Source organism: Campylobacter sp. CNRCH_2014_0184h (assembly GCF_025772985.1).
Lineage (GTDB): Bacteria > Campylobacterota > Campylobacteria > Campylobacterales > Campylobacteraceae > Campylobacter_D.
Genome location: NZ_JAKMTB010000002.1, coordinates 172,173 through 229,577, shown reverse-complemented (window position 1 = coordinate 229,577; position 57,405 = coordinate 172,173). Strand labels below are relative to the sequence as shown.

The following is a 57,405-nucleotide window of genomic DNA, read 5'->3' as shown; positions in this document are numbered from 1 at the left end:
ATGTCAAAATTTTGACCTTCTTTAAAATCGGAAAATTTGGTTTTTAAATTAATAGTTTGTTGTGGATTTATTGTTTTTTCTATCATGGTTGATTTGCTTCTTAGAGGTTTTATAGTATGTATTAAATTTTTAAAAGTACTATTATCATCACTTTTCTTAAAAACTTCTACTTTTAATTTGCAGTATCTAAAGCTTTTTTTAGAAGTATTTGTTAAGCTATAATCAACGCTGAGTGAGTTATCATATACAAAAAATTGAGCATTATCTAAGCTGGTTATTCTTGATCTAACTTTAGTATCAATTAAAAAATATCCTAAATAAGCGATACCTGCTGAACATAAAATTCCTAAAAAAATCACCATAAAGGCAAAAGCAGGCTTGTTTCTGATGATTAAAGCTAAAAATAAAGTGATAATGAAAAAAAATATAACCAAGGCCATTAATAAAAAATCTACTAAGTGCAAATGAGTAGTATAAAAAATCATTTGCTCTCGAATGTGTTGGGCTTTCATTATCACTTCTTTAGTTTTTAATTTGCTACTGAGCTTGTTCTTTTATTATCTTTGCTATCAACCCAAATATTTGGTACAGCTCCACCAGGTGTTAAGAAAATTTTGGCATCTTTATTAACCTTAAGTGCTTCGTTAAACTGCTTTTGAGTTTCAATTTGTTTTAAATCAAGCAAAGGGTTATTTAAACTTTTTGCTATTTCTCTATTTGAATACGCTTGTGCATCAGCTTCTATTTTAACCGCACTTGCTCTACCTTTAGCACTAATTATGGTTGCATTTGCTTCCCCTTCAGCTAAAGCTGCTTTTTTAAGTGCTTCTTGATTAGCTCTTTCTACTTCGTATTTGGTTCTTTCAGCTTCTTGTTTAGCAATTTGTACTCTTTCAATTTGCTCTTTTACTTTTATAGGCAAGATAATCTCTCTAAGTTGAACTGCTTGAAGCTCAGCAGGTTCATTTGGTTGACTTTCTATGGTTTTTCTAATGCCTTGATCAATTTGCACTGCTATGGTGTTACGATTGGTTGGAAGCTCTTCTGCAGTATATTGACCTACCACATTTCTTACTACATCTCTTACAACTGGGTCAATGATTTTATTTTCCCAATTAAGCCCCCAAGTAGCTATGGTTTGAGGAACCTGTAAAGGATTTAATCTATATTGAACAGTTACATCAATAGACACAGGCAAACCTCTTGAATCAAGCACCGAAATACTATTTTTATTTACAACCCCTGAACCTATTTGTAAATTTTCATTTACGCCTTCAATAGAAGCATAATTAATTTGTCTTACTCTAGTATCTACTATAGTGATTTTTTGTAATACTGGCATAAAAAAATGAAGTCCTGGTTCAAGCGGAGTAGGGCTGTATTTACCCGTGGTAGACTTGATTCCCATTTCCCCTGAATTAACTATTGCAAAAGGTTTAAAAAGCGCAAAGACTAAAACAATTGCAATCGCGCTATAAATTAATGGAGAAAATTTTCCAAAACCTTTGAAATTAAATTCTGGGGCTTTGAAATTTAAATTTTGCTTATTGTTGTTTTGATTGTTTTTTTTATTAAAATAATCATTCAAATCAGCTGGCATTTAGTTCCTTTGTTAAATATAAGTTAGCATAGAAGCGTATTTTTCATTGCGTCCATAAACTATATCAAAATACGCATTTTGGAGCTTTGTTGTTAGCTCGCCTCTTTTTCCATTTCCTATAATTCTTGCATCAATATTATTTATTGGAGTTATTTCTGCTGCAGTTCCTGTGAAAAATGCTTCATCAGCCACATAAACTTCATCTCTTGAAATTCTTTGGCGCACTACGCTTATGCCCAAATCATGTGCAATTTTTAAAACAGTATCTTGGGTAATACTTTTTAATGAAAAATCATTTGGCGGGGTGATTAATTTCCCGTCTTTAACCATAAAAAAGCACTCGCCTGTCCCTTCTGCTACAAAACCTTCTTCATCAAGCATTAAAGCTTCTTCATATCCTGCTTCTATAGCTTCATATTTAGCCATTTGAGAATTTAAATAATTTGCACTTGCTTTGGCTTTGCCTAGGCTAGATTTTACGCTATTTCTAGCAAAAGAAGAAATTTTAACCTTAATACCTTTTTCTAAGCCTTCTTCGCCCAAATAAGCACCCCATTCCCAAGCGGCAATAGCTACTCTAACAGGAGCTTTAGCATGATAAACTCCCATAGTTCCATCACCCAAAAAGATCAATGGGCGCAAATAAGTGTTATTTTGAAAATCATTTGCTCTTAAAAGTTCAACTTGTGCATTTTCAAGTTCTTCTTGAGAAAAAGGTGAGTTGATTAAAGTGATTTTTGCAGACTCTAAAAGTCTTTTGGTATGTTCTTTTAATCTAAAAATTGCTAAACCATTTTGTGTTTTATAAGCTCTTGTTCCTTCAAAAACTGCATTTGCATAATGTAATGAATGTGTTAAAACATGAATTTTTGCATCATCAAAATCAATGATTTTTCCATCCATCCAAATTTTTTTTGCCCTAATCATGAATAAGCCTTTATTGAAAATAAAACTAATTTTATCAAAAATATACTAATAATTGCTAGAATATAGTAAAATTCTTTATTTAAAGCAAGGAAAAACAATGCCTATTATTAGTATCAAACTCGCTAAACCAGAATTTAGCAAAGTACAAAAAGAAGAGTTAATAGCAGATATTACAGAGCTTTTGCATGCAAAATATAATAAACCAAAGCAAAATATAGTCATAATGCTAGAAGATATTGAGCCATATAATATTGCTTTTGGTGGTGAAAGTGTAGAAAAATTAAGATTGAAAGGTAAAAAATGAAAGAATTGCAAATTGGTGATAAAGCTCCAGTTTTTGAACTTTTAAATCAAGATGGAGTTAAAATTTCTCTAAGTGATTTTTTGGGTAAAAAAATTATTTTGTATTTTTATCCAAAAGATAATACCCCAGGTTGTACTACACAAGCTTGCGAATTTAGTCAAAATTATGAAGATTTTTTAGGACAAAATGCTGTGATTATAGGTATTAGCCCAGATAGTGTGAAATCACATGAAAATTTCATAAAAAAATATGATTTAAAGCACACTTTGTTAAGTGATAGCGAAAAAGAAATTTGCAAACTTTATGGTGCTTGGGGTTTAAAGAAAAATTATGGAAAAGAGTATGAAGGGCTTATAAGATCTACTTTTGTAATTAATGAGGAAGGAAATATCGCAAAAATTTATAAAAATGTAAAAGCTAAAGATCATGCTTTTAAGGTGTTAAAAGAATTATGTTAGTTCATATTTGTTGTAGCGTGGATAGTCATTATTTTATACAAGAATTAAGCAAAGCCTATCCTGAAGAAAAAATCATCGGGTATTTTTATGACCCAAACATCCATCCATATAGTGAGCATGAACTTAGATTTTTAGATGTTAAACGCAGTTGTGATAAATTAGGCATTAAACTTTATAAGGGTGAATATGAGTATGAAAAATGGCTTGAGAGCGTAAAGGGCTATGAGGATGAGCCTGAAAAAGGTGCAAGATGTCAAATTTGTTTTGATTTTAGAATGCATAAAAGTGTTGAATTTGCTCAAAAAATAGGAGAAAAAAAACTTACAACAACTCTTTTAACATCTCCTAAAAAAGACCTAGAGCAACTAAAATTAGCATTACAAAAAGAATGTGATAAATTTGGTATAGAGTTTTTAGCACCTGATTTTAGAAAAAATGGAGGTACGCAAAGACAATTTGCCCTAGCAAAGCAAGATATGCTTTATCATCAAAATTATTGTGGTTGTATTTATGCACTTTCTAAACAAAAAGGTCAAAAAGCCTTTATAGATGAGCTGATGAGTCCTATTAATAAACAAATATTGCCTTCAAGTATAGAAGAGAAAATTAAATTCTACAACCAAGTAAAAAATTTAGAAAAAAAGGGCATTAAATTTGAAATTCAAAGAGAGAAATTTTTAAATTATCGCTTGTTAAGGGCTTTGATAAAACAAAACAAGCAAGCTATAAGAACTCATGTTTTATTTTACTCACATTTTAAAAATTCTTACACTAAATTTAGTGTTTTAGATGAGGGTTTAAAGCATTATAAAAGTGCAAAGGATGAGATTAATTTATGGAGTTTTGATTATTTTAATAGCTTATGTAAAATGCGATTTAAAAATTACGAAGATTTTTTACAAAATCCTTTAAAAATAGAGCAAGAAATCAAAATAAGACAAAAGCATTTTGGTGCTTATGATCTTTCACCGGTGATTATTGTTGAAAATATTATTAAAGGTGCTTATGAATTTATGGCAAAAAGTGAAATTTATTTTGATAGCAAAGAAAAGATTGTGAAGTTATAAAACTTAATTAATTTATTAATATTTTTTTTGTAAAATCTGAATTTTGAATATATTTTAAGGCTAAATTTATGATAGATGTAATGCAAATTCAAAAAATTTTACCACATAGGTATCCATTTTTACTTGTAGATAAAATCGTAGAATTAAAAAACAAAGAAGTTGTTAGAGGTTATAAAAATATTAGTATAAGCGATCATGTTTTTATGGGACATTTTCCAGATCATCCAATTTATCCGGGTGTGTTAATTTTAGAAGGCATGGCGCAAACTGGAGGGGTTTTAGCATTTGAAAGTATGGATGATAAAGTAGATCCAAGCACTAAGGTAGTATATTTTACGGGTATTGATAATGCAAAATTTAGAAATCCAGTGCGTCCTGGTGATAGACTTGATTATGAAATGAGTGTAGTAAAAAATCGTGGAAATATGTGGATTTTCCAAGGAAAAGCTTTTGTAGATGGGCAATTAGTTGCAGAAGCTGAACTTAAAGCCATGATAGTAGATAAATGATGAGCAAAATTCATCCAAGTGCAGTTATAGAAGATGGAGCTATTATAGCAGATGATGTTGTAGTAGAAGCTTATGCTTATGTTGGTAAAAATGCTAACATAGGTGTAAATACCATCATCAAACAAGGTGCAAGAATTTTACCTAATGTAACTATAGGTGAGAATTCAAAAGTGTTTTCTTATGCTATAGTTGGAGATATCCCGCAAGATATATCTTATAAAGATGAGATAAACTCAGGTGTTATCATAGGAAAGAATGCGGTTATTAGAGAATTTGTTACTATTAACTCAGGTACAGCTAAAGGCGATGGCTTCACAAGGATAGGCGATAATGCTTTTATCATGGCTTATTCTCATATTGCGCATGATTGTACTTTAGGAGATCACATCATTTTAGCAAATAATGCTACTTTAGCAGGCCATGTAGAACTTGGAGATTATACTGTAGTAGGTGGGCTTACTCCAATACATCAATTTGTAAAAGTAGGAGAAGGGTGTATGATAGCAGGTGCTAGCGCACTTTCTCAAGATGTAGTGCCATTTTGCTTAGCTGAGGGAAATCGTGCAAGCATTAGAAGTTTGAATTTAGTAGGCATTAGAAGACGCTTTGATAAAGAAGAAGTGGATGTTTTAAGCAAAGCTTTTAAATTTTTATTCAGACAAGGAAATTTAAAAGATAATGCTTTGAATTTATTAGAAAGTGCTTCTAGTGAAAATGTTAAAAAAATGTGTAATTTTATCTTAGAAACAAAAAGAGGAATTCCTATATATAAGGAAAAAAACCATGGTTAAAAGATGTAGTTTTTGTAACGAAATAGAAACAAGCGAAAGAAGAATTTTAGTAAATGATTATAATAATGCCTTTATATGTGAGTATTGTGCTGAAAGTGCTTGCAATATTTTCTTTGGAGAGGAAAAAGAGCTAAAAAATAAAGAAGTTGATAAAGAAAATTTTAAAGACATAACCCCTAAAGAATTAAAAGCATATTTAGATAAATATGTCATCGGGCAAGATAGGGCTAAAAAAATCTTTAGTGTAGGGGTGTATAATCACTACAAAAGGCTTTTTAGATCTGACTTAGAAGATGATGATACAGAATTAGCAAAATCAAATATTTTATTAGTAGGTCCAACAGGAAGTGGAAAAACTTTGTTAGCGCAAACTTTAGCTAGATTTTTAGATGTGCCTATTGCAATTTGTGATGCGACTTCTTTAACTGAAGCAGGTTATGTAGGAGAAGATGTTGAAAATATCCTTACTCGTCTTTTGCAAGCTGCTGATGGAGATGTGCAAAGAGCACAAAAAGGGATTATATTTATCGATGAGATAGATAAAATCGCAAGGATGGGTGAAAATCGCTCCATTACAAGAGATGTGAGTGGTGAGGGTGTGCAACAAGCTTTACTTAAAATCATTGAAGGATCTTTAGTAAATATTCCGCCAAAAGGTGGTAGAAAACACCCAAATCAAGATTTTATACAAATAGATACGACTAATATTTTATTTGTGTGTGGTGGAGCTTTTGATGGTATTAGTGATATCATTAAAAGAAAATTAGGCGATAATGTCATGGGCTTTTTTACTGATGATAAAAAAGATGAAAAAGAAGCTTTACTTCAAAGATTAGAACCTGATGATTTAGTGCATTTTGGGCTTATCCCTGAACTTATAGGAAGATTGCATGTGCTTGCTTCTTTAGAAGAGCTTGATGAAGAAAGCATGGTGCGTATTTTAACAGAGCCAAAAAATGCCATTATTAAACAATATCAAAAACTTTTTGCTATTGATAATGTGGAATTAAAATTTGAAGATGAAGCACTAAGAGAGATTGCTAAGCTTTCATTGGAGCGTAAAACAGGGGCTAGAGGTTTAAGAAGTATTATTGAAGAGATGATGGTAGATTTGATGTTTGATTTGCCAGAGTATAATGGATATAGTATAGTAATTACCAAAGAGGTAATCAAAGAAGGTGCAAAACCTTTATTTATAAAAAATAAAAAAGTTAAAGGCTGAGAATGATTTTAGATCAAATAATTGGATTTTTTTCAAGTGATATGGGGATTGACTTAGGTACCGCAAATACTTTAGTTTTGGTAAAAGATAAAGGTATAGTGATTGATGAACCTTCAGTTGTTGCAGTAGAGCGTGAAAGATATGGTAGGGTTAAAATTTTAGCTGTTGGAAAAGAAGCTAAGGAAATGGTAGGAAAAACCCCAGGCAATATCGAAGCAATCCGTCCTATGAAAGATGGTGTGATTGCTGATTTTGATATGACTGAAAAAATGATCCGTTATTTTATAGAAAAAACTCATAGAAGAAAATCTTTTTTAAGACCTAGAATTATCATTTCAGTACCTTATGGTTTAACCCAAGTTGAAAGAAAAGCAGTTAGAGAAAGTGCTTTAAGTGCGGGCGCTAGAGAAGTATTTTTGATAGAAGAACCTATGGCAGCAGCTATTGGTGCAAATTTACCTATTAGAGAGCCTCAAGGGAGCTTGGTGGTAGATATTGGTGGTGGTACAACTGAGATTGGCGTTACTTCTTTGGGCGGGCTTGTGATTTCAAAATCTATCCGCACAGCCGGTGATAAGCTTGATACTAGTATAGTAAATTATGTAAAAGAAAAATACAATCTTGTCATAGGTGAAAGAACGGGTGAGGAGATTAAAATCGCTATTGGTTCAGCAGTTCAGCTTCCAAAAGAGCTTTCTATGGTAGTTAAAGGACGCGATCAAGTAACAGGCTTGTTAAATAGAATCGAACTAACAAGTGAAGATGTAAGAGAAGCTATGCGTGAACATTTAAAAGAAATCGCTGATGCTTTAAAAATCGTTCTTGAAATGATGCCGCCTGATCTTGCAGCTGATATTGTTGAAAATGGTGTTGTTTTAACAGGAGGTGGAGCTTTAATACGCGGGCTTGATAAATATTTATCTGAAATTGTAAAACTTCCAGTATATGTAGCTGATGAGCCACTTTTAGCAGTTGCAAAAGGTACAGGTAAAGCTTTAGAAGAAATTTCATTATTACACCAGCTAACGAATGAAGAGTAAAATTCTTAGCGTTTTAATATTATCTTTTTTAGTATTTATTTCGTTTTATTATGGAGATGTAATAAAACGAAATGTTTTAGATTTAAATATTGCTATTGTTAATCAATTTTCTCAAAGTATTGATCTTTTAAAAAACAAATTCAACGAACATTTTAATCAAGCTGAAGAAATTAGAACTTTAAGAGAAAGAAATACTGAGCTTGAAAAAAATAATATCTACATGAAAAACTTTGCTAATGAGCTAAATAATATTTTAAGCGATAAAAATTCAAGTTTTTATTATCCTAATGTGAGTTTAGTTAAGGCAACTTCTTATGCGCAAATTAGTGATTATCATAAGGTTTGGCTTGATGTTGATTATAAAGGAAAAATCAAAGGTTTAATTTATAATGGCTATACAGCAGGCATAGTCATAGAAAAAAATGGTAGAGCTTTGGGGCTTTTGCAAGGTGATGAAGAATGTATTTTTTCTGTTTACATAGGTAAAGAACAAGCACCAGGTATAGCTCATGGGAGAAATGATTATGTTTTAGTTAAATATATCCCTAAATGGCTTGAGCTTAAAATGGGTGATAAGGTTTATACAAGTGGTTTGGATGAAATTTTCTTTTCAGGAATTCCAGTGGGAGAAATTTTTAAAATAGAAGAAGAGGGTGCTTATCAAAATGCTTATGTTAAACCCTATGCTAAGATGAAAGTACCAAGCTATTTTTATATGGTAGAAAATTTATAGTAAAAAATTATTTATTTTAATTAATATAAATTATTATTTAGAATTAAATATTACAATAGCTTCTAAGTTTAAAACTAGGAGCTTTAATGAAAAAATATATCAGCAGTTGTTTGGCTATTTGTTGTTTAAGTGGTGCTATTTATGCAAATGAAGGAGAATATGATGCGCAAAAAATAGCAGATATTTTTTACCAACTTAATGCAGACCCTAAAAATCCAAAAGCAAAAGTTAATCATGCAAAGGGCTTTTGTGCTATGGGAACTTTTGAGCCAGCTTTGTCTATCAATAAAGAAGTTGATGTGCCTTTATTAACACAAAAAAGCTTGCCGATTCAAGTAAGATATTCTTTGGGCGGCGCTTTTAAAGATGATAAAAGTAAAACAAGGGGTATGGCTATTAGAATTATTGATCCTAAAGATTCTGCCTCTTGGACTATGGTTATGCTAAATACAGAAATAAATTTTGCAAAAAATCCTAAAGAGTTTGGTCAGTTTTTTGAAATGAGACTTCCTGTAAATGGTAAAGTCGATCAAGAAAAAATAAGCAAGATGTTGAAAGAGGTTGATTCTTATAGAAATTTTGCTGTATATACGGATAAAATTGGTATCAGTAAAAGCGTAGCAAATACTCCATTTTTTAGTATCCATACTTTTTATTTTAAACAAGCAAATGGAGAAAATTATCTACCAGCAAGATGGAAATTAGTTCCAAACGAAGGTGTGGCGTATTTAAATGAGGCACAAATGAAAAGTGCAAGTAGTGATTTTTTAAAAGAAGATTTTCAAAATCGTATAGAGACTAATAAGCCAGTTGAGTATAAGATGTATTTAGTATATGCAAATAAAAATGATATTACCAATGATACAACGGCTTTGTGGAGTGGTAAACACAAAGAAAGTTTAGTTGGGACTTTTAAAGTTAATGCTTTGAGCAAGGAAGATTGTAATTTTGATGTATATTTTCCTTCAGATGTACCTCAAGGGGTTAATCCACCACAAGATCCTTTATTTGATGTAAGAAATGAAGCTTATGCTATAACTTTTGGTAAGCGTCAATAAAATTTAGCTCTTTAAGAGCTAAATTCTTTATTAATTTCAACTTCTAAAAAACTTATATTTGTTATAATTTTGCTAAAAATTCAGCTTAGGAAAATACATGCCAAAAAGAACAGATATAAAAAATATATTATTAATAGGCAGTGGGCCTATCGTTATAGGTCAAGCTTGCGAGTTTGATTACTCAGGAACTCAAGCAGCAAAAACCTTAAAAGAGCTAGGTTATAGAGTGGTTTTGATCAATTCTAATCCAGCTACGATTATGACAGATCCTGAATTTGCTGATGCAACTTATATAGAACCAATTACCAAAGAAAGTATTCTAAGTATAATCAAAAAAGAAAAAATCGATGCGATTTTACCTACTATGGGTGGCCAAGTTGCATTAAATGTTGCTATGGAAGTTTATGAAAGTGGCGAGCTTGCAGATGTAAAATTTTTAGGTGCAAATCCTGAAGCGATTAAAAAGGGCGAAGATAGGCAAGTTTTTAAAGAATGTATGAAAAAAATTGGCATGGATTTGCCAAAATCTATGTATGCGTATAATTATGAAGAAGCTTTAAAAGCTGTTGATGAGATTGGTTTTCCTTTGATGATTAGAGCTTCTTTTACCTTAGGTGGTGCAGGAAGTGGCGTGGTGTATAATATGGATGAGTTTGCAGAGCTTGCAAATACTGCTTTAGCACTCAGTCCTATCCATGAAATTTTAATCGAAGAAAGTTTACTTGGTTGGAAAGAATACGAAATGGAAGTCATTAGAGATAAAAATGATAATTGTATTATCGTTTGCTCTATTGAAAATATTGATCCTATGGGGGTTCATACGGGTGATTCTATTACTATAGCTCCTGCTTTAACTTTGACTGATAAAGAATACCAAGCAATGCGTAATGCTTCTTTTGCTATTTTAAGAGAAATCGGAGTAGATACAGGCGGATCAAATGTGCAATTTGCTATCAATCCAACTAATGGTAGAATGATAGTTATTGAAATGAATCCTAGGGTTTCAAGATCTTCAGCCCTAGCTAGCAAAGCAACGGGTTATCCTATAGCTAAGGTAGCTACGCTTTTAGCGGTTGGATTTAGTTTAGATGAGATTAAAAACGATATCACAGGAACTCCTGCTTCATTTGAACCAGTAATTGATTATATCGTAACCAAAATTCCTCGTTTTACTTTTGAAAAATTCCCAAATGCAAACACAGAGCTAGGCACTGCTATGAAAAGTGTGGGTGAGGTTATGGCTATAGGGAGAACTTTTAAAGAAAGCATTCAAAAAGCACTTTGCTCACTTGAGAGAAATTTAAGTGGATTTGATACTATAGAATGTGATAAAAATGAGCTTTTGGCAAAAATTCGCCAAGCTAATGAAAAACGTTTACTTTATATAGCACAAGCTTTTAGAGAAGGTTTTAGCACACAAGAGCTTTTTGAGCTTTGTAAAATAGATCCTTGGTTTTTAAATCAAATCAAAGAAATAGTGGAATTTGAAAATCAAATAGATATGGATATTTTAAGCAATAAACAACTATTAAGAAAAGCTAAAACCTTAGGTTTTTCAGATAAAAAAATCGCTAGCTTAATTAATCAAAAAGATAATCTTGAGTTAAGCCAAAATGATATTTATTATGCAAGAATTAAACATAAAATCATTGCTCAATATAGCGAAGTAGATACTTGTGCAGGCGAATTTGAAGCACTAACTCCGTATTTATACTCAAGTATTAATGCAAATGAAGCTACACAAGTAAAAGAAAGTAAAGATAAAAAAGATAAAAAAGTGATGATTATAGGTGGTGGGCCAAACCGCATAGGACAAGGCATTGAGTTTGATTATGCTTGTGTGCATGCTTCTTTTGCTCTAAAAGATATGGGTGTAAAAACTATAATGTATAATTGTAATCCAGAAACGGTTTCGACAGATTATGATACAAGTGATATTTTATACTTTGAGCCAATTGATTTTGAGCATTTAAGAGCAGTTATTGATAGAGAAAGACCAGATGGGGTGATAGTACATTTTGGTGGTCAAACTCCGCTTAAATTTGCAAAACGCCTTAGTGCTTTTGGAGCAAAGATTATAGGAACAAGTGCAAGGGTGATAGATTTAGCCGAAGATAGAAAGAAATTTGCTAAATTTATCGAAGATTTAGGCATAAATCAACCTAAAAATGGCACAGCTATAAGCGTTGAAGAAGCGATTATAAAAGCAAATGAGATAGGTTATCCTGTGCTTGTTAGACCAAGCTATGTTTTGGGTGGTCGTGCAATGCGTGTGGTGCATGATGAGAGCGAGCTTAGACTTTATATGCAAGAAGCCGTAGATGTAAGTGATAAATCTCCGGTATTAATCGATCAATTTTTAGACAATGCAACTGAACTTGATGTAGATGCGATAAGTGATGGAAAAGAAGTTTATGTAGCAGGTATCATGGAGCATATTGAAGAAGCAGGAATTCACTCAGGTGATAGTGCTTGCTCTTTACCTGCTGTAAATATTGATGAAGCTATGCTTGAAACGATTGAGCAAAAAACAAAAGATATTGCTTTAAATTTAGGTGTAGTAGGGCTTTTAAATATACAATTTGCTATCCATGATAATAAACTTTATATGATAGAAGTAAATCCAAGAGCTAGTAGAACTGTGCCTTTTGTAAGTAAGGCTACAGGAATTCCTTTAGCTAAGGTTGCAACACGCGTGATGTGGCAAGGAAATTTAAGAGAAAGTTTGAAATTTTATGATACCTTCAAAGTAGTAGAAGAAAAAAACGGAATTTTAAGAGCTAAAAAACCAAAACATATTAGTGTAAAATCAGTGGTATTTCCTTTTGCTAAACTTAGCGGAAGTGACCTTGAGCTTGGGCCTGAAATGCGCTCAACCGGCGAAGTTATGGGTGTAAGCAAAGACTTTGAAAACTCTTACGCAAAAAGCCAACTTGCTTCTTCAAATTTCTTACCAGAAAGTGGCAATGTATTTTTATCACTAAGAGAACAAGATAAAAAATACGCAGTAGATTTAGCTAACGAATACATTAAGCTAGGATTTAAAATCATTGCTACAAGTGGAACTTATAAAATTTTACAAGAAGCAGGTTTAGAGTGTGAGTTTGTGCATAAAATTTCTGAAGGACGCCCAAATGTAGAGGATAAGTTAAAAAATTCTCAAATTCAACTTGCCATTAATACAAGCGATGAGCATAGTTTTAAAGGTGATACTAAAAAAATTAGAGCAAATATTTTACGCTTTAAAACCCCATATTTTACAAACCTAAGAGCAGCGTATGCAGGTGCTAAAGCGATTAAAGCTATACAAAATAAATCATGTCTTGAAGTAAAGAGCTTGCAAGAATACTTAAAAGCATGATTTATCTTGCTCAAACTGATACAACAGCAGGGTTTTTAAGCAAGGACTTAAAAGCCCTTAATACTTTAAAAAAAAGGCCTTTAAGTCAGGATTGTTTGATTACCACAGCTAAATTTAGCGAGCTTAAAAAACTTACAAGAGTGCCAAATCATTTTAAAAACACTATTAGAAAATCCAAAAAAACTACTTTTTTATATCCTAATTCTAAAGCAATACGCGTCGTGAAAGATTGTGCTCATGAGGAATTTTTAAAAGAGTTTGATTGGCTTTATTCTACTTCTGCAAATCTTCATGGAAAAAAATTTGATTTAAAGTGGGCTATGCAAAATGCAGATAAAATAGTAGATGAAAAGTTTTTTGAAAGCGGAGCCTCAAAGATTTTTAAACTTCGAGGCGTTAAAAAAGTTAAGTTGCGCTAATTATTTTCCAAGCGGCCAAAATACTTTTGGTTCTTCACCTATTTTTGCTTGTCCATGATACATCCCAAGTTTATCTTTAGTCCAAGCATAACCAACTTTTCCATTTTTATCTATTGAGATGATTCCACCCGTGCCACCAAGTTTAGCTACTTGTTTGATAGTTTCTTCAGCTGCTTTTTGTACTGAAAGTTTTTTATATTTATATAAAGACGCAACTTCATGAGCCACAGCCACTCTTATATAAATATCACCTGTTCCTGTGCAAGAAATCGCAACTGAGTCATTATTTGCATAATTTCCTGCCCCTATGATAGGAGAATCTCCAATGCGTCCTGTCATTTTATTTGTAGTACCACCTGTGCTTGTGCCCGCTGCTAGGTTGCCATTTTTATCTAAAGCTATCGCACCTACTGTGCCTAAATATGGCTCAGTATTTACACCAAGATGAGCTTTTGCTTTATCGCTATCTAGTAATACTTCTTTGCTTTTTTTAGCTTCTTGAAGTTGTTTGTATCTGTGCTCTGTGAAAAAATATTTTTGACCTACTATTTCTAAACCATGTTTTTTGGCTAATTTATCAGCACCTTCCCCTGCTATTAAAGTATGAGGTGTTTTTTCCATAACAAGTCTTGCTGCCTCTATAGGATTTTTAATTGTCCTAGCCATAGCAATTGCACCTGCTCTTAAATTTTTTCCATCCATTATAGATGCGTCAAGTTCGTTAAATCCATCAGAAGTAAAAACAGCACCTTTTCCAGCGTTAAATTCAGGACTATCTTCCATTACTTTAATGGCAGCTATAACTGCATCAACAGAGCTTCCACCTTTTTCAAGTATGCTTTGGCCTGCTTTTAAAGATTCTTTCATTACTTTTTCTCTTTTAGCAAATTCTTCTTTAGTAAGTCCTAAGCCACTTGTACCACCGTGTATAACGATAATAGGTTCAAAATCTTTTGCAAAAGCATTATTGCTTGTTAAAAATGCTAAACTAGCTAATATTAATAAAGCCTTTTTACTATTTGTTAAAAAACTCATTTTTATCTCCTTTTTACAAGCTTTTGATTCTATAATAATAAAAATTAAATATAAATTAATATTATAAAAATATTTATAATAATGATATTTTTCATTATTATATGTTTAGTTTTTGATTAAAGTTTTATTTTTGTAATTTTAGCTATAATTTGCGCTTTTGAAAAAAGGTAGATTATGATAGAAAGAACAAAAATAAGCTCTAATTTTGGTTGGTTTATGGTGATTTTAGGTGGTTTGGTTGAGTGTTTTTGGGTGAGTGGTTTAAAATACTCTACTGAAATTTGGCATTATGCTTTAACAGCCATTGGGGTTTGCATATCTTTTACATGTTTTTTAAAAGCTTGTGAAAGACTTGAAGTAAGCATTGCTTATAGTGTTTTTGTAGGTATTGGCACGGTTGGGGTGGTGCTTAATGAGATGTTTATTTTCAATGAGCCAAGTTCTATCACCAAGCTTACTTTAATAGCTATTTTACTTTTAAGTATCATAGGCCTTAAAATCATTAGCAAGGAAGCTAAATAATGGAATGGTTCTTTTTGTTTTTAGCGACTGCTTTTGAAATTTTTGGTGTGATTATCATGAAACAACTTGTAAGCACTAAAAATAAGCTTTATCTTTTAGCTTTGATAGTGTGTTTTGGTTTTTCTTTTGGATTTTTAAGTCTTAGCATGCAAAGTATTGCTATGAGTGTGGCTTATTCTATATGGACAGGAGCTGGAACTGCAGGTGGGGTTATCATCGGAGTTCTTTTTTACAAAGAAAGCAAAAGCTTTTTAAAGCTTTTTTTGATTGCTCTTATCATTGCTTGTACTGTGGGTTTAAAAATACTTTCATAGGTTTAAAATGAAAATATACATTAGTGGTATAGACACAGATGTTGGCAAAACTTATCTAAGTGCTAGACTTTGTAAGGAATTGGGTTTTGATTATTTTAAGCTTATCCAAGCAGGCACGCCAAGAGATAGTGAGGTAGTAGCTGAGTTTAGCCCAAAAACTAAGATTTTCAAAGAAGGTGTGTTTTTGCAAACCCCTGCTTCACCGCACAAAGGCAGGATTTTAGAGAATTTAAGCTATAAAGCCTTTGATATACAAATTCCACAAAGTGACAAACTCATTATCGAGCTAGCTGGTGGGCTTTTTTCGCCTCTTGATGATGAAAAAACGATGATTGATTATATGAGTGCGTTTAAGCACCCTACGATTTTAGTGGCAAAAGACTATCTAGGAAGTATCAATCACACACTTTTAAGTATAGAAGCACTAAAACAAAGAGATATTAAAATCCTTGCTTTAATCTTAAAAAGCCAAGATACTTTTAGCAAGGATTTTATAAGCAATTATGCTAAAATTCCTATCATAGAATTTGATGATAAAGTGTGTGAAAATCTTTCAAAAATCCTTGAAAATTTCTCTTAAAGACTCCACTACATAAGCAATCTCATCTTCATTTATAACATATGGTGGCATGAAATATATTGTATTGCCAAGTGGTCTTAAAAGTAAGCCTTTTTCTAAGGCTCTTTGAAAGACTTCAAGTCCTGCTCTTTGGTATTTGCTTTTTTGTATATCAAATGCACTTACCATACCTAAATTTCTAAAATTTCCTAAAAAATCAAATTCTTTTAAACTTTCCCATTGAGTTTTTATAAAAGCACTTTTGATTTTATTTTTTGCGATGATGTTTTCTTTTTCAAAAATATCCAAAGTCGCATTAGCCGCTGCACAAGCTAGGGCATTACCCGTGTAGGAGTGAGAGTGTAAAAAGGCCTTTTGGCTCTCATAGCTATCATAAAATTTTTCATAAATTTCATCTTTAGTAAGCACCACTGAAAGTGGTAAATACCCACCCGTGATAGCTTTTGAAAGACATATATAATCAATGCTTTGCGAACAATAATCAAGCGCAAACATCTCCCCTGTGCGTCCAAAACCTGTGGCTATTTCATCAAATATCACTTGCACGCCATAATTTTTAGCAAGTTTAATCGCCTCATCTAAATACCCAAGCTCATACATGTGCATATTGCCCGCACATTGAAGTAAAGGCTCAAGTATAAAAGCACAAATTTCATGATGATGATTTTTTAAAATACTTTCTAAAATTTCAAGTTCTTTTGTATAGTCTTTGCTAGTTGGCACAGGTGTTGTGATACTTTTTAAAAGTAAAGGCTCATAGGTTTTTTTATAAAGTGCTACATCGCCAACGCTTAATGCACCTAGGGTTTCTCCGTGGTAAGAATTGCTAAGTGATAGGAATTTATCCTTTTTAGAGCCATTGTTTAAGTGGTATTGAAAGCTCATTTTTAAAGCCACTTCTATGGCTGAACTACCATTATCTGCAAAAAAGCATTTATTAAAAGGTAAAAGCTTGCAAAGTCTTTGCGAAAGCTTTATGATAGGCTCATGTGAAAAACCAGCAAGCAAGATATGCTCTAAATTTTGAAGTTGATCTTTGAATTTTTCATTGATGTATTCATTACAATGACCAAAGATATTTACCCACCAAGAGCTAATGCAGTCTATGTAGGATTTTTCATCAAAATCATACAAATACACTCCCTTAGCCTTTTTTATAGGTATTAAAGGTAAAAACTCATGATCGCTCATTTGCGTGCAAGGGTGCCAAATGTGTTTTAAGTCTAGTTCTTTTAAATTCATTTTTACTTCTTTGATTTTTATTACTAATGATACTACAATTTTTACTCAAATTTATGCTTTAAAATGAAAAAGGATTATTTAGAAAATATTTATATAATTAGCTTTTATCTTAAATTTAGAGGTAAAGTATGAAAAAAGTATTGATTATCTTGGCGATTTTATTTTTAAATTTTGCATACTCGCAAGAGGATTTGGTTGAAAAAGGAATTAAAGCCTATGAAAATGGTGATTATGTAAAAGCTGAAAAATATCTTAGAAAAGCTTGTGATTTAAATAATGGAACGGGTTGTTATAATCTCGGCATTATGTATAGTGTAGGCGAAGGTGTAAAAACAAATAGTTTTAAGGTGGTTGAATTATATCAAAAAGCTTGTAATTTGAACATTGGTGCTGGGTGTTATAATCTTAGCTTTATGTATGAAAATGGATTTGGTGTAAAAAAAGATGATTTCAAAGCTATAGAGCTTTATGAAAAAGCATGTGATTTAAATATTGGTTCAGCTTGTTCTAATCTTGGTGTCATGTATGAATTTGGCAAAGGAATAAAAAAAGATAATTTTAAAGCAGTGGAACTTTACCAAAAAGCTTGTAATTTAAATAATGGTGTGAGTTGTTCTAATCTTGGAACTATGTATATAAACGGAAATGGTGTCAGAAAAGATTATTATAAAGCTTTAGAATTTTATAGAAAATCTTGTGGTTTAAATGAAGGTTCAGGTTGTTCTAATCTTGGAGTTGTGTATATAAATGGATATGGTGTTAGACAAGATATTTCTAAAGCTTTAGAGTATTTTGGCAAGGCTTGTGATTTGAAATATGATAAAGGTTGTGAAAACTATGCAAGGTTTAAACAATAATGCAAATTGCACAAATTTTAGATGAGCTAAAACAACAAGATAATTTTAGAATTCTACGCTCATTAAAACATGAGGGAAAATATGTCGTTTATAATGGGCAAAAATTGCTAAATTTAGCGAGTAATGATTATTTAAATTTAAGCAATGAAAAAGCATTAAAGCAAGATTTTTTAACACATTTGAAAGAATTTGAATTTTCTAGTTCAAGTTCAAGAAGCTTGAGTGGAAATTATGCGATTTTTGATGAATTTGAAAGCTTTTTAGAAGCTAAGTTAGGCAGAAAAATCTTGCATTTTAACAATGGCTATGCCTTAAATGTTAGCTGTTTGCAAGCTTTAGCAAGCATTAAAAATACTTTGTTTTTAGCAGATAAACAAGTGCATGCAAGTATCATCGATGGTTTAAGGCTTGGCGGGGCTAAATTTATAAGATTTAAGCACAATGATATAAAGCATTTACAAAGCTTAGTGCAAAAGCATTATAAAGAATTTGAAAATATCATCATCGTAAGTGAAGCGTTATTTAGTATGGATGGAGATTTTGCACCTATAAAAGAATTCATAAATTTAAAAAAAGAGTTTAAAAATATCAAAATTTATATTGACGAAGCTCATAGCATAGGGTGTTTTAATGATGATGGTTTGGGTTATGTGAAATTTTTGGGATTAGAAAAGGAAGTGGATTTTTTAGTTTTTACCTTTGGTAAGGCTATAGCTTCTATGGGAGCTTGCATGATAAGTAATGAAAAAGATTTTTTTATCAACAAGGCAAGAGCTTTTATATACTCAACTGCCATTGCGCCTATCAATGTAGCTTGGACTTTGCATGTTTTTAAGCATTTGCACGAATTTAATGCTCAAAGAAAAGAGCTTTTAGAGCTAAGCGCTTGGTTTAAAAATGCTTTAGCAAGTAAAGGTGCAGTTTTAGGCGAGGCTTATGTGATATCTTTTATTTTAGGGCAAAATGCACTAGCTAGTGAAATTTCACAAAAGCTTTTAGAAAATGGTGTTTTTGCGCCTGCTATTAAAGAGCCAACCGTGGCTAAAAATACAGCTAGAATTCGCTTTTCTTTGCATACTGGGCTAGTGAAAAAAGACTTAGAAAAGGTTTTGGAGGTACTTTGAAAACTCATTTTTTACATGAAAATGCAAATTCGCGCGAGTTGATTTTATTTTTTTCAGGGTTTTGCTCACATTTTAGCCATTTTACGCATTTAAAAAGTGATGTAAATGTTTTAATGGTGTATGATTATGCGAATTTTGATTGGGAATTTGATCTTCATAAATTTGAAAAAATCACTCTTATTGGCTTTTCTATGGGAGTTTGCGTGGCGAGCAAAATTTTAAAAGATATAAAATTTGATAAAAAAATAGCCATAAATGGCACAAATTTACCTATAAATGATGAATTTGGGATTAAAAAAGCCATTTTTAAACTTACGATGAAAAGATTTGCTTTGGAAGATTTTAAAGCAAATTTGCTTGAAAAAAGAATGAATTTAAGTGATGAATTTTATTTTGAAAAAAACGAGCATTTAAAAGCAGAACTTTTAAGTTTATATGAGTTTTGCACTAAAGATTTAAACGAAAAATTCACTTGGGATAAAGCCATAATCAGTAAAGATGATAAGATCTTTCCACCAAAGCATGCTTTTAATTTTTTCAAAGAAAAGGCAGTGTTTATCGATGAGCCACATTTTGCATTTTTTAAATACCACACTTGGGAAGCACTTTGCAAACTTTCATAAGAGCAAAAGACACTTATAGCGCAAATACGCCTGTGCAAAAAGACATGGCTAAAGAGCTTTGTAAAATGCTTAGTGAGAATGATTTGAGCGATTTTAAAGCGGTATTTGAGTTTGGCTGTGGGGTAGGGGATTTTAGTAAGGCTTTGCAAGAGTGTATTAAATTTAAGCATTATTTTTTAAATGATATTTATCCTTTTGAAAATCCTTGTAAATTTGATGAATTTGGTGTTTTTGATATGAATGAACTTAAAAATCATCATTTTTATACGAAAAAATTTGATCTTATAGCTTCCAATGCTTGCATGCAGTGGCTAAAGATAGATGAGCTTTTAGAAAATCTTGCAAATATGTTAAATAAAAATGGGATTTTGCTTTTTTCTACTTTTGGAGAAAAAAATTTCACTCAAATAAAACAAAGCACTAATTTATCACTAGAATATTTAACTTTAGAGCAAATTGCACAAAAGCTTTCTAAAAAATTTAAGATTATCAAGGCAAAAGAAGAGTTAAAAGAGCTAAAATTTGATGATACTTTAGAGCTTTTTAGACATTTGAAATTAAGCGGGGTTAATGCTTTGGGTGATAAATTTTTTATAAGCAAGGCATTTTTAAAAAATTACGAAAAAGAATTTCAAAATACCTTGACTTACCATCCTTTATTTTTTATGTGTCAAGTTTGTTAAATTTGATAGATATTTTTTTGCTAATTCTTCTCTTAGATAAAGTTTGTTAAAATCACTTATATCCATACATAAAGCAAAAGCATAAATTTGATGAGTTTTTTTATCTTTTATAAAACCTACGATTTGTCCGTATTTTTCTTTTCCCCAGCCTGTTTTTGCAAAAAACTCATAATGGCTATTTTCGCTAAGTTTTATTATATTTATAATTTCTTTTTGTATGTTTTTAGGATAATCTAATTTTAGATTTGCTAGTTCAAAAAGTAAGTTTGCTTGTTCTTTAAGACTAATTTGTAAAGAATCATCTATCCAAAATTCGTCGATTTTACTTATTTTTTGGTTGCCATAATTAAGTTTATTTAAGTTTTTTTGCATTTTTTCTAAGCCGATTTTTCTAGCTAGTTCTTTATAAGCAGGTAGTTGTGATCTTTGCATAGCTAGGGCTAAATTTGCGTCATTTTTCCAAGAGGGTAAAAATACCTTTTCACCTTTGTAGTGATAAAAAATTTCATTGGTATCTTTTACAATACCTTCATTCAGTGCGATTAGGGCATTGAAAATTTTAAAAGTAGAGGCAGGTAAAATGCGCTTGTTTGCTTTTTTAAAATCATTACTATAATAATTTTTGCCATCATAAGCTATAAAAACTCCACTTTCATTGTAATCTTTAAAAAGATCTTCTAAATTTTCATTTGCCAAAGCAAAAGAGCAAAAAAGACTAAAAAGTAAAAGTAATTTTTTCAATTTATTTCCTTTTTCATTAAAAAATTTTTCAATTCTTGCTGATCTCTTATAACAATATTTTCTTTGATGATTTTAAATCCTGCTTTTAAAAAGAAATTTTTAGCACTAAGGCTAGCAAAAGTATAAATTTCACTATAAGGATAGTTTTTAAGAGCAAATTCCAATAAATCTTTGCCATAACCTTGATGAGCATAGTTTGTATGAGTAAAGCAAAGATCGAGTGTTTTTTCTTCTAAATTTATACTTATAAAAGATATGATTTGGCCTTTTTCTTCATAAACAAAACCTAGTTGATTTTGAAATTTTCTTTCCCAAGCTTTTTGGTCTATATTAATCCATGCATGAATTTGTTCTTTTGTGTAATCATTTTTACAAAGAGTGGATACGCTTTGCTTAAAAAGCTTGATACAAGAAGTTAAGTCTTTTATATCAAGCTTTCTTATCAAGCACTTTCCTTAAAGCCAAAGAAGCTAAAGCAAGTCCAAAAGAGGCTGTTACACCCATAAATGAGCCAAGATCTTTACAATGAGCTTCTTCATCTGAAAATACCACATCAAAATCCCCTTTAAAGCCTGATTTTCTAAGCTCATAGCGGAATTTTTTAGCTAAAGCATCGCCATGTGTTTTAAATATGCTTGTCGTTTTAATACGCGTTGGGTCAAGCTTTCTAGCTCCACCGGTTGATGAGATAAAAATTTGCTTTTTCAAATCAACCAAATTAGCCAAAGCAACCTTAGCAGGTATATCGTCAATCGCATCAATGATTAAATCAAACTCACTTAGATCAAAACTTTTCAAAAACTCATCATCGATTTTACTAACTATACCTTTGGCATTGTAAATGCGTTCAAAAACCTTAGCTTTTTCCTCGCCTATATTTTCGCTATGAAGTTGGCGGTTTTGATTAGTAGTTTCAAATTTATCCGCATCAATTAAAGTTAGATTGCTAAAGCCACTTCTAAAAAGCGCATCAACGCAAATTCCACCAACTCCACCAAGTCCGCAAACTAAAACTTTAGTGTTTTGAATTTTGATAAAATTTTCTTCATTAACAAGCCATTTTATACGCGTGTATCTATCCATTTTTTATCCATTTTTTGAGATTTTTCATTTGTTTATAAGCTGTTAGATCAAGCATTATAGGGGTTATTGTGGCATAGCCTTGTTTTAAAAGTGCTATGTCTGAATCTTTTTCATTTTCATGATCAAGATTAGCAGCAGCTAGCCAGTAGTATTCTACACCTCTTGGATTTGTATTTGAGTGTGCTTCATAACTATAAATTCTTTTACCTGCTTTGCAAATTTTTAAGCCCTGAAAGGCTGTTTTGCTAGAAGGAAAGTTGATATTTAAAAATTCTTTTTTATCTAAAGGAAAGCCCTTTTCAAAGATATTTTTGACTATTTTTTTAGTAAGTTTTAAAGCAAGTTTATAATCAAGCTCTTTTTGGCTATCTTTATAAAATTGTGATAAAGCAATGGCAGGAATTCCATGAAGTACTGCTTCCATTGCTCCTGCACAAGTTCCTGAGTAGGTTATATCCTCGCCTACATTAGCTCCTTTATTAATCCCACTTATGACAAGATCAGGCAAACGCTTTTTGTATAAAGCATGCAAAGCAAGATAAACACAATCTGCAGGCGTGCCATCATCAAGTTTATAAAATCTTTTACCAACCTTGTGAAATCTCAAAGGTTTGGTTAGTGTTATAGAGTGCGAGCATGCTGACTTTTCACTAGCAGGAGCTACTATGGTGATTTTAGCTTTAAAATGCTTTCTTAGCATTTTAATAAGTTTTTTTAAACCTTCACTTTCGTAGCCATCATCGTTTGTTATTAAAATTTCTTTCATATTTTTCCTTTTTTTAAATTTTAACATAAGTGATAAAATATTTTTTAAAATAAAGAAAAATTATTAATGGTGTTTTGTATTACAATTTATTTATAATTATGATAATATATTTAAATTTAAATATTCAAGGAGGAAAAATGCAAAAAATTAAATTCATAATGATATTTAGTGTATTTGTAGCTTTTTTTATCGGATGTTCTTCTAAAGAGCAATTTAATCCTTTGGCACGTTCTTTGGGCGGTGTAAATGATATTGATCCTTTAAAAATAGGTAAAAATCCAACACCACCTGCTAAGCAAAAAACACCAGCTTTAGTAGATGGGAAACATTTTCCTGCTATACCGCTTGTGCCACCAGTAATTACTACAAATACTTTTAAAGGAGATAATCCCATAAAAGGACCATTGCCAAGGTTAACTTCGGATAATAAATTTACTTCAAACGCTTTGTATGAAAATTCAGGTATTGCAAGTGATTTTGTAACTATTATGAATCCAAATGGTGCTGCATTAACTGTTTGGGCATTAAATCCAGGGAATTGGATATGGGGTTATAATTTATTTGATAGCAAGCCTTTTGGTGATGCAAGAGTTTGGCAGTTCATTGAATTTCCAAATAATAAAGTAATGATTAAAAATGCAAAAACTTTAACTTGTTTAAATGCCTATGGAAATGGCATTGTGCATTATCCTTGTGATCAAAGCAATTTTGCTCAGTATTGGAGACTCTTTCCTATGAGTAATGGCGCTTATCAAATTCAAAATTATGCTACCCAACAATGTATACAAACAACAGTTGGAAATGTAATGGAGGAATTTTATTTTAACTATTATAGTATTTATTTGACGCCTTGTTTGAAACCAAAAGAAAAAAATTTAGATAGACAATGGAGTATAAGTGCGCCTGCTTTTCAAACAAGATCACCTTATGCTTATACAGGAGAGTAATAATGAGAAAGATAATATTTTTAATTTTTAGTTTTAATTTATTATTTGGAGCTTTAGAAAATTATAATAGTGGCACTTGGAATTTACAAGGCTCATCAGCTTCTACTGAAAGCAAATGGAATATTAGTATAAGACAGCTTGTAACGGGTGCTAATCCTATGGATATATTAGCTGTTCAAGAAGCAGGAGTTTTACCAAGTACAGCTATAATGACCCCAAGACAAGTTCAACCTGTGGGAGTTGGAATTCCTATTCATGAGTATGAGTGGAATTTGGGCTCATCAAGCCGTCCAAATTCTGTTTTTATATACTATTCAAGAGTTGATGTTGGGGCAAATCGTGTGAATATGGCTATAGTAAGTAGAGTGCAAGCTGATGAGGTTTTTGTTTTACCACCTCCAACTGTTGCTTCAAGACCTATTATAGGAATTCGCATAGGAAATGATGCGTTTTTTAGCATACATGCTTTAGCAAGTGGGGGTAATGATGGTGGAGCTATTGTGAGTGCTGTGGATAGTTTTTTTAGAAATAGACCAGAGATTAATTGGATGATTTTGGGTGATTTTAATAGAGAAGCAGGATCTTTGGTTTCTTTACTTGATCCAGATTTAAGAGCGCGTACGCGTGTGATCCCTCCAAATACTAATACTCAAACTAGCGGAAGGATTATTGACTATGCTATCACAGGAAATTCCAATACAGCTTCTTTGTATAATCCACCGCCAATCATTGCTCTTTTAGCTGTAGCAGGACTTAGAACTTTTTTAGCTTCTGATCATTTTCCTGTGAATTTTAGAAGACCTTAGGAGTAAATGATGAAAAAAATTTGTATTTTATTTTTTATGGTTTTGAGTTTTTTAAGAGCTGAGGTTAGTTTAGATGAATTAGAAGATTTTACACCTATGTTTGCCATAAGATCTTTAGAAACAGGAATTTCACTAAGTCCTTTTAGGTATAGCTCTGAAATACTAGAAGAGCAAAATTGGTTTTTAAAAGAAATAATACTTAGCGATGAGTTAAAAGAAAAAGACAGGTATGCTGTGCAACGCCCTTTTGGTTATGTGCAGTTTATAAATCCTAGAGGTGCTGATGTGTGTTTGGCTGTTTTGGATGAAAAAACTTTTGGAACAAAATCTTGCAAGCAAGATTTACAAGATGGACAAATGCAAACGGTTTTTTCTATCATGCCTACTACAAGTTCTGCTGTGCAAATTAGGTCTTTAACGCATGGGGGAGTAAAATGTATGAGTACTTTTTATGAAGCACGCGTGCCTATAGAAAATCGCTTTGGCTTAGATGATTGTACTGTAAATCCTTCTGTTCCTATAGAATTAAAAGAATTATTTTTCTTTGCTCCTGCTATCGTTGAAGCAACTCCGCTTTATTAAATTAAACCTGCTTTTGCAGGTTTAAACTCTAAGTTAAAATTTGTTAGAATGTCTTTGAAATTTTTGCAGATAGTTTTAATAGCCAAAATATAAATCTTACACAGTAGATATATTGAAGGAAAAATATGAAAGTAAAATTAAAAAATATTGGAATGCTTGATGAAGCAGAATTTGAAGTAGGAAATATTACTTTAATCTGCGGTGAAAATAATACTGGAAAAACTTATGTTACTTATAGTTTATACGGTTATTTGGATTTTTTAAGTAATAATTTAGCTAGTGTGTTTTTTTCAATAGTTCAAAAACATTTAAATATTTTAATTCCTGAAGAATATACTATCACAATATCAATACGCGAAATTCTAGCTATTTATAAAGAAGTAATTGAAAAAACATATGATGATTATAAGGAAAAATTATCAGAAATCTTAGCAGGAAAAGATGGAGATTTTGATGATAGCGTTTTTTTAAATCAAGCATTAGATTGTTTTTTAAATAAGCTAAGTAATGATGATATTGTAAATAGATTTAAAGAATTTTCAGAATATAAAAATTTAATTAATTTATCAGAAATCAATAGCGAATATATAAAATTAGATTATAAGAATGATGATGAGAATTTTGAAGTAAAAGATAGAATTATTATGATTAAAACTATGCAACTTTTAACATCCTTTTTTTTATTTCTAACTCCAAAATACCCAAGAGCTTTTATTTTGAGTGCGGAAAGAACTGGAGCTTCAATGTTTCAAAAGGAATTGGATGTAAATAAAAATGAAATTGTAGATAGGATATCTCAAGTTAGAAGTAGTGATATTAAAGAAGCTGTAATAGATATTTTGGTAGAAAAATATTCTAGATATCCAAAACCAGTTAAAGATAATATTTATTTTGTTAGAGAATTAGATGAGGTGGTAAAGAAAATGAGCTTTATACAAGAAGGTATTAATAAAAATTCTAAAAGTAAAAATTTATATCAAAATATTTTAGATTTATTATTTGAAATTGTTGGTGGAAAATACTTAGTTAGTGGAGAAGGTGTAGAATTTGCACCGGGTGCGAAAAAAAGAATTACCAAAGGTAAATTTTTAATTCAAAGAGCTTCGAGTTCTGTTCGATCTTTGCTTATACTCAATCACTATATTTTACATGAGGCTCAAATAGGCGATATTTTAATGATAGATGAGCCAGAGCTCAATCTTCATCCTAAAAATCAAATTTTATTAGCAAGGTTTTTTACACTTTTAGCAAATGCGGGTATTAAAATTTTTATTACTACTCATAGTGATTATATAGTTAGAGAGTTAAATAATTGCATAATGTTAAATGGATTAACAAGCGAGCAAACGCAAACACTCAAATCAAAAGGTTATGTAGAAGAGAATAAAATTGATTTTAAAGATATTAAAGCTTATATCGCAAAAAATATTAAAGGTAAAAATATTCTTGAAGAGGTAAGAATCACTAAAGAAGAAGGAATTTTTATGAATACCTTTGATAAGCCCATAGATACTCAAAATGAAAATCAAAGTATGATTTATGAAAAGATATGTGAGGCTAGATATGACAAATAAATACTTAAAAATTTTTAGAAATGCTATTAAAGATGATTTGAAAATAAAACCAAAGGGTAATTGTTTTGTTGTTAAAGAAGAAAAAGAGAAAAGTCAAATTAAAAAAATAGAATTTACACTAAAAAATCAGGATGATTTTTTAATTCTCAGGCAAATTGAAAACAAACATACCTTAAGTCTTTTAAATAACTTTCCTACAAACAAATCGTGTGATTTTATTGTATTTAGAATATTTAATAATGATTTAATTGTATATTATTCTGAAATAAAATCAAGTTATAGCGAAGAAAACAAAGAAAATGCGCTAAGACAAATAAAATCATCAAAATTATTTATAGATTATCTTTTATCTTATTATTTTGAATATTATAAAGAAAACATTACAATCAAAAAAGAATTTTTTATATATATATATCCTAAAATGGGAATTTCAAATAAAAGAAATTTTTGCAAAAAAACCAATTTAAGATTTAAAGATGTAGAAATTGGCGATAAGGAAAATGGTATAGTAAGAATTTCAGAAAATAAAATAAATGAATTTTTTGAGATTTTTTAAATGAAAACCTTTTTAGTTTGTGCCTTAGAGCCTTCAGCAAATTTGCATTTAAAAGAAGTTTTAAAAGCTTATAAAAATGAGTATAAAGAATTTGATTTAGTAGGAATTTATGATGAGAGTTTGTGTAAAGAATTTAGTCTAAACTCCAAGCCACTTTATAGCTCACATGAGTTTAGTGCTATGGGTTTTATAGAGGTTTTGCCACTCATTTTAAAAGCCAAAAGAGCTATAAAAGAGCTGGTAAATTTAAGCCTTACTCAAAAAATTGATGCGATTTTGTGTATAGATTCTCCTGCTTTTAACATACCTTTTGCAAAGGCTTTAAAAAAAGCAAATTCTAAAGTAAAAAGAATTTATTATATCTTACCTCAAGTTTGGGCATGGAAAAAAGGTCGCATACCTATCATAGAAAGTCATTTTGATGTGCTAGCTTCTATCTTGCCTTTTGATAGTGAGTTTTTTAGCAAAAGCACTTATGTAGGTCATCCGCTTTTAGATGAGATAAAGGAGTTTAAAAATCAAGAAGATATAAATTCTATACTTTCAAAAAATGATGATGAAAAAGTAATCGCTTTCTTGCCAGGTTCAAGAAAAAGTGAAATAAAGCGTTTAATGCCTATTTTTAGAGAATTAAGCACTAAATTTAAAGGTAAAAAAATCCTTTGTGTGCCAGAGTTTAATCTAAAAAGATTAGATCTTTATGGGGATATAAATGGTTTTGAAATTCAAAGCAATACCCCAAAAGTGCTTAAAAATGCTGATTTTGCTTTTATTTGTAGTGGCACAGCTACGCTTGAAGCAGCTTTGGTTGGCACGCCTTTTGTACTTGCTTATAAGGCTAAAGCTATTGATGTGTTTATCGCAAGATGTTTTGTAAAACTCAAACACATAGGCCTTGCAAATATCTTTTTAGATTTTGCAGGAAAAAGCGAGCTTAATCCTGAATTTTTACAAGAGCAAGTGAATGTGGAAAATTTATATCAAGCTTATCTTAAATATGATTATAAGGCATTTTTTGATAAAGTAGATTTTTTAAAAGAATATTTGCAATTTGCAAGTGCAAAAAATTTAGCTAAAATACTTTATGAAATCAAATAAGGATAAATCATGCAAAAAGAACCTATGAGTAAATATGGCTATGAGAAATTAGAAAAAGAATTAGAGCATTTAAAAAAAGTTGAACGCCCAAAAGTAGTAGAAGAAATAGACATAGCAAGAAGCCATGGAGATTTAAAAGAAAATGCAGAATATCATGCAGCTAGAGAAAAACAAGCTTTTATAGAAGGAAAGATAGCTGAACTTGGAGATTTGATCTCAAGAGCACAAATCATCGATCCATCTTCTTATGAGCATGATAGTGTGAAATTTGGCTCAACTGTTGTGGTGGAAGATTTAGAAAGTGAAAAGCAAAGCACTTATACTTTGGTAGGGGTAAATGAGGGAAATTTAGAAAAAGGTTATATTTCCATTAGTTCGCCTATTGCAAAAGCAATGCTTGGCAAAAAAGAAGGCGATGATTTTAAAGTGCGTTTGCCAAAAGGCGAGAGTGAATTTGAAATCATTTCTATAGAATACAAAGCTTTGGAATTTTAATTTTTGCAAAAAATAATTATAAAAGAAAATGCTATTTTCATTGCTGATGTGCATGAAAATGAAAATAGGCGTGGTTTTTGGGATTTTTTACAAGCCTTAAAAGATAAAAAAATTCAAACTCCACAGCTTTTTTTAATGGGTGATATTTTTGATCTTTTAATTTATGAGGTAAAAGCCACGCATGATTTTGCAAAAGCTTATATAGACTTACTTGAAGAGCTTGCTGATGAGATTGAAATCATTTATTTAGAAGGTAATCACGATTTTAATTTGGCTAAATTTTTTAAAAAAGTGAAGGTTTTTAGTATAAAACAGCAACCTTTGCTTTGTGAATTTAAAGATAAAACCTTGGTAAAATTAGCCCATGGGGATATTTTTTTAAAACCTTTTTTGCAATTTTGCTTAAAAAGTTTGAGAAATCATTATCTACTACTTTTTTTAAATTTTTTAAATGTTACTAGCAAAGAAAAAATTACTCAAAAAATTTTAAAAAATCAAAATAAAAAACAACTTATTAGAAAAATTCCTCAATTTGCTACTTTAGTAAAAGAGCGTATAAAACACTACAATGTAAAATTTATAATAGAAGGACATTATCATCAAGATGTATTTTTAGAATTTGAGAATACAAAATATTTAAATTTACCTACTTTTGCATACAAGGAAAGTTTTTTTGTAGTAAAATATGAACCAGAAATCAGATTTCACAAAATAGAACTTAAGGAGGCATAATGTTTGATGAGAATGTCGTTAAAACAGGTTCAAATGAAATGGAGCTTGTTGATTTTCGCATCTTTAAGCAAGGCCAAGATAAAGTCTATGAGGGAATTTATGGTGTAAATGTTTCTAAGGTTAGAGAAATCATAAAAATTCCTTTTTTGACTGAAATTCCAGGGGTACCTGAGTATGTTGAAGGTATTTTTGATCTTCGTGGTGTGGTGATTCCTGTGATTAATCTAGCTAAATGGATGCAAATTCAAGAGCCAGAAATGACAAATATAAAACCTAGAGTTATTATTACTGAATTTAGTAATGTATTAATTGGTTTTATCGTACATGAGGCAAAAAGAATTCGTAGAATTAATTGGAAAAATATAGAGCCAGCTAATTTTGCTACAAGTGCAGGTAGTTTGGATAAAAGCAAAATAACAGGTGTAACTAGAATCGAGGGTGATGAGGTTTTACTTATCCTAGATTTAGAAAGTATAGTGCAAGAGCTTGGAATTTATACTCCACAAACTGATATTGAAGATGATAAGATTCAAAAAATCGAGGGTATAGCTTTAGCACTTGATGATAGTTCTACTGCAAGAAAACTTGTTAAAGATTTACTTAATAAAATCGGCTTAAAAGTTGTAGAAGCAAAAGATGGTGTTGAAGGTTTACAAAAACTTCAAGAACTATATGGAGCATATGGTGATGATTTAAATAAACATCTAAAAATCATCGTAAGTGATGTTGAAATGCCTCAAATGGATGGTTTCCACTTTGCAGCTAAAGTAAGAGAAGATGAGAGATTTAAAAATATTCCTATCGTGTTTAACTCTTCTTTATCAAATGAGTTTATGAGTGATAAAGGTGTTAAAGAAGCAGGTGGTGAGGGGTATTTGGTTAAATTTAACGCAAGTGATTTCTTTGCTGAAATTTCTCGTGTTATTAAAAAACATGAAAAAGGTGAGGAGTAAAAATGGAAGATATTCAAGAAATACTTGAGGATTTTTTAGTTGAAGCCTTTGAACTAGTTGAGCAAATTGACCATGATTTGGTTGAATTAGAAGCAAATCCTGAAGACTTAGAACTATTAAATAGAATTTTCCGTGTTGCACATACTGTTAAAGGTTCGTCAAGCTTTTTAAATTTTGATGTTTTAACAAAACTTACTCATCACATGGAAGATGTTTTAAATAAAGCAAGACACAATGAGCTTAAAATTACTCCTGAAGTAATGGATGTGGTTTTAGAGTCTATTGATATGATGAAAACTTTATTAAATTCTATTAGAGATAATGGAAATGATACAGCGATAGGACTTGATATAGCTCCAATTTGTACAAGATTAACCGCTATTTCAGAGGGTGAAAGTTTAGAGTCTGTTGCACCGGCTAAAACTGAAGAGCCAAAAGAAGAAGTAAAAGAAGAGCCAAAGACTGAAGAACCTGAAGTTGATGTAAATAAACTCAGCGATGATGAGGTTGAGGCTGAAATTGAAAGACTTTTAAAAGTAAGAAAAGCTGAAGACCAAGCAAGACGTGCTGAAAAGAAAAAAACACAAGAAGCTAATCCAGCTCCAAGCAAACCAGCCGCTCAAGCACAAAATGCAACTGCTGAGAAAAAAGTTCCTGCAGCAGGTGGTGGAAGCAGTGGTGCAAATATGGATCAAACCATTAGGGTTGAAGTAAAAAGACTTGATCATTTGATGAACTTAATTGGGGAACTTGTTCTTGGTAAAAACCGCTTATTAAAAATTTATGATGATGTTGAAGAAAGATATGATGGGGAAAAATTCTTAGAAGAATTAAACCAAGTAGTATCGCAACTTAGCATTGTTACTACAGATATTCAATTAGCAGTTATGAAAACAAGAATGCAGCCTATTGCAAAAGTTTTCAACAAATTCCCAAGAGTTGTACGTGATTTGGGTCGTGAACTTGGCAAGCAAATGGAGCTTGAAATTTCAGGGGAAGAAACTGAACTTGATAAGTCTATTGTGGAAGAAATTGGCGATCCTATTATGCATATGATTAGAAACTCGTGTGATCATGGTATAGAAGATCCAGCAACACGTGTGGCTAATGGCAAACCAGAAAAAGGAACCGTTAATCTTAAAGCATACAATGAAGGAAACCACATTGTAGTGGAAATTGCTGATGATGGTAAAGGGCTTGATGCGGATGCTTTAAAATCAAAAGCTATAGAGAAAAACTTAATCACAGAGCGCGAAGCTGATCAAATGAGCGATAAAGAAGCTTTTGCATTGATTTTTAAACCAGGTTTTTCAACTGCTGCTAAGATTACTAATGTTTCAGGTCGTGGCGTTGGAATGGACGTTGTTAAAACTAATATTGAAAAACTAAATGGTGTGATTGAGATTGATAGCGAACTTGGTAAAGGCACTGTGATGAAGCTTAAAATCCCACTTACTTTAGCAATTATTCAATCATTGCTTGTAGGTACACAAGAAGAGTTTTATGCTATTCCTCTTGCAAGTGTTCTTGAGACGGTTAGAGTGCCAATTGATGATATTTATACCATTGAAGGTAAAAACGTACTTCGCTTGAGAGATGAGGTTTTATCTTTAGTAAGACTTTCAGATGTATTTGGTGTAAAACAAGTGCTTGAAAATACTGATCAAACTTATGTAGTTGTTATAGGTGTAGCAGAAAGTAAGCTTGGTATTATAGTAGATACTTTAGTAGGTCAAGAAGAAATCGTTATTAAGTCTATGGGTGAATATTTACAAAACATCCAAGGTATAGCAGGAGCGACGATTCGTGGTGATGGTAGAGTTACTTTGATTATTGATGTTGCTGCTATGATGGATATAGCTAAAGAGATCAAAGTAGATATTAAAGCACAAATTGAAGCGCAAGCTAAAAAAGTTGTGAAGGAAAAACCAAGCGATTATACAGTACTTATAGTGGATGATTCTAAGATGGATAGAAATATCATGCAAAAATCGCTAGAACCACTAGGTGTAAGTATTATAGAAGCAACTAACGGCGTTGAGGCATTAAATACAATTAAATCAGGTGAGCATGATATTGATGCAGTGCTGATTGATATTGAAATGCCAAGAATGGATGGTTATACCTTAGCAGGTGAAATTAGAAAATATTCTAAATACAAAAACCTTCCACTTGTTGCGGTAACTTCAAGAACTAGTAAATCAGACCGTCTAAGAGGTGTGGAAGTAGGAATGACCGAGTATATTACTAAGCCTTACTCTCCAGAGTACTTAGAAAATGTAGTTAGAAAAAATTTAAAACTAGGATAAGAAGATGAATGATAAATTAAGCCAGGTTTTACAAAAACAACAAGCGCAAATTGCAGAACCAGATGTGGATAAAGAAGAGGATATTATTCAGCTTGTTGGTTTTGTGGTAGGAGATGAGGAATATGCTATTCCTATTCTTAATATTCAAGAAATTATTAAACCTATAGAATATACTAGGGTTCCAAGTGTGCCTGATTATGTTCTAGGTGTGTTTAATATGAGGGGTAATGTTATGCCTTTGATAGATCTTGCAAAAAGATTTAATCAAGGTAGCTCTAAAATGACACCTCAAACTAGATATATTGTTTTAAAAGGTGTAGCAAATGGAAATCAAACTCCTGCAGGTAATGCGGGTTTTGTGATAGATAGATTAACAGAGGCTATCAAAATTCACAGAAGCAGAATTGATCCGCCACCTGAAACTTTACTAAAAGAAAAAGGTATGATTTTTGGTATAGGTAAAAGAGAAGAAAATATTTTAACTATATTAAAAGCCGAAGCTTTATTAAAGCGTGAGTTTTAATGATAAAGCTTTGTGCCTTTGACTTTGACTCTACGCTAATGGATGGAGAAACCATCGATATTTTAGCACAAGAGTATAATGTCGGTGATGCTGTTAAAAGTATCACCGATAAAGCAATGAATGGTGAGCTTGATTTTTTTGAAAGCTTGAATGCTAGAGTAGCCTTGCTTGAGGGAATGCCAGTTGATCAAGTAAGAAAGTGCTGTGAAAATTTACCTTTGATGAATGGTGCTAAAGAATTATGTGAGTATTTAAAAAATAAAAATATAAAAATTATTGTTTTTAGCGGTGGATTTCATGAGGGAATTGACTTAATACAAAATAAACTTCATTTTGATTTCGGTTTTGCTAACTTTTTGCATAGTAAAAACGGTGTTTTAACGGGAAAAGTTGGCGGAGAAATTATGTTTAACAACTCAAAAGGTATTATACTACAAAGACTTAAGAAATTTTTAAATTTAAAAACAGAAGAAATTATGTGTGTGGGCGATGGAGCTAATGATATTTCTATGTTTAAAGAATGTGGATTAAAAATAGCTTTTTGTGCCAAAGAAATTTTAAGATCTCATGCAGATATTTGTGTAGATAAAAAAGATTTAAAAGAAATAATAAAGGTAATACAATGAAAAAATTTTCACTATGGTGTGATTTTATAGAAAATGAATTTTTAGATCATGAATTTTTAGATTTAATATACTCAAGAACAATCAATGGTGCTACTTCAAATCCTGCTATTTTTAAAAATGCGATTTTAAACTCGGCTATTTATAAAGAAAAAATCAAAAAATCAAATCTCAAAGATAAAAAAGCCTTATATGAGTATCTTGCGATAGAAGATATAGCTAAGGCCGCAGATAAATTAGCTATTAATTATTATGAAAATAATGATGGTTTTATTAGTATTGAAATTGACCCAAGATTAAAAGATAATACTAGCTTATCTTTGGCTGAGGCAAAAAGATTATACACGCAAATTGCAAAAGAAAATGTGATGATGAAAATTCCTGCCACAGAAGCTTCTTATGAAGTAATGCAAGAATTAATGAAAAATGGTATTAGTGTAAATGCTACTTTGATTTTTGATTTTGAGCAAACTAAAAAATGCTTTGAAGCTTTAAATTTAGGTTTAAAAGAATTTAGAAAAAATAATACCGCAGCCAAAAAAGAACCTCAAGCCGTTATTAGTATTTTTGTAAGCCGTTTTGATAGATTATTAAATAATCAAGTTTTAGATAAAAATTATATAGGAATTCTTACTGCAACAAAGGCTTATAATTATATCATTAAACAAAATGAAGCAAATATTAGAGCTTTATTTGCAAGTACGGGTGTTAAGGGTGATGATTTAGAAAAAGATTATTATATTAAAGAATTACTCTATGATAAAGCTATTAATACTGCACCACTAGATGCTATTAAGGCTTTTAAAGGTAAGCAAATCGTATTTAAAGAGCCTTTGAAAGATGAATGTATAGAGAAAAAATTGAATGCAAATATTTCAAAAGATGCTTTAAGTAAAGCTTGTAAAGATTTGCTTGATGATGGTTTAGAGCAATTTTGCATAGCTTATGAAGATATTTTAAAATCTTTATAAACTTATTTAGCTATAATTAGCGTTTATTTTTTTAGAAAGGAAACAGATGTTAGAAGGTATCGTTAGAGAGAGTATCGGTAGAAAAGCTGCTAAAGCTTTAAAAAGAGATGGTTATCTAATCGCAAACATCTACGGAAAAGGATTAGAAAACATCAATGCTGCTTTTAAAGTAAATGAATTTATTAAAGAAGTACGCAAAAAAACTACTTTAGCTTTTGATGTAAAAGTAGCAGATAAAGTATTAAATGTTGTGGTAGTTGATTATCAAAAAGATCCTGTAACTGCAGAATTAAAACACGTAGATTTAAAAGTAGCACAAAAAGGTGTTATTTCTAAATATATGGTTCCTGTAAAAATCGTAGGAACAGCTATGGGTCTTAAAAATAAAGGTGTTTTAATCCAATCAAAAAGAAGATTAAAAGTAAAATGTGCAGCTGAAAACTTACCAAATTATTTTGAATTAGATGTAACTAAACTTGATGTTGGTGATGCACTTTTAATCCGCGATGTAGTTGTACCTGAGGGTGTAACTATGGTTGATGCTGATAGAGTAGCTGTAGTTGGCGTAGAAAAAGCAAGATAAAATGACCTTAGTCGTAGGACTTGGTAATATAGGAGAACAATACGCCCAAACCCGTCATAATGTAGGGTTTATGCTAATTGACTTAATTTTGAAAGACTTGCAAACAACAAAGCTTTCAAATGCTAAATTTAAAGGAGAGCTTTTTAAAAGCTCTTCTGCTCTTTTTTTAAAACCTTCCACTTATATGAATTTATCCGGAGAAAGCGTAAAAGCTGTTAGTGAATACTATAAATGCGATAGAATTATTGTAATCCATGATGATATAGATTTAAATTTAGGTGCTTTGAAATTTAAAATAGGTGGATCAAGTGGTGGGCATAATGGACTTAAAAGTATAGATAATCTTTGTGGTAATGCTTATGAGAGAGTACGTATAGGAGTAGGAAAAGGACAAGATGTAATTTCTCATGTTTTGGGGAAATTTAAACAAGAAGAGCAAGAAAGTTTAACTAAGGTTTTAGAACATAGTAAAAAAGCCTTATTTGAGCTTTTAAATTCTGATATAGAAAAAATCGCTTCAAAATATTCTTTAAAAAGTTAAACGATGAGTATATTTTTTCGCTATATTTCATCTTTGTATTTAAAATCATTTTTTATTTTATTTTTTTCTTTGACTTTTTTCTTTGTAGCGATTGATTTTTTGCTCAATTTCAATAGGCTACCAAAAAGTGCAAATTTAGAGCTTTTGTATATATTTTTTTTAACATGCTCAGCAGCTTCTTATATACTACCTTTAGCTATAGTCCTTGCTTTGGTTTTATGTATTTTTAATATGATACGCTCGAATGAATTTGTTAGCTTGTATGCTTTGGGTTTAAGTAAAAATCAAGTGATTTTTTATCCTTTTTTATGGGCTATGTTTTTTTGTTGTGTTTATGTTGGACTTAATTTTAGCTCTTTTGCTTATGCAGATGAATATAAAAGTAATATTCTTAAGCGTGGCGTTGTAGATAGAGAGGGCGGGGAAGTTTTGATTAAATATAATGATAAATTTATTTATATACAAAAAACAAGTTCTCAAACCCTATATAATGTAAAAATCTTTGATGTAAAAAATTTAGACATTCAAAACATAATCCATGCAAAAACTGCTAAATTTAATGGAAATTCTTGGGATTTAAATGATGCTAAAGCTACTAATGTACCACAAAATTTGATTGTTTCAAAAGAGGGTTTGAGTATAGAAGAATTTAAAAATATTAAAGGTTTAGAAGACTTTTCTCCAAAAATTTTAGAAAGAATTTCTTTAGTAGAGAGCAATCCTTCTTATTCTATTTTAGATGCACTAGAAAGTATGGTAATTTTTGCAAAACAAAATATTTCTACTAATACACTTAGAACAAGTTTATATTCTTTAGTTCTTACACCATTTTTTGCACCATTTTTAATGCTTATTGTGTATTATTATTTTCCTTTAACTGCAAGATTTTTTAATCTCGCACTTTTAGCTTTTGTGTTTTTTGTGTGCATACTTTTGGTTTGGGGTTTGTTGTTTTTATTAACAAGATTGAGTGAAAATGAAATTTTACTTCCAGAGCTTGGTATAATGCTACCAGTATTTATTTTAATAAGTATAGGAAGTTTTTATTATTTTAAACACAAATAACTACAAGTGAGGTTTTTATGGATTATTTAAAACTAGCAAAAGAATATAACACACCATTTTATATTTATGATTTTGATAAAATCAAAGAGCGTTTTACAATGTTAAAAGATGCTTTTAAAGCAAGAAAGTCACAAATTTTTTATGCAGTTAAAGCAAATTCTAATTTAAGTGTTTTAAAACTTTTAGCTTCTTTAGATAGCGGGTTTGATTGTGTTAGCGCGGGTGAGATTTATAGAGCTTTAAAAGCAGGGGCTAAGAATTATAAAATTATTTTTAGTGGGGTAGGTAAAAGTGCTGATGAGTTAAAATATGCTTTAGAGCAAAACATACTTTATGTAAATTTAGAAAGCTATGAAGAAATGCTTCTTTTAGAACAAATTGCTAAAGAAAATCAAAAGACAGCCCGTATAAGCATAAGAGTAAATCCAAATGTAGATGCTAAAACACATCCTTACATTTCTACAGGTTTGCATGAAAATAAATTTGGCGTAGATATAGAAAGTGCTAAAAAAATGTATCTTTATGCTAAAAACTCACAATTTTTAGAGCCAGTTGGTGTGCATTTTCACATAGGCTCGCAAATTCTTGATATAAGCAGTATTCATGAAGCTTCTGTGATTGTTGCAAAATTAGTAAAAGAGCTTTTGGCTTTAAAAATTAATATTAAATTCTTTGATATAGGTGGAGGCTTAGGGGTTTGTTATAAAGATGAACAAGAGCCAAATTTATATGATTATGCTCAAGGAATTTTAGCAAGTTTACAAGGTCTTGATGTGTGCATAGGTATGGAACCTGGTAGATTTCTAGTGGCAAATGCAGGTGAGTTTGTTACTAAAGTATTATATGAAAAATTTAATGATAAAAAGCGTTTTGTGGTTGTTGATGGGGCGATGAATGATTTATTACGTCCAAGTTTATATAGTGCTTATCATGAAATTAAGCTTTTGGGCGAAAATAAAGAAGAGAGCCTTTGTGATATTGTTGGTGGGGTTTGTGAGAGTGGAGATTTTTTAGCTAAAGATAGAAAACTAGCTAAGACAAAAGCAGGAGATTTGATCATAGTTAAAAGTGCAGGTGCGTATGGTTTTAGCATGAGTAGTAATTATAATACTCGCAATAGAGTATGTGAGCTAGCTTGTGAAAATGGCACGGTAAGAATGATTAGAAAAAGAGAAAGTTATGAGGATCAAATTGCTTTAGAGCTTGATTTTTTAAAGGATTGAAATGTTATTTTTAGATGTACAAGGGACTTTGATTTCAGATTATGATAAAAGTCCTATAAATGGTGCTTTAGAACTCATTAAATCTTTAAATAAAGAAAAAATTCCTTATGTGATTATTACCAATAATACTAAAAAATTAGATTTTTTAAATTATTTGCAAAATTTGGGTTTTGAAATTAATGAAAAAGTCTATATTGATCCTTTTTGTGTTTTAAAAGATCATTTAAAGCCTTGTAAAATAGCAGCTTTTGGAGCAAAAGAATTTTTAGATTCACTTCAAGAGTTAGGTTATGAGCTTGATTGTAAAAATCCAAAAGCATTTTTACTGGCAAGTTATGATGATTTTAAATTTCAAGATTTTGCTAGTATGATAGAGTATCTTAAAAATGGCGTGCAAGCTATAGCAATGCATGAAAGTAGTATTTATAAGAAAAATTCAAGGCTTTATCCAGGCGTTGGAAGTATTATGTCTATGCTTAAAAATGCATGCGAGTTTGATTATAAGGTGATAGGAAAACCTAGTAAGGCTTTTTATGAAAGTGCTTTAAATTTATTAAAACAACAAGATTGTAATGTAAGTTTTGAAAAGACTTTAATCATTAGTGATGATTTTAAAGGCGATTTGCTTGGTGCTTATGAGCTTGGCATGCAAACAGCCTTAGTTTTAAGCGGTAAAATTTCTAACACTCAAGGTCTTGATACAACTAAACTTAATTTTGTATATGATAGTATTAAGGATTACTACATATCGAGGTTTAAATGAAAGAGATAGAAAAATTACGCAATAAAATCGATACCATTGATGATAAAATTTTGGCTTTGCTTAATGAAAGAATGCTTCATGTTAAAGATATAGGAGTTATTAAGCAAAATTTAGGTGGAAGTATTTATAGACCTGAGCGCGAAAGAGCTATTATAAATAGACTTAAAAATTATAATCATGGTTTATTAGATCAAAATGCAATCGAAGCAATTTACCAAGAAATTTTTGCTGTATCAAGAAATTTAGAAATGCCCCAAAGCATAGCTTATTTAGGACCTGAGGGAAGCTATACGCATCAAGTAGCAAGAACGCGTTTTGGTGCTATGAGTCGTTATACTCCACTTGCAAATATAGAAGATGTTTTTAAAGAATTAGCTCACAAAGAAGCAAAATATGGAGTAGTGCCTATAGAAAATAATACAGCAGGTGCAGTGGGTGTGACGCTTGATTGTCTTGGAAAATATGAAGATGTAAAGATTTTTGCTGAAATTTATATGGATATTCATCATTCTTTTGTAAGTATGAGTGAAAATTTAAAAGATATTAAACGCATATATTCTCATCCACAAGGCTATAATCAATGTAGAAATTTTTTAGAAAGTCATGATTTAAGTGAAGTAGAATTTGTAGCAAGCAAATCCACAGCTCATGCAGCTTATTTAGCTTCGCAAGATGTTACTTCAGCTGCGATTTGCTCTAAGATTGCAGCAAAACTTTATAATGTGCCTATATTATTTGAAACGATTGAGGATAATTTGGCAAATCGCACTAGGTTTTTGATTTTAAGTGATATAAAAATACCTCAAATGCCTCATTGTAAAACTTCTATTTTAGCACTTGCTGCACATAAACCAGGTGGGCTTAGTGATTTATTATATGAGTTTAAAAAAGAGGGGATAAATTTAACAAAACTTGAATCACGCCCTATAAAAACAAGAGAATTTGTACATAGTTTTTATATAGATTTTGAAGGACATATTGATGATGAAAATGTCCAAAGAGTATTAAAAAAAGCTGATCATATAAAATGGCTTGGATCGTATTTATCAGGAGAAAGTAATGAAATTTAATCCTTTTTTAGAAGCTATTAAAACTTACGAAAGTGGCAAGGATATGGATTTAATTGCTAAAGAATATGGTTTAAAAGAAGTTATTAAACTAGCGAGTAATGAAAATCCTTATGGTACAAGCAAAAAAGCTAAAGAAGCCATTATAAATAATGCGCATTTAGCTCATTTGTATCCTGATGATACTATGAGTGAATTAAAACAAGCTTTAGCACAAAAATATGATATTTTAAAAGAAAATCTCATCATAGGTAGTGGGAGTGATCAAATCATAGAATATATAGTGCATGCAAAACTTGATCATTCTAAGGCTTATTTGCAATGCGGGGTTAGCTTTGCTATGTATGAAATTTATGCAAAACAACTAGGAGTTAAGGTTTATAAAACCCCAAGCTTAACCCATGATTTAAATGAGTTGTATGAGTTATATCAAAAGCATAAAAATGAAATCAAAGTAATCTTTTTATGCTTACCCAATAATCCTTTAGGTGAGTGTTTATACGCAAGTGCGGTTTTTGAGTTTTTAGAAAAAATTGATGAGGATTGTTTGGTAGCCATTGATGGAGCTTATAATGAATTTGCTTCATTTAAAGATAGCAAAAAACATATCAACCCTAAGGAATTAATCCATAAATTTCAAAATACAGTATATCTAGGAACCTTTTCTAAGCTTTATGGTTTGGGTGGTATGAGAGTAGGTTATGGTATAGCTTGCAAGGAAATTATCAATGCGTTTTATAAATTAAGAGCACCTTTTAATGTGACTAATTTGAGTTTAAAAGCTGCTGTTGCTGCGTTAGATGATGATGAGTTTGTGCAAAAAACTTTGGAAAATAATTTTTCACAAATGAAACTTTATGAAGATTTTGCTAAAAATTATAAAATTCGATACATTCCAAGCTATACAAATTTTATTACTTATTTTTTTGATGAAAAAAATAGCACAGATTTATCTGAAAAATTGCTTAAAAACGGTATAATAATAAGAAATTTACAAAGTTATGGTTTAAATGCTGTGCGTATAAGTATAGGTACAGAGTATGAAAATTCAAGGTTTTTTGAAGAGTTTTCTAAAAATTTTTAGTTTGTAGGAAATAAATGGATTATAAAACTATACTGCACCAAGTAGGTCAGCTTTATCAAAATTTAAGTTTAAGACAGCGTATTATCATTGCTGCTTCTATTGTTGTTGTAGTTGGATTTTTAGTATTTTTAACCCTTTTTAGAAGTGGTTCTACAGTAGCTAGTGAGGCTGGATATTCAGTATTATTCGAAAATGCTAATACTAGCGATTCAGCGATGATAGTAACGCAACTTGAAAAAAGTGGGGTTCCTTATATTTTGCGTGATGAAGGAACTATTTTAGTACCTAATGAACAAGTATATAAGCAGCGTTTAGCTATTGCTTCTGCAGGGTTATTGCCAAAAGATAATAAAGTAGGTTTTGAGCTTTTTGATAAACAAGAATTTGGCGCAACAGAAGCTGAGCAAAAGGTAAAATACCAAAGAGCATTAGAAGGTGAGCTTGCTAGAACGATTGAAAGTTTAGAGCCTATTCATAGCGCCACAGTGCATATTGCTTTTGCTAAAGATACACTTTTTACTCAACAACAAGTCCCACCAACTGCTTCAGTAGCTTTGACGATAAAAGAAGGCTTAAAGCTTAATAAAAAGCAAATTATGGGGATTAAAAACTTAATTGCTTCTTCAGTGACAAAACTCACCCCTGAAAATGTAAAAATCATGGATCAAAAAGGTATTCCTTTAGATGATGAGGGTGCTTTTGAGAGTGATTTAATTGCTGCTCAAATTAAATATAAAAGAGATCAAGAATATGAATTAGAGCAAAAAATTGTTGCTTCTATTGCTCCATTTGCGGGTGGTTATGATAGGGTAGTAGCAAAGGTTAGTATTGATTATGATTTTTCTAAAGAAGAATCACAAAGTGAAGTATATGATCCAAACACAGTCGTGCGTAGTGAGCAAACTTTAGAAGAACATAGAGAAGGTTATAAAGATAAAGAAAATCAAGGTGTACCAGGCGCTGTTTCAAACATCGGTCCTGTAGAAGGTTTAGATGATAAAGGTGCACGCGAGGTTTATACTAAAAACCAAACTACAACTAATAATGAAATTTCTAAAAAAATCACCAATACCACTAAGCAATTTGCAACCGTTAAAAGAATTTCTGCAGCCGTTGTAGTAGATGGAAAATACAAAGTAATTACTGATGATCAGGGAAATATTACTAATGAATATATTCCTTTGAGCGATAAAGAAATTCAAGCTATTGAAAATCTCACTAAAGGCGCTATAGGTTTTAATCTTGCTAGAGGTGATGCGGTTGAAGTAAATAATTTGGAATTTCATAGAACAGCTAAAGTTGAAAATAAGGTTCAAACTTTCTATTCAAGATTTGTTGAGCCATTTATCCCGCCTGTTAAGTATGTCTTTGCTGCGATTTTACTTTTCATCTTTTATAAAAAAGTTATTGTGCCATTTTCACAAAAAATGCTTGCAGATATCAAGCTTGAAGAAGAGATGGAAGGAAAAGACGGGCAAATCATTGACGAGGCTGAAGATGCTATTGAAAAATTCAACGCAGCACGTAAGAAAGTTGAAGAACAACTTGGCTTTGGGGATAATTTTGATGAAGATGCACTTCAATATGATGTCTTGCTCGAAAAATTAAGAGCAGTGGCTAATGAAAAAGGTGAAGAAGTGGCATTATTGTTACAAAAACTTGTTGAAAATGAAGCTGAATTTGGTGAGAAGGATATCTGATGATAAAGCTTAGTGAAGAACAAAAAATGGTCTATGATGACCTTTCTATGCCAGAAAAGGTCGCAATTTTTTTAATTCAACTTGGAGAAGATGTAACGACAGTTTTATTTTCTCATATGGATATTAATGTCATCACTGAAATTTCTCGCTATATCGCTTTAGCAAAAAATGTTGACAAACCAGTTGCTACTGCAGTTTTAGAAGAATTTTATACTTTATTACAATCAAACCAATACCTAAAAAGTGGCGGTTTGGAATATGCAAAAGAAATTTTATTTAGAACTTTTGGCCCTGAAATTGCCAATAAAATTTTGGAAAAACTTACCAAAAGTATGGAAAATAATCAAAATTTTGCTTATCTTTCTCAAATCAAACCACAACAGCTTGCTGACTTTATCATTAAAGAACACCCTCAAACCATAGCTTTGATTTTAGCTCATATGGATACTACTCAAGCTGCTGAAACTTTGGAATATTTTAGCGATGAGTTAAGGGCTGAGGTTGTAATAAGAATGGCAAATCTTGGGGATATTTCACCTTCAATTATCAAAAGAGTATCTGCGGTGCTTGAAAGTAAACTTGAAAGTCTTACTTCTTATAAAGTTGAAGTGGGTGGTCCAAGAGCGGTTGCTGAAGTGCTTAATCGCTTGGGTCAAAAAGCATCCAAAACAACACTTTCTTATATTGAGCAAAGTGATGAAAAACTTGCTACAACCATTAAAGATTTAATGTTTACTTTTGATGATATTTCTCAGCTTAGTACTAATGCGATTAGAGAAGTTTTAAAAGCTGCTGATAAACGCGATTTGATGATAGGTTTAAAGGGTGCAAGCGAGGATTTAAAGCAAAAATTTATGGCAAATATGTCAACGCGTGCTGCTGAAGCTTTTGTAGAAGAAATGGGCTTTTTGGGTGCTGTGCGTGTAAAAGATGTAGAAGAAGCACAAAGAAAAGTTGTAGAAGTGGTGCAAAAACTTGCAGAACAAGGTCTTATCCAAGTGGGTGAGGCTGATGAGATGATAGAGTAAGATTATGGCTAAATTAACTAATGTAATTTCACCTGAAAATATTTCTGCTCATGTAGTTGAAGGATATCATTTTAAAGTTATGAGTGAAATGTCTTCTAATGAAGAGCAAAAACAAGAAGAAACTCAAACTATAAATCAAGCTCCTCTGGCTCAAAATACTACTCAGCAAGCAGTGGAAAATCAAACAGTAGAAACTACCCCACAAGTCCCACAACCACAAATCCAACCTGATTTTGTAGAAGATTTGCTTAAAAAAACTGATGAAATGTCAGGAAATATTATTAAATTACAAATGCAAATAGAAAGCCAAGAGGCTGAATTTAACAATCGCTTAAATACAGAATTAGAACATGCAAAAGAAAAATTTACCAAAGAAGGTTATGAACAAGCTCAAAAAAATTTTGAAAGTGAATTAGAAGCTTTAAAAGAAAAATACTTAAAAAGTGTAGAAAAACTTGAAAATACAGTGCAAAATTTAAATGAGTTTTTATCTAAAAATGAAAAAGAATTAGCCGATACAGCTGTAATTATCGCAAAAGAGGTAATTGCAAAAGAACTTGAGGAAAATTCTTCACTTATAGCCTTAAATTTGGCAAAAGAACTTATGAATGAGCTTAAAAATGCTACTAAGATAGAATTAAAATTAAATCCTGATGATTTTGAATATGTAAAATCACATTTAGAACAAGAGCAAAGTAGTATCAAATTTAGCCTTGATGATGCGATTAATAAGGGGAGTATTTTAATATTAAGTGATGCAGGCAATATAGAATCAAACCTTAATAATCGTTTGCAAAAAATCAAAAATATGGTTAATGAATGATAGACTTAAATAACTTAAATATTAAAAATATGCAAATTAAAGAGCTAGAAAATTTAGCTAACAATTTGCGTGAAGTTATTATAGACACAGTGAGTAAAAATGGTGGACATTTAAGTTCAAATTTAGGTGTAGTTGAGCTTAGTATAGGAATGCATTATGTTTTTGATGTAAAAAAAGATCCTTTTATTTTTGATGTTTCACACCAATCTTATCCACACAAGCTTTTAAGTGGTAAAATAAATAATTTTCAAACTCTAAGGCAATTTAATGGTTTAAGTGGTTATACAAAGCCTGATGAGGGAGATTATTTTGTAGCAGGACATTCAAGCACTTCTATATCTTTAGCAGTTGGAGCTTGCAAGGCTATAAGATTAAAAGATGAAGATCGTTTGCCTGTTGTATTAATAGGCGATGGAGCGCTAAGTGCGGGTATGGCTTATGAAGCTTTAAATGAACTTGGTGATAGAGAATACCCTTGTGTGATCATTTTAAATGATAATGAAATGAGTATATCAAGGCCAATTGGAGCTATTTCAAAATACCTTTCTCAGGCAATGGCAACGCAGTTTTATCAAAAATTTAAAAAACGCATAGAAAATCTTTTAGAATACTTTCCTCAAGGCGCTTCTTATATGGCAAAGCGTTTTGAAGAGGGCTTAAGACTTATCACACCTGGACTTTTATTTGAAGAATTAGGGCTTGAGTATATTGGTCCCATTGATGGACATAATTTAAATGAGGTTATTAATGCGCTCAATCAAGCAAAAGCTATGAAAAAACCTTGCGTTGTGCATGCGCAAACTATCAAAGGCAAGGGTTATGCATTAGCCGAGGGAAAAAATGCTAAATGGCATGGAGTAGGTGCTTTTGATAGAAGTAGCGGGGAGAGTTTAAAGGCAAATATAAGTAAAAAAAGCGCCACAGAAATTTTTTCAAATACCCTACTGAATTTAGCTCAAAAATATGAAAATATAGTGGGTGTAACTGCTGCTATGCCAAGTGGTACTGGACTTGATAAATTAATAGAGAAATACCCTGAACGTTTTTGGGATGTCGCAATTGCAGAACAACATGCAGTTACTTCTATGGCGGCTATGGCAAAAGAAGGTTTTAAACCTTTTATAGCAATTTATAGTACTTTTATGCAAAGAGCTTATGATCAAGTAATTCATGATTGTGCTATTATGAATTTAAATGTAGTTATAGCTATGGATAGAGCAGGAATTGTAGGAGAAGATGGAGAAACTCATCAGGGTGTTTTTGATATTAGCTTTTTAAGTGCTATACCAAATATTACTCTAGCAGCTCCAAGAGATGAGGCTATGATGGAAAATATTATGGAATATGCATATTTTCATCAAGGCGTTTTTGCTTTTCGCTATCCTAGGGGTAATTTTTTATTAAATGATGATTTTAATCCATGTGAGATAAAACTTGCTAAAGCTCAAATTTTATCTAAAGTACAAAGCGATAAAGTATTTTTAGGTTTTGGTCAAGGTGTGGCTAAGGCAAAATTAGCTTTAGATAAACTTGGACTAGATTATGCGAGCTTAATAGATTTGATTTTTGCAAAGCCTTTAGATGAAGAGCTTTTAAAAGAGTTGGCAAAAGATACAAAAACTTGGTTTGTTTTTTCAGATAGTGCTAAAATAGGTGGAGTGGGAAGTTTGATTGCAAATTTTTTACAAAAAGAAAATCTTTATCATATAAAACTAGTAAGTTTTGAATTTGAAGATCAATTTATAGCCCATGGCAAAACAAGTGAAGTGGAAAAATTTTTAGAACTTGATATTGATTCATTGTGTCAAAAAATTAAAATTTATTAAAAGATAAAAAATATCTTTTAATATAATCATTTTTTTATAAAAAAAGAGTTATACTATAAGTAAAAATATTTGGAGAATAGACTATGGAACTTATTCAAATGCTTAAAAACTGTGATTTAAAAGCTACTCCACAAAGACTTTGTATTTTAAAAATTTTAAAACGCCACGAGCATCCTAATATAGAATCTTTGTATGAAAGTATTAAAGAAGAATATCCTTCTATCTCATTAGCTACGGTATATAAAAATTTAAATACCTTAAAAGAACAAGGTTTGGTAGTAGAAATTAATACTCCAAATCAAAAAACTTGTTATGATATTTATGAATATCCACATATTCATGTAATTTGCAGTAAATGCAATCACATAGAAGATGTGCGCTATGAAGATAGCGGGATTAATAAATACCAAGAAGATCTTGAGAAAAAGATTGGTAATATTATTGACTATCTTGGCGTGTTTGCTTATGTGAATGGTTGTAAATTTTGCAAGTAAAATGATTTGTGAAGTACAAAGACGCTTTTTAATTGAAAACGATGATTTTATCAAAATTTTAAAAGAAGAAAAACTTGCTTATTCTAAGGATAAAATACGTGTATTTTTTACACGTATAAATCCTTTTTGTGATATCAAATATAAAAAAATCAATCAAGATTATTATCAATTTACATTTTATAAATTACATGATATTTTAGATAAAAAAACTCATAAAATATCTAAAAAAGAATTTAAACATCAAAAAAGTAAAAATGCTATAACCAATATAATAAAAAAAACAAGAATTAGTTTTGAGCTTGATAATACCCAATTTTTCCTTTATAAATTTAAAAACAATTTAAAAAATTTGGTCATTTTAAAAGTGATTTTTTCCACCGTTGAAGAAGCAAAGCGGTTTGATTTACCTCATTTTTTTAAAAATTATAAAGAAATTACAGATGATGAGAATTTTTATAGTAAAAATTTAGCATTATATGGGGATCTTTCTAAAGTTTTTGATAGTGCTAGATGTATTAAAATTTTAGATAAACAAAAAGATATTAACTTGCATTTTCCAAATCAAATTCAAAGTTTTTCAGCTGGTAAAATTTTACTTTTCGTTCTTTTAAAAAACTTAAAAAATGACAGATTAAATTTTTTAAAAAATTCAAGTGAAAAAAACTTGGAACAATGTTTTATAAGCCTTAAACAAATTTGTTTTTGTCTTGATGTTTTTGATGCTCTTTTTGAAAAAAATATTCAAAATAAGCTAAAACAACAATTTTCATTTTTGATAAATCAAATTAATATGAAAAAATACCATGAGTTTGAACTAGAAAAATATATTTTTATTTTAAGCGATGAAAAAATTAATGATATTTTTCTTGATGCGGATTTTATTTTAAAAAATGATTATGAATTTTATCAAGGAAAAAATCAAATTTTAAAGTCTTTAATAGCTTTTAAACTAAGAAAAGAATTAGTTTTTTTAAAGAAAAAAATTGTAAAATCTCAAACAAATCTTGAAGAAGAATTAGAAAAAATAAAATTTTTATTATGCTATTTTGCAACTATGTTTGAAGAAAAAAGCATTAAAAAGTTGAAAAATTATTTTAAATATAATCATTTAGACCAAAATTCTTATGATGAAAATATAATAAAACAAATTGCAAAAAGCATCAAAAAATTAAAAATATATAGTTAGGAAAAACATGCAAAAACAAGAAAAAATAGTTAAAATGTTTGATGATATAGCACCAACTTATGATAAGGCTAATAGAATTTTAAGTTTTGGAAGTGATGTGAGTTGGAGAAAAAAAGCTTGTTTGGATGTTTTTAAATTTTCTAATAATGAACTTGATATTATCGATGTAGCTTGTGGTACGGGCGATATGATTATAGAATGGCAAAATCAAGCCTTAAGAGCAAATAAAAATATCATTAGTATAAAAGGGGTTGATCCAAGTGCGGGCATGCTTGAAGTGGCTAGGAAAAAAAATCCTGATGCGACTTTTGTACAAGCAAAAGCACAAGAACTTCCACTCGAAAATGAAAGTGCAGACATCATAAGTATAAGTTATGGCATACGCAATGTGGTAGATAGGAAAGAAGCTATAAAAGAATTTGCAAGAGTGTTAAAAAAGGATGGGATTTTACTTGTACTTGAATTTACCAAAAGAGAGCAGGGTGGTTTTATAGCTGCTTGTAGAGATTTTTACTTAAAAAATATTTTGCCAAAAGTGGGTGGATTTATTAGTAAAAATTATAGTGCTTATGAGTATTTACCAAATTCTATAGAAGATTTTTTAAGCAAAGAAGAATTTATTAAAGAATTGAGTGGGCACTTTGAAATGTTAGAGTATAAAAGCTTTAGCTTTGGTGTTTGCTCTATGTTTATTGCAAGAAAAAAATGAAAGTTTCAGAACTTAATCTAAAAGCTAAAAGCTTATTAGAATTTCATCTTGATGATATAGAGCTTAGTGGAGAAATTTCTAAAATTACCATTCATAGTTCAGGACATTGGTATTTTGATTTAAAAGATGAAAAATCAAGCATAGCTTGCGTGATGTTTAAAGGCTTTAATCAATTTGTTCAAACTAAACCTAAGGTTGGCGATATGCTTGATCTTAGAGGTTATGTGAGTTTATATGAAGCAAGTGGTAGGTATCAATTTATCGCTAAAAGTATGCAAAAAACAAGCCTTGGGGATTTAGAAGCTAAATTTTTAGCCCTAAAAGAAAAGCTTGAAAAAGAAGGTTTGTTTGATACAAATGCTAAAAAAAGCATTGTTAAATTTCCTAAAAAAATAGGCATAATCACTTCTTTTACTTCAGCTGCTTTGCAAGATATGTTAAAGTTAATTTCACAAAAAGAATATAATCTTTGCAAAATAATTATTTTTAACGCCCTCACTCAAGGACAAAGCGCTCCAAATTCTTTGATAAATGCTTTAAAAAAAGCTGATGAGTTTAATTTAGATGCGATTATTTTAGCAAGAGGTGGCGGAAGCAGAGAAGATTTGTTTTGTTTTAATGATGAAGAACTTGCAAGATGTATTTTTTCTTTAAAAACGCCTGTTGTTTCTGCTATTGGACATGAGATTGATTATGTTATTAGTGATTTTGTAGCAGATTTAAGAGCACCAACTCCAAGTGCGGCTATTGATATGATTTTTCCAAATAAACTCAGCTTAGAACAAGGACTTGATGAGCTTGCTATGCGTTTTAAAAACCAAATGTTAAATCATCTTAAGTTTTATCAAAATAAAATCGATCATTTACAAAATTTAGCCAAAGCGAAATCTTTAGAAAATGCTTTTTTTCTTAGAAAACAAAAGCTTGGTTTTTTACAAAGTCAACTAAAGAGCGTTTTAAATTTAAAATTATTAAATTATGAAAACAAACTTAATAATTTTGAAGAGCTTTTAACTCAGCATAAAAATTTCTTTGATAAAAGTAAAAATTTGATAAATTTACAAAAAGATGGCAAAAATATCTCTCTTGAAAAACTAAAAAAAGGAGATATTATAAAACTTTGCTCAATAAATGAGAGTAAAGAAGCCCAAATACTATAAAAAGGAGACAAAATGAGAGTAATGAATTTTAGTGCAGGTCCTTCAAATCTGCCTGATGAGGTTTTAAAAGAAGCACAGGAGCATTTGTTTGATTATCATGGTAAAGGCTTTTCTATTATGGAAGTTTCTCATCGTGGAAAGGTTTTTGAAGAAGTGCATTTTGAAGCTATTAAAATGGCAAAAGAACTTTATGATGTAAATGATGATTATGAAGTGCTTTTAATGCAAGGTGGAGCTAGTTTGCAATTTGCTATGATACCTATGAATTTATATATGGGTGGAGTTTGTGAATTTGCTAATACGGGAGTTTGGACTAAAAAGGCTATTAAAGAGGCTGAAATTTTAGGAGTAAATACAAAAATAGTAGCAAGTAGCCAAGAAAGTGAGTTTGATCATATCCCACAATTTGAATTTAGTGATAATGCAGATTATGCTTATATATGCTCTAACAATACCATTTATGGAACCCAATATAAAAACTATCCAAAGACTAAAAGTCCTTTGATAATTGATGCTTCTAGTGATTTTTTCTCTAAAAAGATAGATTTTTCTAATGTTGCTATGCTTTTTGGTGGAGTGCAAAAAAATGCAGGAATTTCAGGACTTGCTTGTGCATTTATCCGCAAAGATATGGTAGAGCGTAGTAAAAACAAAAATATACCTAGTATGTTAAAATATAGCGTTTATGCTGAAAATAATTCTTTATTTAATACACCTGCAACCTTTGCTATATATATGTTTAATCTTGAAATGAAATGGCTTTTAAATCAAGGTGGCTTAGATAAAATCAATGAGCAAAACATACAAAAGGCTAAAATTTTATACGATGTGATTGATGAGAGTAATGGTTTTTATAAAGGTCATGCCAAAAAAGAGGATAGATCATTAATGAATGTTAGTTTTAATATAGCTTGTGATAAAAACTTAGAGCCAGTTTTTGTAAAAGAAGCTGAAGAAAATGGTATGATAGGTCTTAAGGGGCATAAAATTTTAGGTGGAATTCGCGCTAGTATTTATAATTCTATCAGCATTGAAAAGGTTCAAAAGTTAAGTGAATTTATGAAAGATTTTGCTAAAAAATATGCTTGATTAGGTAAAAAGAGGATTTTTATGAATAATGACAAAATAAATATCATTGGTGCTAAAGAGAATAACCTTAAAAATATCAACCTAGAAATTCCTAAAAATAAACTCATAGTTTTTACAGGACTTAGTGGAAGTGGTAAATCCACTTTAGCTTTTGGTACGCTTTATGCAGAAGGACAACGTCGCTATATTGAAAGTTTAAGTGCTTATGCAAGGCAGTTTTTAGATAAAGTGGGTAAACCAAATGTTGATAAAATAGAAGGTTTAACTCCTGCTATTGCTATTGATCAAAAAACAACTTCTAAAAATCCTCGATCAACCGTTGGAACTATTACTGAAATTTATGATTATCTAAGACTTTTATACGCAAGGATTGGCTCGCAACATTGTCATCAATGTGGTCAAAAAATTTCATCTATGAGTGCAGCAGATATCGTAGGTGAAATCTTAAAGCTTCCAAAAGGGGCAAAAATCATCATTTATGCGCCGTTGATTAAAGAAAAAAAGGGAACTTTTGCAGATCTTTTGGAAAATTTAGTCGCAAAAGGCTATGTTAGAGCACAAATTGATGGGGTTTTAACGCGTCTTGATGAGGATATTGAGCTTGCTAAAACCAAAAAACATACAATAAAACTTGTAATAGATAGACTCCAAGTGCAAGATGATATGCTAGCAAGACTTGCAAGCGATATAGAAAAAGGGCTTAGTGAGAGCTTTGGTGAAGTGGAAATTGAAGTTTTAAATAATGAAGAATTAAACATAGCAAAACATTTTCATTATAGTGAGCATAATGCTTGTTTTGATTGTAAAATTTCTTTTCCTTTGCTTGAGCCTTTGAGTTTTTCTTTTAATTCTCCAAAAGGTGCTTGTCCAAGTTGTGATGGTCTTGGTATAAGATATACGCTAGATATGAAAAAGCTTATCAATGAAGAATTAAGCTTAGAAGCAGGAGCTATAAAGCTTTTATATGGGTTTAATAAAAGTTATTATTATAAGTTTTTAATGGCCTTTTGTGAGCAAAATGATATCAGGATAAAAATTCCATATAATGAGTTAAGTGAAGAAGAAAAGCGTCTAGTGCTTTATGGTAATGCCAAGGAAATTAACTTTTTATGGAAAAGACATCGCTTAAGTCGTAAATTTGAAGGTGCGGTTAAATATGCCTATGAAATGCTAAAAGATGAAAAAGATTTAAGCGAGTATATGAGCGAAAAAACTTGCAAAGATTGCAATGGCCATCGTTTAAGAGCTGAGAGTTTAGCTGTAAAAGTAGCTGAGAAAAATTTGGGTGAAATTTTAGATATGAGCATAGAAAATACCACTGCATTTTTTTCAAAAGAAGCTAATTTTGCGTATTTAAGTGAGCAAGAAAGATTGATAGCTAAGCCTATTTTTAAAGAAATTAATGAAAGATTGTTTTTTCTTTATGATGTAGGACTTGGGTATTTATCTTTAGGGCGTGATGCAAGAACCATTAGCGGGGGTGAGGCTCAAAGAATTCGTATAGCATCTCAAATTGGTAGTGGTTTAAGTGGAGTGATGTATGTTTTAGACGAGCCTAGCATTGGTTTACATGAGCGAGATACGGCAAAACTCATTAAAACTTTAAGAAATCTTCAGCAAAAGGGTAATACTTTAATCGTGGTTGAGCATGATAAAATGACTATAGAAGAGGCAGATTTTATCGTAGATATTGGTCCAAATGCTGGTAAATTTGGTGGTGAGGTTGTATTTAGTGGAACTTATAAAGAATTATTAAAAAGCAAAAGCCAAACCGCCCTTTATATGAGCGGTAAAAAGCAAATTGCCCATCAAAAAAATAGAGAACAAAAAGATTTTATTAGTTTAAAAGATGTGAGTATTAATAATATTCAAAATCTAAGCGTAGATTTTCCACTACGCAATCTTGTAGCAATTACAGGCGTTTCAGGAAGTGGTAAAAGCTCATTGATTTTACAAACTTTGCTTCCATTTGCAAAAGAAGAGCTTAACCGTGCTAAAAAAGTTAAAAAACTAAGTGGGGCTAAAATAGAAGGTTTGGAAAAACTTGATAAGGTGATTTATCTTGATCAAAGTCCTATAGGAAGAACACCGCGTTCAAATCCTGCTACTTATACAGGCGCTATGGATGAAATTCGTAATCTTTTTGCAGCTACTAAAGAAGCTAAAATGCGAGGTTATAAAGCAGGGCGTTTTTCTTTTAATGTTAAAGGTGGAAGATGTGAAAAGTGCAGCGGCGATGGTGAAATTAAAATAGAAATGCACTTTTTACCTGATGTGATGGTAACTTGTGATGTTTGCAATGGTAAAAGATATAATGATGCAACTTTAGAGATTAAATATAAAGGTAAAAGCATAGCTGATGTTTTAAATATGAGTATTATTGAAGCAAGTGAGTTTTTTACTTCTGTGCCAAAGATAAAACAAAAGCTTGATACTTTGGTAAAAGTTGGGCTTGATTATCTTACCTTAGGACAAAATGCAACTACTTTAAGTGGTGGGGAGGCTCAGCGTATTAAGCTAGCTAAAGAATTAAGCAGAAGCGATACAGGAAAAACTCTTTATATTTTAGATGAGCCTACAACAGGACTTCATTTTGAAGATGTTAATAAACTTATTTTAGTTTTGCAACATTTAGTTGATCTTGGAAATAGTGTGTTTGTGATAGAGCATAATTTAGATGTTATTAAAAATGCTGATTATATCATCGATATGGGACCTGAAGGTGGAGTTAAAGGTGGTAAGGTTATAGCTAAAGGTAGCGTTGAAGAGCTTGCTAAAAATCATGAAAAAAGTGGTTCTTATACGGGGTATTATCTAAATTTAGAGCTAAAAAACACAAAAAAATAAATTGGCTGAAGTTTTACTTCAACCATAAATTTCACCTTTTTTATACTCATAAATACTTTGCATATCTTTATCGCCTCTTCCTGAAAGATTTACAACTATCACGCTTTTTTTCTTTAAAGTAGGGCAAAGTTTTTCTAGATAAGCTAATGCATGTGAGCTTTCAATAGCGGGTATAATACCTTCTTCTTTACATAATAATTTTAAAGCATTAATACACTCATCATCGCTAATAGCATAATAACTTGCTCTTTTACTTTCTTGTAAATATGCGTGCAAAGGACCTATGCCAGGGTAATCAAGCCCAGCAGAGATGCTAAAAGTATGAGCAATGTTTCCTTTATCATCTTGTAAAACCTTAGTTTTCATACCATGGATAATACCCTCTTTACCTTTAGTAAGTGTAGCTGCATGATAAGGTGTATCTTTTCCTAAACCTGCTGCTTCAACGCCTATAAGCTTAACTTTTTCATCTTTTAAAAATGCATGAAAAATTCCAGCAGCATTGCTACCACCTCCAGCTGCTGCTATGATGTAATCTACTTTTTTATTTAATTTTCTAAGTTGCATTTTGCATTCTTTACCTATAATACTTTGAAAATGCGTAACAATTTGCGGATAAGGATAAGGCCCCACTGCACTTCCTACTACATAAAATACTTCTTTAGTATTTTTAACCCAAAAATTTAAAGCCTCATCTACTGCATCGCTTAAAGTTTTACTTCCACTTTCTACCGCATGAACTTTTGCTCCTAAAAGCTCCATTTTATAGACATTTAAGGCTTGTCTTTTTACATCAATAGCCCCCATAAATATCTCACATTCAAGTCCCAAAAGTGCTGCTGCAGTAGCAGTTGCAAGCCCGTGTTGTCCTGCTCCAGTTTCAGCAATAATTTTTTTCTTATTCATTTTCTTTGCCATTAAGGCTTGAGCTATGGCATTGTTGATCTTATGAGCTCCTGTGTGAGTTAAGTCTTCTCTTTTTAAATAAATTTCATGATTATAAAGCTTGCTTAAATTTTTAGCATGGTATAAAGGCGTAGGTCTTCCCACATAATTAGCTAAGAGTTCTTTTAATTCTGTGTTAAAATCTTTATCTTTTTTGAGTTTTAAAAAAGCTTTTTCTACTTCATCTAATGCTATTTTTACTTCATTTGGCACAAATTGCCCACCAAATTTTCCATAATATTTTTTCATAGTATTTCCTTAAAATGATTAATAATATAAAATCAAAAATGATCAACTAAAACTAAAAATGTAAAATAAAAATGATTGAAAATGTAGAGCAGGCTTAACGCCAAGAAAAAGAAGCTTTGTTAAATGAGTATTCTAAATTTAGTTTAGAAAATTTTTCCCTTTCCATAGTTTTTCCTTTTAAAAAATTGCCAAATGACTTTACATTCTAAGATAATTATTATTAAAAATTCTTTAAAATGATAGTTTAGAAAATAAATACTAAGAAAATTTGTATGTTTGATTTTTTATATAATGATATAAGCTATATAGGGCTTTTTATAGTATGTTTTCTCTCTAGCACACTTTTACCTATGGCAAGTGAAGCTTTTGTGCTTGCTTTTGTGAAATTAGATTTTAATGCTTATATGGTTTTATTTGTTGCAAGTTTGGGGAATACTTTGGGTAGTTTGAGTACTTATGCGTTAGCTTATTTTGGAGAGAGCCAAATTTTAGAAAAATATTTTAAAGGCTCTTTACGTAAATTAGAAAAAATCAATGCAAACTTTAAAAAATTTGGCTCTTTGTATGCTTTTTTTACTTTTTTGCCCATAGTGGGAGATCTTTTTGCGCTAGGGCTTGGATTTGCTAAGTATTCTTTTTTAAAAGCAAGTATTTTTATAGCCTTGGGTAAATTAAGTCGTTATGCTTTTGTAATTTTCATAGCAAATTCCATTTAAAAGTCTTGATTTTAAAAGATTTAAAAGTCTAGCATTATCAATATCTTTTAAAACTTTTATAGTGTTTTTTAATTCATGATTTTTCATAGGCATTTTTGCATCTTTAAAACACCTTATCGTGCTTCCTCTAGCAAAAGTACTATCACAAATGACATCTACTAAATACTCATTAAAATTTGCTAAATTAGGATCAAGCATATAAGCAACAGTTAATGCATCATGTATCCATGTGCCATTTGTGCCTCTTGTTTTGCTTGCATAATCAATCCAAACTCTTAAAGTCTGTACTAAAAAATCACAAAGAGGATTTTGATTTTCTAAAGCATTTAAATCTTCATGAGTGAGCATAGTTTGCATTGTTGCATTATAAGGAACAAGTGTGATTTTAGCTCTTGAGTTTAAAACTATACTAGCAGCTTCAGGATCAAAACCAAAATTTGTATCTTTGATATGATAAGGCATATCAAAGCTTCCACCCATGATAAAAATTTCTTTCACGTTTTTATCAAAGTCTTTAAAAAGCTTCATGGCTATGGCTATATTTGTTAAAGGTCCTATAGCACAAATTGAAATTTCACCTGGATTTTGCATAACAAGTTCGCCCATTTTCATACAAGCATTTGGGCTTATGTTTTCTAAGATTTTTATAGGTTTTATATGATCCCAAAGATGAGTAAGCTTAAACTCTTCTACGCTTTTATCTAGTCTTTGTCTCCAAAAACGACTATCTTCATATAAAGCTTCATGAGCACCTAAATACAAAGGTATGTCTAGATTAAGCTTATTTAATAAATCTTTAGCAACACTATAAGCGGTTAAAGCTTGCACATTACCACTTAAAGTGCTAATCATCTCAAGTTTGATTTCTTTGGAGGCTAAAATAAGTCCAAGAGCTAAACCATCATCGGTATTAGCCCCTGCTACGCCATTACCTATATCAGTATCTAAAATAAGGCGTATCATATCGCATCTTCTATTAAATTTAAATCCCTACCTCTAGTTTCTGGCGCAAAGAAGGTTGTGATAAAACCAATTCCTGCGGTGATAACAAAATACAAGGCTATTGGCCACCAAGTGCC

Annotated in this window: 61 protein-coding genes (2 of these 61 running past the window's edge); 49 read left to right on the top strand and 12 right to left on the bottom strand. The window is 30.9% G+C overall.

The genetic code is table 11. The annotated features are described in order from the left end of the window. The 3 genes in view from L8X36_RS03205 to ilvE are tightly spaced (at most 17 nt apart) and all read right to left on the bottom strand, a layout consistent with a single transcriptional unit that may run on beyond the window. Positions 1-512 carry the 5' portion of a DUF2393 domain-containing protein gene (locus L8X36_RS03205; RefSeq protein ID WP_263682469.1) on the bottom strand. It extends 25 nt beyond the left edge of the window, so the window shows 512 of its 537 coding nt (coding positions 1-512); its start codon is at positions 510-512; its stop codon lies beyond the left edge, outside the window. 17 nt (positions 513-529) lie between these two features. After that, positions 530-1,600: a prohibitin family protein gene (locus L8X36_RS03200; RefSeq protein ID WP_263682468.1), complete on the bottom strand. Its 1,071-nt coding sequence runs from the start codon at positions 1,598-1,600 to the stop codon at positions 530-532. A 12-nt stretch (positions 1,601-1,612) separates the two neighbouring features. After that, positions 1,613-2,527, bottom strand: coding sequence for a branched-chain-amino-acid transaminase (gene ilvE / locus L8X36_RS03195; protein ID WP_012662102.1), 915 nt, complete (start codon positions 2,525-2,527; stop codon positions 1,613-1,615). A gap of 97 nt (positions 2,528-2,624) precedes the next feature. Between ilvE and L8X36_RS03190 the strand changes: the two genes are divergently transcribed. The 11 genes from L8X36_RS03190 (at position 2,625) to L8X36_RS03140 (ending at position 13,489) form a co-directional block, all read left to right on the top strand. Further along, entirely contained in the window at positions 2,625-2,831 is a 207-nt protein-coding gene (locus L8X36_RS03190) for a tautomerase family protein (protein WP_263682467.1), read from the top strand. Beyond that, a complete protein-coding gene (gene bcp, locus L8X36_RS03185; protein ID WP_263682466.1) occupies positions 2,828-3,289 on the top strand; it encodes a thioredoxin-dependent thiol peroxidase in 462 nt (153 codons plus the stop codon). The genes L8X36_RS03190 and bcp overlap by 4 nt, the downstream gene beginning before the upstream one ends. Beyond that, a complete protein-coding gene (locus L8X36_RS03180) occupies positions 3,283-4,356 on the top strand; it encodes an epoxyqueuosine reductase QueH (RefSeq protein WP_263682465.1) in 1,074 nt (357 codons plus the stop codon). The genes bcp and L8X36_RS03180 overlap by 7 nt, the downstream gene beginning before the upstream one ends. A 68-nt stretch (positions 4,357-4,424) precedes the next feature. Beyond that, positions 4,425-4,865 carry a 3-hydroxyacyl-ACP dehydratase FabZ gene (gene fabZ, locus L8X36_RS03175; protein ID WP_039619275.1) on the top strand — a complete coding sequence of 147 codons (441 nt, stop codon included), beginning with the start codon at positions 4,425-4,427 and terminating at the stop codon, positions 4,863-4,865. Then, positions 4,865-5,656 (top strand): acyl-ACP--UDP-N-acetylglucosamine O-acyltransferase, encoded by a 792-nt coding sequence (gene lpxA / locus L8X36_RS03170; protein WP_263682518.1) that lies wholly within the window; start codon positions 4,865-4,867, stop codon positions 5,654-5,656. The genes fabZ and lpxA overlap by 1 nt, the downstream gene beginning before the upstream one ends. Then, on the top strand, positions 5,649-6,878 hold the full coding sequence (clpX, locus tag L8X36_RS03165) for an ATP-dependent Clp protease ATP-binding subunit ClpX (RefSeq protein WP_039619273.1): 1,230 nt from the start codon (positions 5,649-5,651) through the stop codon (positions 6,876-6,878). Before lpxA ends, clpX begins: the two co-directional genes overlap by 8 nt. Positions 6,879-6,880: 2 nt before the next feature. Next, positions 6,881-7,918 (top strand): rod shape-determining protein, encoded by a 1,038-nt coding sequence (locus L8X36_RS03160; protein ID WP_012662095.1) that lies wholly within the window; start codon positions 6,881-6,883, stop codon positions 7,916-7,918. Beyond that, positions 7,908-8,651 (top strand): rod shape-determining protein MreC, encoded by a 744-nt coding sequence (mreC, locus tag L8X36_RS03155; RefSeq protein WP_263679500.1) that lies wholly within the window; start codon positions 7,908-7,910, stop codon positions 8,649-8,651. Before L8X36_RS03160 ends, mreC begins: the two co-directional genes overlap by 11 nt. An 86-nt stretch (positions 8,652-8,737) precedes the next feature. Beyond that, positions 8,738-9,709, top strand: a complete 972-nt coding sequence (locus L8X36_RS03150) for a catalase (protein WP_263682464.1) — start codon at positions 8,738-8,740, stop codon at positions 9,707-9,709. Positions 9,710-9,806: 97 nt separating this feature from the next. Continuing rightward, the gene (carB, locus tag L8X36_RS03145; RefSeq protein ID WP_263682463.1) at positions 9,807-13,070 is read left to right on the top strand and encodes a carbamoyl-phosphate synthase large subunit; all 3,264 of its coding nucleotides are present in this window, start codon (positions 9,807-9,809) and stop codon (positions 13,068-13,070) included. Beyond that, the gene (locus L8X36_RS03140; RefSeq protein WP_263682462.1) at positions 13,067-13,489 is read left to right on the top strand and encodes a Sua5 YciO YrdC YwlC family protein; all 423 of its coding nucleotides are present in this window, start codon (positions 13,067-13,069) and stop codon (positions 13,487-13,489) included. The genes carB and L8X36_RS03140 overlap by 4 nt, the downstream gene beginning before the upstream one ends. Here the strand turns inward: L8X36_RS03140 and L8X36_RS03135 are convergent, their stop codons facing one another. Next, positions 13,490-14,524: an isoaspartyl peptidase/L-asparaginase family protein gene (locus tag L8X36_RS03135; protein WP_263682461.1), complete on the bottom strand. Its 1,035-nt coding sequence runs from the start codon at positions 14,522-14,524 to the stop codon at positions 13,490-13,492. A gap of 174 nt (positions 14,525-14,698) precedes the next feature. On the opposite strand from L8X36_RS03135, the gene L8X36_RS03130 reads away from it, so the two are divergent. From L8X36_RS03130 to bioD, 3 genes are read left to right on the top strand one after another with little or no spacing between them, the layout of a single operon-like run. Beyond that, positions 14,699-15,046: a DMT family transporter gene (locus tag L8X36_RS03130; RefSeq protein ID WP_087699708.1), complete on the top strand. Its 348-nt coding sequence runs from the start codon at positions 14,699-14,701 to the stop codon at positions 15,044-15,046. Continuing rightward, positions 15,046-15,360 (top strand): DMT family transporter, encoded by a 315-nt coding sequence (locus tag L8X36_RS03125; RefSeq protein ID WP_039619256.1) that lies wholly within the window; start codon positions 15,046-15,048, stop codon positions 15,358-15,360. The genes L8X36_RS03130 and L8X36_RS03125 overlap by 1 nt, the downstream gene beginning before the upstream one ends. A gap of 7 nt (positions 15,361-15,367) precedes the next feature. Beyond that, a complete protein-coding gene (gene bioD, locus L8X36_RS03120) occupies positions 15,368-15,940 on the top strand; it encodes a dethiobiotin synthase (protein WP_263682460.1) in 573 nt (190 codons plus the stop codon). Here bioD and L8X36_RS03115 read toward each other — a convergent pair. Next, the gene (locus L8X36_RS03115; protein WP_263682459.1) at positions 15,914-17,182 is read right to left on the bottom strand and encodes an adenosylmethionine--8-amino-7-oxononanoate transaminase; all 1,269 of its coding nucleotides are present in this window, start codon (positions 17,180-17,182) and stop codon (positions 15,914-15,916) included. The two genes, bioD and L8X36_RS03115, sit on opposite strands and share 27 nt — an antisense overlap. Before the next feature lie 128 nt (positions 17,183-17,310). On the opposite strand from L8X36_RS03115, the gene L8X36_RS03110 reads away from it, so the two are divergent. The 4 genes from L8X36_RS03110 to L8X36_RS03095 are packed head-to-tail and all read left to right on the top strand — an operon-like array spanning position 17,311 to position 20,469. Then, positions 17,311-18,039, top strand: a complete 729-nt coding sequence (locus L8X36_RS03110; protein ID WP_263679494.1) for a tetratricopeptide repeat protein — start codon at positions 17,311-17,313, stop codon at positions 18,037-18,039. Further along, a complete protein-coding gene (locus L8X36_RS03105; protein WP_263682458.1) occupies positions 18,039-19,163 on the top strand; it encodes an aminotransferase class I/II-fold pyridoxal phosphate-dependent enzyme in 1,125 nt (374 codons plus the stop codon). Before L8X36_RS03110 ends, L8X36_RS03105 begins: the two co-directional genes overlap by 1 nt. Further along, positions 19,160-19,786: a pimeloyl-ACP methyl esterase BioG family protein gene (locus L8X36_RS03100; RefSeq protein WP_263682457.1), complete on the top strand. Its 627-nt coding sequence runs from the start codon at positions 19,160-19,162 to the stop codon at positions 19,784-19,786. The genes L8X36_RS03105 and L8X36_RS03100 overlap by 4 nt, the downstream gene beginning before the upstream one ends. Next, the gene (locus L8X36_RS03095; RefSeq protein ID WP_263682456.1) at positions 19,771-20,469 is read left to right on the top strand and encodes a methyltransferase domain-containing protein; all 699 of its coding nucleotides are present in this window, start codon (positions 19,771-19,773) and stop codon (positions 20,467-20,469) included. Before L8X36_RS03100 ends, L8X36_RS03095 begins: the two co-directional genes overlap by 16 nt. On the opposite strand, the gene blaOXA is transcribed toward L8X36_RS03095, so the two are convergent. The 4 genes from blaOXA to surE are packed head-to-tail and all read right to left on the bottom strand — an operon-like array spanning position 20,443 to position 23,059. Further along, positions 20,443-21,210, bottom strand: coding sequence for an OXA-493 family class D beta-lactamase (gene blaOXA / locus L8X36_RS03090; protein ID WP_263682455.1), 768 nt, complete (start codon positions 21,208-21,210; stop codon positions 20,443-20,445). The genes L8X36_RS03095 and blaOXA overlap by 27 nt on opposite strands. Next, entirely contained in the window at positions 21,207-21,656 is a 450-nt protein-coding gene (locus L8X36_RS03085; protein ID WP_263682454.1) for a GNAT family N-acetyltransferase, read from the bottom strand. The genes blaOXA and L8X36_RS03085 overlap by 4 nt, the downstream gene beginning before the upstream one ends. Then, positions 21,640-22,293, bottom strand: a complete 654-nt coding sequence (locus tag L8X36_RS03080; protein ID WP_263682453.1) for a ThiF family adenylyltransferase — start codon at positions 22,291-22,293, stop codon at positions 21,640-21,642. Before L8X36_RS03080 ends, L8X36_RS03085 begins: the two co-directional genes overlap by 17 nt. Continuing rightward, positions 22,286-23,059 carry a 5'/3'-nucleotidase SurE gene (gene surE / locus L8X36_RS03075; protein ID WP_263682452.1) on the bottom strand — a complete coding sequence of 258 codons (774 nt, stop codon included), beginning with the start codon at positions 23,057-23,059 and terminating at the stop codon, positions 22,286-22,288. Before surE ends, L8X36_RS03080 begins: the two co-directional genes overlap by 8 nt. 137 nt (positions 23,060-23,196) lie before the next feature. On the opposite strand from surE, the gene L8X36_RS03070 reads away from it, so the two are divergent. The 30 genes from L8X36_RS03070 to uvrA all read left to right on the top strand — a co-directional run bounded on the left by L8X36_RS03070 (position 23,197) and on the right by uvrA (position 54,416). Continuing rightward, entirely contained in the window at positions 23,197-24,006 is an 810-nt protein-coding gene (locus tag L8X36_RS03070) for an RICIN domain-containing protein (RefSeq protein ID WP_263682451.1), read from the top strand. A 2-nt stretch (positions 24,007-24,008) separates the two neighbouring features. Then, positions 24,009-24,812: a cytolethal distending toxin subunit B family protein gene (locus tag L8X36_RS03065; protein ID WP_263663909.1), complete on the top strand. Its 804-nt coding sequence runs from the start codon at positions 24,009-24,011 to the stop codon at positions 24,810-24,812. A 9-nt stretch (positions 24,813-24,821) separates the two neighbouring features. Then, a complete protein-coding gene (locus L8X36_RS03060; RefSeq protein WP_263663910.1) occupies positions 24,822-25,394 on the top strand; it encodes a cytolethal distending toxin subunit A in 573 nt (190 codons plus the stop codon). Between the two features lie 125 nt (positions 25,395-25,519). Continuing rightward, complete coding sequence (locus L8X36_RS03055; RefSeq protein WP_263682450.1) at positions 25,520-26,968, top strand: AAA family ATPase; 1,449 nt, start codon at positions 25,520-25,522, stop codon at positions 26,966-26,968. Beyond that, positions 26,934-27,524: a hypothetical protein gene (locus L8X36_RS03050; protein WP_263682449.1), complete on the top strand. Its 591-nt coding sequence runs from the start codon at positions 26,934-26,936 to the stop codon at positions 27,522-27,524. The genes L8X36_RS03055 and L8X36_RS03050 overlap by 35 nt, the downstream gene beginning before the upstream one ends. Then, positions 27,525-28,622 (top strand): lipid-A-disaccharide synthase, encoded by a 1,098-nt coding sequence (gene lpxB / locus L8X36_RS03045; protein ID WP_263682448.1) that lies wholly within the window; start codon positions 27,525-27,527, stop codon positions 28,620-28,622. It abuts the gene before it with no gap. 9 nt (positions 28,623-28,631) lie between these two features. Next, on the top strand, positions 28,632-29,117 hold the full coding sequence (greA, locus tag L8X36_RS03040) for a transcription elongation factor GreA (protein WP_039619215.1): 486 nt from the start codon (positions 28,632-28,634) through the stop codon (positions 29,115-29,117). Positions 29,118-29,120: 3 nt separating this feature from the next. Then, on the top strand, positions 29,121-29,849 hold the full coding sequence (locus tag L8X36_RS03035) for a UDP-2,3-diacylglucosamine diphosphatase (protein ID WP_263682447.1): 729 nt from the start codon (positions 29,121-29,123) through the stop codon (positions 29,847-29,849). After that, the gene (locus tag L8X36_RS03030; protein WP_263663913.1) at positions 29,849-30,802 is read left to right on the top strand and encodes a chemotaxis protein; all 954 of its coding nucleotides are present in this window, start codon (positions 29,849-29,851) and stop codon (positions 30,800-30,802) included. The genes L8X36_RS03035 and L8X36_RS03030 overlap by 1 nt, the downstream gene beginning before the upstream one ends. Positions 30,803-30,804: 2 nt before the next feature. Next, positions 30,805-33,111 (top strand): chemotaxis protein CheW, encoded by a 2,307-nt coding sequence (locus tag L8X36_RS03025; RefSeq protein WP_263682446.1) that lies wholly within the window; start codon positions 30,805-30,807, stop codon positions 33,109-33,111. A gap of 4 nt (positions 33,112-33,115) precedes the next feature. Next, positions 33,116-33,634, top strand: coding sequence for a chemotaxis protein CheW (locus L8X36_RS03020; RefSeq protein ID WP_039668837.1), 519 nt, complete (start codon positions 33,116-33,118; stop codon positions 33,632-33,634). Beyond that, entirely contained in the window at positions 33,634-34,260 is a 627-nt protein-coding gene (serB, locus tag L8X36_RS03015) for a phosphoserine phosphatase SerB (RefSeq protein ID WP_263682445.1), read from the top strand. Before L8X36_RS03020 ends, serB begins: the two co-directional genes overlap by 1 nt. After that, positions 34,257-35,228 carry a transaldolase gene (locus L8X36_RS03010; RefSeq protein ID WP_263682444.1) on the top strand — a complete coding sequence of 324 codons (972 nt, stop codon included), beginning with the start codon at positions 34,257-34,259 and terminating at the stop codon, positions 35,226-35,228. The genes serB and L8X36_RS03010 overlap by 4 nt, the downstream gene beginning before the upstream one ends. 46 nt (positions 35,229-35,274) lie before the next feature. Then, the gene (locus L8X36_RS03005; protein ID WP_133319540.1) at positions 35,275-35,811 is read left to right on the top strand and encodes a 50S ribosomal protein L25/general stress protein Ctc; all 537 of its coding nucleotides are present in this window, start codon (positions 35,275-35,277) and stop codon (positions 35,809-35,811) included. A 1-nt stretch (position 35,812) separates the two neighbouring features. Continuing rightward, on the top strand, positions 35,813-36,352 hold the full coding sequence (gene pth, locus L8X36_RS03000) for an aminoacyl-tRNA hydrolase (RefSeq protein ID WP_263682443.1): 540 nt from the start codon (positions 35,813-35,815) through the stop codon (positions 36,350-36,352). A gap of 3 nt (positions 36,353-36,355) precedes the next feature. Continuing rightward, positions 36,356-37,417, top strand: coding sequence for an LptF/LptG family permease (locus L8X36_RS02995; RefSeq protein WP_263682442.1), 1,062 nt, complete (start codon positions 36,356-36,358; stop codon positions 37,415-37,417). 17 nt (positions 37,418-37,434) lie between these two features. Further along, a complete protein-coding gene (lysA, locus tag L8X36_RS02990) occupies positions 37,435-38,640 on the top strand; it encodes a diaminopimelate decarboxylase (protein WP_263682441.1) in 1,206 nt (401 codons plus the stop codon). A gap of 1 nt (position 38,641) precedes the next feature. Next, positions 38,642-39,403, top strand: coding sequence for an HAD-IIA family hydrolase (locus L8X36_RS02985; RefSeq protein WP_263682440.1), 762 nt, complete (start codon positions 38,642-38,644; stop codon positions 39,401-39,403). Then, positions 39,400-40,473 carry a chorismate mutase / prephenate dehydratase gene (locus tag L8X36_RS02980; protein ID WP_039668829.1) on the top strand — a complete coding sequence of 358 codons (1,074 nt, stop codon included), beginning with the start codon at positions 39,400-39,402 and terminating at the stop codon, positions 40,471-40,473. The genes L8X36_RS02985 and L8X36_RS02980 overlap by 4 nt, the downstream gene beginning before the upstream one ends. Then, on the top strand, positions 40,463-41,554 hold the full coding sequence (hisC, locus tag L8X36_RS02975; RefSeq protein ID WP_263682439.1) for a histidinol-phosphate transaminase: 1,092 nt from the start codon (positions 40,463-40,465) through the stop codon (positions 41,552-41,554). The genes L8X36_RS02980 and hisC overlap by 11 nt, the downstream gene beginning before the upstream one ends. A 14-nt stretch (positions 41,555-41,568) precedes the next feature. After that, positions 41,569-43,254: a flagellar basal-body MS-ring/collar protein FliF gene (fliF, locus tag L8X36_RS02970; RefSeq protein WP_263682438.1), complete on the top strand. Its 1,686-nt coding sequence runs from the start codon at positions 41,569-41,571 to the stop codon at positions 43,252-43,254. Next, positions 43,254-44,282 (top strand): flagellar motor switch protein FliG, encoded by a 1,029-nt coding sequence (fliG, locus tag L8X36_RS02965; RefSeq protein WP_012662055.1) that lies wholly within the window; start codon positions 43,254-43,256, stop codon positions 44,280-44,282. Before fliF ends, fliG begins: the two co-directional genes overlap by 1 nt. A 4-nt stretch (positions 44,283-44,286) precedes the next feature. Beyond that, positions 44,287-45,105, top strand: a complete 819-nt coding sequence (gene fliH / locus L8X36_RS02960) for a flagellar assembly protein FliH (protein WP_263682437.1) — start codon at positions 44,287-44,289, stop codon at positions 45,103-45,105. Continuing rightward, on the top strand, positions 45,102-46,931 hold the full coding sequence (dxs, locus tag L8X36_RS02955) for a 1-deoxy-D-xylulose-5-phosphate synthase (protein WP_263682436.1): 1,830 nt from the start codon (positions 45,102-45,104) through the stop codon (positions 46,929-46,931). Before fliH ends, dxs begins: the two co-directional genes overlap by 4 nt. Positions 46,932-47,014: 83 nt before the next feature. Continuing rightward, positions 47,015-47,425, top strand: coding sequence for a peroxide-responsive transcriptional repressor PerR (perR, locus tag L8X36_RS02950; protein WP_263663926.1), 411 nt, complete (start codon positions 47,015-47,017; stop codon positions 47,423-47,425). Between the two features lies 1 nt (position 47,426). Further along, a complete protein-coding gene (locus tag L8X36_RS02945) occupies positions 47,427-48,611 on the top strand; it encodes a hypothetical protein (RefSeq protein ID WP_263682435.1) in 1,185 nt (394 codons plus the stop codon). A gap of 7 nt (positions 48,612-48,618) precedes the next feature. Then, positions 48,619-49,320, top strand: coding sequence for a bifunctional demethylmenaquinone methyltransferase/2-methoxy-6-polyprenyl-1,4-benzoquinol methylase UbiE (gene ubiE / locus L8X36_RS02940; RefSeq protein ID WP_263682434.1), 702 nt, complete (start codon positions 48,619-48,621; stop codon positions 49,318-49,320). Continuing rightward, entirely contained in the window at positions 49,317-50,480 is a 1,164-nt protein-coding gene (xseA, locus tag L8X36_RS02935; RefSeq protein ID WP_263682433.1) for an exodeoxyribonuclease VII large subunit, read from the top strand. The genes ubiE and xseA overlap by 4 nt, the downstream gene beginning before the upstream one ends. Positions 50,481-50,492: 12 nt before the next feature. Then, positions 50,493-51,569: a phosphoserine transaminase gene (serC, locus tag L8X36_RS02930; protein WP_263682432.1), complete on the top strand. Its 1,077-nt coding sequence runs from the start codon at positions 50,493-50,495 to the stop codon at positions 51,567-51,569. Positions 51,570-51,590: 21 nt separating this feature from the next. Continuing rightward, positions 51,591-54,416, top strand: a complete 2,826-nt coding sequence (gene uvrA / locus L8X36_RS02925) for an excinuclease ABC subunit UvrA (RefSeq protein WP_263682431.1) — start codon at positions 51,591-51,593, stop codon at positions 54,414-54,416. A gap of 18 nt (positions 54,417-54,434) precedes the next feature. Here the strand turns inward: uvrA and trpB are convergent, their stop codons facing one another. Next, a complete protein-coding gene (gene trpB / locus L8X36_RS02920; protein WP_263682430.1) occupies positions 54,435-55,610 on the bottom strand; it encodes a tryptophan synthase subunit beta in 1,176 nt (391 codons plus the stop codon). A 272-nt stretch (positions 55,611-55,882) separates the two neighbouring features. Between trpB and L8X36_RS02915 the strand changes: the two genes are divergently transcribed. After that, the gene (locus L8X36_RS02915) at positions 55,883-56,326 is read left to right on the top strand and encodes a YqaA family protein (RefSeq protein WP_263682429.1); all 444 of its coding nucleotides are present in this window, start codon (positions 55,883-55,885) and stop codon (positions 56,324-56,326) included. On the opposite strand, the gene L8X36_RS02910 is transcribed toward L8X36_RS02915, so the two are convergent. Beyond that, positions 56,282-57,286: a nucleoside hydrolase gene (locus L8X36_RS02910; protein ID WP_263682516.1), complete on the bottom strand. Its 1,005-nt coding sequence runs from the start codon at positions 57,284-57,286 to the stop codon at positions 56,282-56,284. The two genes, L8X36_RS02915 and L8X36_RS02910, sit on opposite strands and share 45 nt — an antisense overlap. Then, on the bottom strand, positions 57,286-57,405 hold the 3' portion of the coding sequence (locus L8X36_RS02905; protein WP_263682515.1) for an MFS transporter. The gene runs 1,236 nt beyond the window's last position; only the last 120 of its 1,356 coding nucleotides appear in the window; its start codon lies off the right edge, out of view; it ends in the stop codon at positions 57,286-57,288. Before L8X36_RS02905 ends, L8X36_RS02910 begins: the two co-directional genes overlap by 1 nt.

Excerpts from the sequence above, each read along its gene's own strand:
- lysA (WP_263682441.1), top strand. The coding sequence starts at position 37,435 with ATGGATTATTTAAAACTAGCAAAAGAATATAACACACCATTTTATATT.
- serC (WP_263682432.1), top strand. The coding sequence starts at position 50,493 with ATGAGAGTAATGAATTTTAGTGCAGGTCCTTCAAATCTGCCTGATGAG.
- L8X36_RS03200 (WP_263682468.1), bottom strand. The coding sequence starts at position 1,600 with ATGCCAGCTGATTTGAATGATTATTTTAATAAAAAAAACAATCAAAAC.
- bioD (WP_263682460.1), top strand. The coding sequence starts at position 15,368 with ATGAAAATATACATTAGTGGTATAGACACAGATGTTGGCAAAACTTAT.
- dxs (WP_263682436.1), top strand. The coding sequence starts at position 45,102 with ATGATAGACTTAAATAACTTAAATATTAAAAATATGCAAATTAAAGAG.
- L8X36_RS03030 (WP_263663913.1), top strand. The coding sequence starts at position 29,849 with ATGTTTGATGAGAATGTCGTTAAAACAGGTTCAAATGAAATGGAGCTT.
- ubiE (WP_263682434.1), top strand. The coding sequence starts at position 48,619 with ATGCAAAAACAAGAAAAAATAGTTAAAATGTTTGATGATATAGCACCA.
- L8X36_RS03080 (WP_263682453.1), bottom strand. The coding sequence starts at position 22,293 with ATGGATAGATACACGCGTATAAAATGGCTTGTTAATGAAGAAAATTTT.
- L8X36_RS03105 (WP_263682458.1), top strand. The coding sequence starts at position 18,039 with ATGCAAATTGCACAAATTTTAGATGAGCTAAAACAACAAGATAATTTT.
- hisC (WP_263682439.1), top strand. The coding sequence starts at position 40,463 with ATGAAATTTAATCCTTTTTTAGAAGCTATTAAAACTTACGAAAGTGGC.
- L8X36_RS02980 (WP_039668829.1), top strand. The coding sequence starts at position 39,400 with ATGAAAGAGATAGAAAAATTACGCAATAAAATCGATACCATTGATGAT.
- L8X36_RS03115 (WP_263682459.1), bottom strand. The coding sequence starts at position 17,182 with ATGAATTTAAAAGAACTAGACTTAAAACACATTTGGCACCCTTGCACG.
- L8X36_RS02985 (WP_263682440.1), top strand. The coding sequence starts at position 38,642 with ATGTTATTTTTAGATGTACAAGGGACTTTGATTTCAGATTATGATAAA.
- L8X36_RS03150 (WP_263682464.1), top strand. The coding sequence starts at position 8,738 with ATGAAAAAATATATCAGCAGTTGTTTGGCTATTTGTTGTTTAAGTGGT.
- L8X36_RS03130 (WP_087699708.1), top strand. The coding sequence starts at position 14,699 with ATGATAGAAAGAACAAAAATAAGCTCTAATTTTGGTTGGTTTATGGTG.
- carB (WP_263682463.1), top strand. The coding sequence starts at position 9,807 with ATGCCAAAAAGAACAGATATAAAAAATATATTATTAATAGGCAGTGGG.
- fabZ (WP_039619275.1), top strand. The coding sequence starts at position 4,425 with ATGATAGATGTAATGCAAATTCAAAAAATTTTACCACATAGGTATCCA.
- L8X36_RS03190 (WP_263682467.1), top strand. The coding sequence starts at position 2,625 with ATGCCTATTATTAGTATCAAACTCGCTAAACCAGAATTTAGCAAAGTA.
- ilvE (WP_012662102.1), bottom strand. The coding sequence starts at position 2,527 with ATGATTAGGGCAAAAAAAATTTGGATGGATGGAAAAATCATTGATTTT.
- L8X36_RS03055 (WP_263682450.1), top strand. The coding sequence starts at position 25,520 with ATGAAAGTAAAATTAAAAAATATTGGAATGCTTGATGAAGCAGAATTT.
- lpxA (WP_263682518.1), top strand. The coding sequence starts at position 4,865 with ATGAGCAAAATTCATCCAAGTGCAGTTATAGAAGATGGAGCTATTATA.
- lpxB (WP_263682448.1), top strand. The coding sequence starts at position 27,525 with ATGAAAACCTTTTTAGTTTGTGCCTTAGAGCCTTCAGCAAATTTGCAT.
- uvrA (WP_263682431.1), top strand. The coding sequence starts at position 51,591 with ATGAATAATGACAAAATAAATATCATTGGTGCTAAAGAGAATAACCTT.
- L8X36_RS03135 (WP_263682461.1), bottom strand. The coding sequence starts at position 14,524 with ATGAGTTTTTTAACAAATAGTAAAAAGGCTTTATTAATATTAGCTAGT.
- fliH (WP_263682437.1), top strand. The coding sequence starts at position 44,287 with ATGGCTAAATTAACTAATGTAATTTCACCTGAAAATATTTCTGCTCAT.
- L8X36_RS03065 (WP_263663909.1), top strand. The coding sequence starts at position 24,009 with ATGAGAAAGATAATATTTTTAATTTTTAGTTTTAATTTATTATTTGGA.
- mreC (WP_263679500.1), top strand. The coding sequence starts at position 7,908 with ATGAAGAGTAAAATTCTTAGCGTTTTAATATTATCTTTTTTAGTATTT.
- trpB (WP_263682430.1), bottom strand. The coding sequence starts at position 55,610 with ATGAAAAAATATTATGGAAAATTTGGTGGGCAATTTGTGCCAAATGAA.
- xseA (WP_263682433.1), top strand. The coding sequence starts at position 49,317 with ATGAAAGTTTCAGAACTTAATCTAAAAGCTAAAAGCTTATTAGAATTT.
- L8X36_RS02995 (WP_263682442.1), top strand. The coding sequence starts at position 36,356 with ATGAGTATATTTTTTCGCTATATTTCATCTTTGTATTTAAAATCATTT.
- fliF (WP_263682438.1), top strand. The coding sequence starts at position 41,569 with ATGGATTATAAAACTATACTGCACCAAGTAGGTCAGCTTTATCAAAAT.
- serB (WP_263682445.1), top strand. The coding sequence starts at position 33,634 with ATGATAAAGCTTTGTGCCTTTGACTTTGACTCTACGCTAATGGATGGA.
- L8X36_RS03125 (WP_039619256.1), top strand. The coding sequence starts at position 15,046 with ATGGAATGGTTCTTTTTGTTTTTAGCGACTGCTTTTGAAATTTTTGGT.
- bcp (WP_263682466.1), top strand. The coding sequence starts at position 2,828 with ATGAAAGAATTGCAAATTGGTGATAAAGCTCCAGTTTTTGAACTTTTA.
- L8X36_RS02915 (WP_263682429.1), top strand. The coding sequence starts at position 55,883 with ATGTTTGATTTTTTATATAATGATATAAGCTATATAGGGCTTTTTATA.
- L8X36_RS03005 (WP_133319540.1), top strand. The coding sequence starts at position 35,275 with ATGTTAGAAGGTATCGTTAGAGAGAGTATCGGTAGAAAAGCTGCTAAA.
- L8X36_RS03060 (WP_263663910.1), top strand. The coding sequence starts at position 24,822 with ATGAAAAAAATTTGTATTTTATTTTTTATGGTTTTGAGTTTTTTAAGA.
- L8X36_RS03050 (WP_263682449.1), top strand. The coding sequence starts at position 26,934 with ATGAAAAGATATGTGAGGCTAGATATGACAAATAAATACTTAAAAATT.
- L8X36_RS03010 (WP_263682444.1), top strand. The coding sequence starts at position 34,257 with ATGAAAAAATTTTCACTATGGTGTGATTTTATAGAAAATGAATTTTTA.
- greA (WP_039619215.1), top strand. The coding sequence starts at position 28,632 with ATGCAAAAAGAACCTATGAGTAAATATGGCTATGAGAAATTAGAAAAA.
- pth (WP_263682443.1), top strand. The coding sequence starts at position 35,813 with ATGACCTTAGTCGTAGGACTTGGTAATATAGGAGAACAATACGCCCAA.
- surE (WP_263682452.1), bottom strand. The coding sequence starts at position 23,059 with ATGAAAGAAATTTTAATAACAAACGATGATGGCTACGAAAGTGAAGGT.
- L8X36_RS03110 (WP_263679494.1), top strand. The coding sequence starts at position 17,311 with ATGAAAAAAGTATTGATTATCTTGGCGATTTTATTTTTAAATTTTGCA.
- L8X36_RS03025 (WP_263682446.1), top strand. The coding sequence starts at position 30,805 with ATGGAAGATATTCAAGAAATACTTGAGGATTTTTTAGTTGAAGCCTTT.
- clpX (WP_039619273.1), top strand. The coding sequence starts at position 5,649 with ATGGTTAAAAGATGTAGTTTTTGTAACGAAATAGAAACAAGCGAAAGA.
- perR (WP_263663926.1), top strand. The coding sequence starts at position 47,015 with ATGGAACTTATTCAAATGCTTAAAAACTGTGATTTAAAAGCTACTCCA.
- L8X36_RS03160 (WP_012662095.1), top strand. The coding sequence starts at position 6,881 with ATGATTTTAGATCAAATAATTGGATTTTTTTCAAGTGATATGGGGATT.
- L8X36_RS03180 (WP_263682465.1), top strand. The coding sequence starts at position 3,283 with ATGTTAGTTCATATTTGTTGTAGCGTGGATAGTCATTATTTTATACAA.
- L8X36_RS03070 (WP_263682451.1), top strand. The coding sequence starts at position 23,197 with ATGCAAAAAATTAAATTCATAATGATATTTAGTGTATTTGTAGCTTTT.
- L8X36_RS03140 (WP_263682462.1), top strand. The coding sequence starts at position 13,067 with ATGATTTATCTTGCTCAAACTGATACAACAGCAGGGTTTTTAAGCAAG.
- L8X36_RS03020 (WP_039668837.1), top strand. The coding sequence starts at position 33,116 with ATGAATGATAAATTAAGCCAGGTTTTACAAAAACAACAAGCGCAAATT.
- L8X36_RS02945 (WP_263682435.1), top strand. The coding sequence starts at position 47,427 with ATGATTTGTGAAGTACAAAGACGCTTTTTAATTGAAAACGATGATTTT.
- fliG (WP_012662055.1), top strand. The coding sequence starts at position 43,254 with ATGATAAAGCTTAGTGAAGAACAAAAAATGGTCTATGATGACCTTTCT.